Annotated in this window: 55 protein-coding genes and 1 pseudogene (1 of these 56 only partly in view); 27 read left to right on the top strand and 29 right to left on the bottom strand. The window is 65.5% G+C overall.

Going from position 1 to position 55,785, the window contains the following annotated elements; genetic code table 11:
• A protein-coding gene (locus A5906_RS25140; RefSeq protein ID WP_080137943.1) for an inorganic phosphate transporter crosses the window boundary here: on the top strand, positions 1-819 show its 3' portion. The gene continues 189 nt to the left of window position 1, outside the view; the window shows 819 of its 1,008 coding nt (coding positions 190-1,008); its start codon lies beyond the left edge, outside the window; it ends in the stop codon at positions 817-819.
• Here A5906_RS25140 and sugE read toward each other — a convergent pair.
• A complete protein-coding gene (gene sugE, locus A5906_RS25135) occupies positions 812-1,114 on the bottom strand; it encodes a quaternary ammonium compound efflux SMR transporter SugE (protein ID WP_245326917.1) in 303 nt (100 codons plus the stop codon). The genes A5906_RS25140 and sugE overlap by 8 nt on opposite strands.
• 172 nt (positions 1,115-1,286) lie before the next feature.
• Between sugE and A5906_RS25130 the strand changes: the two genes are divergently transcribed.
• From A5906_RS25130 to A5906_RS25095, 8 genes are all read left to right on the top strand, one after another.
• On the top strand, positions 1,287-2,909 hold the full coding sequence (locus A5906_RS25130) for a peptide chain release factor 3 (protein ID WP_080137942.1): 1,623 nt from the start codon (positions 1,287-1,289) through the stop codon (positions 2,907-2,909).
• Between the two features lie 97 nt (positions 2,910-3,006).
• Entirely contained in the window at positions 3,007-3,585 is a 579-nt protein-coding gene (locus A5906_RS25125; RefSeq protein WP_080137941.1) for a hypothetical protein, read from the top strand.
• A 222-nt stretch (positions 3,586-3,807) separates the two neighbouring features.
• Positions 3,808-4,392 (top strand): NnrU family protein, encoded by a 585-nt coding sequence (locus tag A5906_RS25120; RefSeq protein ID WP_080137940.1) that lies wholly within the window; start codon positions 3,808-3,810, stop codon positions 4,390-4,392.
• Between the two features lie 70 nt (positions 4,393-4,462).
• Positions 4,463-6,052: a class I adenylate-forming enzyme family protein gene (locus tag A5906_RS25115; protein WP_080137939.1), complete on the top strand. Its 1,590-nt coding sequence runs from the start codon at positions 4,463-4,465 to the stop codon at positions 6,050-6,052.
• Positions 6,053-6,231: 179 nt separating this feature from the next.
• A complete protein-coding gene (locus A5906_RS25110; RefSeq protein WP_080137938.1) occupies positions 6,232-6,885 on the top strand; it encodes a tetratricopeptide repeat protein in 654 nt (217 codons plus the stop codon).
• Positions 6,886-6,928: 43 nt separating this feature from the next.
• Complete coding sequence (locus A5906_RS25105) at positions 6,929-7,486, top strand: hypothetical protein (RefSeq protein WP_080137937.1); 558 nt, start codon at positions 6,929-6,931, stop codon at positions 7,484-7,486.
• Positions 7,487-7,536: 50 nt separating this feature from the next.
• Positions 7,537-8,919 (top strand): ribosome biogenesis GTPase Der, encoded by a 1,383-nt coding sequence (der, locus tag A5906_RS25100; RefSeq protein ID WP_080137936.1) that lies wholly within the window; start codon positions 7,537-7,539, stop codon positions 8,917-8,919.
• Between the two features lie 8 nt (positions 8,920-8,927).
• On the top strand, positions 8,928-10,154 hold the full coding sequence (locus tag A5906_RS25095; RefSeq protein ID WP_080138262.1) for a TCR/Tet family MFS transporter: 1,227 nt from the start codon (positions 8,928-8,930) through the stop codon (positions 10,152-10,154).
• Between the two features lie 142 nt (positions 10,155-10,296).
• Here A5906_RS25095 and A5906_RS25090 read toward each other — a convergent pair whose 3' ends face one another.
• The 6 genes from A5906_RS25090 to radA form a co-directional block, all read right to left on the bottom strand.
• Positions 10,297-11,523 (bottom strand): ABC transporter substrate-binding protein, encoded by a 1,227-nt coding sequence (locus tag A5906_RS25090; protein WP_080137935.1) that lies wholly within the window; start codon positions 11,521-11,523, stop codon positions 10,297-10,299.
• Positions 11,524-11,690: 167 nt separating this feature from the next.
• Positions 11,691-12,839 carry an NHL repeat-containing protein gene (locus A5906_RS25085; RefSeq protein ID WP_080137934.1) on the bottom strand — a complete coding sequence of 383 codons (1,149 nt, stop codon included), beginning with the start codon at positions 12,837-12,839 and terminating at the stop codon, positions 11,691-11,693.
• Between the two features lie 80 nt (positions 12,840-12,919).
• Entirely contained in the window at positions 12,920-13,660 is a 741-nt protein-coding gene (locus A5906_RS25080) for an SDR family NAD(P)-dependent oxidoreductase (protein ID WP_080137933.1), read from the bottom strand.
• A 140-nt stretch (positions 13,661-13,800) separates the two neighbouring features.
• Positions 13,801-15,324, bottom strand: coding sequence for an amidophosphoribosyltransferase (gene purF / locus A5906_RS25075; RefSeq protein ID WP_080137932.1), 1,524 nt, complete (start codon positions 15,322-15,324; stop codon positions 13,801-13,803).
• Positions 15,325-15,351: 27 nt separating this feature from the next.
• Positions 15,352-15,981, bottom strand: a complete 630-nt coding sequence (locus A5906_RS25070) for a CvpA family protein (protein WP_011086837.1) — start codon at positions 15,979-15,981, stop codon at positions 15,352-15,354.
• Between the two features lie 166 nt (positions 15,982-16,147).
• A complete protein-coding gene (gene radA, locus A5906_RS25065) occupies positions 16,148-17,593 on the bottom strand; it encodes a DNA repair protein RadA (RefSeq protein ID WP_080137931.1) in 1,446 nt (481 codons plus the stop codon).
• A 219-nt stretch (positions 17,594-17,812) separates the two neighbouring features.
• Between radA and A5906_RS25060 the strand changes: the two genes are divergently transcribed.
• Positions 17,813-18,952: an ABC transporter substrate-binding protein gene (locus A5906_RS25060; RefSeq protein ID WP_245326890.1), complete on the top strand. Its 1,140-nt coding sequence runs from the start codon at positions 17,813-17,815 to the stop codon at positions 18,950-18,952.
• A complete protein-coding gene (locus A5906_RS25055) occupies positions 18,952-21,018 on the top strand; it encodes a putative bifunctional diguanylate cyclase/phosphodiesterase (protein ID WP_080137929.1) in 2,067 nt (688 codons plus the stop codon). Before A5906_RS25060 ends, A5906_RS25055 begins: the two co-directional genes overlap by 1 nt.
• 9 nt (positions 21,019-21,027) lie before the next feature.
• Here A5906_RS25055 and A5906_RS25050 read toward each other — a convergent pair whose 3' ends face one another.
• Entirely contained in the window at positions 21,028-21,753 is a 726-nt protein-coding gene (locus tag A5906_RS25050; RefSeq protein WP_080137928.1) for a sulfite exporter TauE/SafE family protein, read from the bottom strand.
• A 280-nt stretch (positions 21,754-22,033) separates the two neighbouring features.
• Between A5906_RS25050 and A5906_RS25045 the strand changes: the two genes are divergently transcribed.
• The gene (locus A5906_RS25045; RefSeq protein WP_080137927.1) at positions 22,034-22,402 is read left to right on the top strand and encodes a GFA family protein; all 369 of its coding nucleotides are present in this window, start codon (positions 22,034-22,036) and stop codon (positions 22,400-22,402) included.
• Between the two features lie 99 nt (positions 22,403-22,501).
• Positions 22,502-23,317 carry an SGNH/GDSL hydrolase family protein gene (locus A5906_RS25040; RefSeq protein ID WP_080137926.1) on the top strand — a complete coding sequence of 272 codons (816 nt, stop codon included), beginning with the start codon at positions 22,502-22,504 and terminating at the stop codon, positions 23,315-23,317.
• Positions 23,318-23,327: 10 nt separating this feature from the next.
• On the opposite strand, the gene A5906_RS25035 is transcribed toward A5906_RS25040, so the two are convergent.
• Positions 23,328-24,104 carry an exodeoxyribonuclease III gene (locus tag A5906_RS25035; protein WP_080137925.1) on the bottom strand — a complete coding sequence of 259 codons (777 nt, stop codon included), beginning with the start codon at positions 24,102-24,104 and terminating at the stop codon, positions 23,328-23,330.
• Positions 24,105-24,144: 40 nt separating this feature from the next.
• Between A5906_RS25035 and A5906_RS25030 the strand changes: the two genes are divergently transcribed.
• Complete coding sequence (locus A5906_RS25030) at positions 24,145-24,366, top strand: cysteine rich repeat-containing protein (RefSeq protein ID WP_080137924.1); 222 nt, start codon at positions 24,145-24,147, stop codon at positions 24,364-24,366.
• A gap of 155 nt (positions 24,367-24,521) precedes the next feature.
• Here the strand turns inward: A5906_RS25030 and alr are convergent, their stop codons facing one another.
• The 3 genes from alr to A5906_RS25010 all read right to left on the bottom strand — a co-directional run bounded on the left by alr (position 24,522) and on the right by A5906_RS25010 (position 29,356).
• Complete coding sequence (alr, locus tag A5906_RS25025; RefSeq protein WP_080138261.1) at positions 24,522-25,790, bottom strand: alanine racemase; 1,269 nt, start codon at positions 25,788-25,790, stop codon at positions 24,522-24,524.
• A gap of 46 nt (positions 25,791-25,836) precedes the next feature.
• Complete coding sequence (locus A5906_RS25020; RefSeq protein ID WP_080137923.1) at positions 25,837-27,348, bottom strand: replicative DNA helicase; 1,512 nt, start codon at positions 27,346-27,348, stop codon at positions 25,837-25,839.
• Positions 27,349-28,105: 757 nt separating this feature from the next.
• Positions 28,106-29,356, bottom strand: a complete 1,251-nt coding sequence (locus tag A5906_RS25010; RefSeq protein WP_080137921.1) for a cyclopropane fatty acid synthase — start codon at positions 29,354-29,356, stop codon at positions 28,106-28,108.
• 282 nt (positions 29,357-29,638) lie between these two features.
• On the opposite strand from A5906_RS25010, the gene A5906_RS25005 reads away from it, so the two are divergent.
• From A5906_RS25005 to A5906_RS24995, 3 genes are all read left to right on the top strand, one after another.
• Positions 29,639-30,562 carry a hypothetical protein gene (locus tag A5906_RS25005; RefSeq protein ID WP_080137920.1) on the top strand — a complete coding sequence of 308 codons (924 nt, stop codon included), beginning with the start codon at positions 29,639-29,641 and terminating at the stop codon, positions 30,560-30,562.
• 108 nt (positions 30,563-30,670) lie between these two features.
• The gene (locus tag A5906_RS25000) at positions 30,671-31,267 is read left to right on the top strand and encodes a TetR/AcrR family transcriptional regulator (RefSeq protein ID WP_080138260.1); all 597 of its coding nucleotides are present in this window, start codon (positions 30,671-30,673) and stop codon (positions 31,265-31,267) included.
• Positions 31,268-31,278: 11 nt separating this feature from the next.
• Positions 31,279-31,746, top strand: coding sequence for a PaaI family thioesterase (locus A5906_RS24995; protein ID WP_080137919.1), 468 nt, complete (start codon positions 31,279-31,281; stop codon positions 31,744-31,746).
• A 115-nt stretch (positions 31,747-31,861) separates the two neighbouring features.
• On the opposite strand, the gene rplI is transcribed toward A5906_RS24995, so the two are convergent.
• The 4 genes from rplI to rpsF all read right to left on the bottom strand — a co-directional run bounded on the left by rplI (position 31,862) and on the right by rpsF (position 34,357).
• Positions 31,862-32,461 carry a 50S ribosomal protein L9 gene (rplI, locus tag A5906_RS24990; RefSeq protein ID WP_080137918.1) on the bottom strand — a complete coding sequence of 200 codons (600 nt, stop codon included), beginning with the start codon at positions 32,459-32,461 and terminating at the stop codon, positions 31,862-31,864.
• Positions 32,462-32,508: 47 nt separating this feature from the next.
• Positions 32,509-33,483, bottom strand: coding sequence for a YybS family protein (locus A5906_RS24985; protein WP_080137917.1), 975 nt, complete (start codon positions 33,481-33,483; stop codon positions 32,509-32,511).
• 131 nt (positions 33,484-33,614) lie between these two features.
• Positions 33,615-33,854: a 30S ribosomal protein S18 gene (gene rpsR / locus A5906_RS24980; RefSeq protein ID WP_007592020.1), complete on the bottom strand. Its 240-nt coding sequence runs from the start codon at positions 33,852-33,854 to the stop codon at positions 33,615-33,617.
• A 5-nt stretch (positions 33,855-33,859) separates the two neighbouring features.
• Entirely contained in the window at positions 33,860-34,357 is a 498-nt protein-coding gene (rpsF, locus tag A5906_RS24975) for a 30S ribosomal protein S6 (RefSeq protein WP_020607995.1), read from the bottom strand.
• A 345-nt stretch (positions 34,358-34,702) separates the two neighbouring features.
• On the opposite strand from rpsF, the gene A5906_RS24970 reads away from it, so the two are divergent.
• From A5906_RS24970 to gmk, 9 genes are all read left to right on the top strand, one after another.
• A complete protein-coding gene (locus A5906_RS24970; protein ID WP_080137916.1) occupies positions 34,703-35,407 on the top strand; it encodes a TetR/AcrR family transcriptional regulator C-terminal domain-containing protein in 705 nt (234 codons plus the stop codon).
• A 3-nt stretch (positions 35,408-35,410) separates the two neighbouring features.
• Positions 35,411-36,436: a fatty acid desaturase family protein gene (locus tag A5906_RS24965; protein WP_080137915.1), complete on the top strand. Its 1,026-nt coding sequence runs from the start codon at positions 35,411-35,413 to the stop codon at positions 36,434-36,436.
• 172 nt (positions 36,437-36,608) lie between these two features.
• Entirely contained in the window at positions 36,609-37,568 is a 960-nt protein-coding gene (gene fabD, locus A5906_RS24960; protein WP_080137914.1) for an ACP S-malonyltransferase, read from the top strand.
• A gap of 67 nt (positions 37,569-37,635) precedes the next feature.
• Positions 37,636-38,373 carry a 3-oxoacyl-[acyl-carrier-protein] reductase gene (gene fabG / locus A5906_RS24955; RefSeq protein ID WP_080138259.1) on the top strand — a complete coding sequence of 246 codons (738 nt, stop codon included), beginning with the start codon at positions 37,636-37,638 and terminating at the stop codon, positions 38,371-38,373.
• Between the two features lie 313 nt (positions 38,374-38,686).
• On the top strand, positions 38,687-38,926 hold the full coding sequence (locus A5906_RS24950; RefSeq protein WP_008130699.1) for an acyl carrier protein: 240 nt from the start codon (positions 38,687-38,689) through the stop codon (positions 38,924-38,926).
• 109 nt (positions 38,927-39,035) lie between these two features.
• The gene (gene fabF, locus A5906_RS24945; protein ID WP_080138258.1) at positions 39,036-40,301 is read left to right on the top strand and encodes a beta-ketoacyl-ACP synthase II; all 1,266 of its coding nucleotides are present in this window, start codon (positions 39,036-39,038) and stop codon (positions 40,299-40,301) included.
• Between the two features lie 125 nt (positions 40,302-40,426).
• Positions 40,427-41,713 (top strand): endolytic transglycosylase MltG, encoded by a 1,287-nt coding sequence (mltG, locus tag A5906_RS24940; RefSeq protein ID WP_080137913.1) that lies wholly within the window; start codon positions 40,427-40,429, stop codon positions 41,711-41,713.
• Positions 41,714-41,827: 114 nt separating this feature from the next.
• Positions 41,828-42,715: a YicC/YloC family endoribonuclease gene (locus A5906_RS24935; RefSeq protein ID WP_080137912.1), complete on the top strand. Its 888-nt coding sequence runs from the start codon at positions 41,828-41,830 to the stop codon at positions 42,713-42,715.
• Between the two features lie 3 nt (positions 42,716-42,718).
• Positions 42,719-43,378 carry a guanylate kinase gene (gene gmk / locus A5906_RS24930; protein ID WP_080137911.1) on the top strand — a complete coding sequence of 220 codons (660 nt, stop codon included), beginning with the start codon at positions 42,719-42,721 and terminating at the stop codon, positions 43,376-43,378.
• Here the strand turns inward: gmk and A5906_RS24925 are convergent.
• The 13 genes and pseudogenes from A5906_RS24925 to lptF all read right to left on the bottom strand — a co-directional run bounded on the left by A5906_RS24925 (position 43,311) and on the right by lptF (position 55,127).
• Positions 43,311-44,480, bottom strand: a complete 1,170-nt coding sequence (locus tag A5906_RS24925; RefSeq protein ID WP_080137910.1) for a hypothetical protein — start codon at positions 44,478-44,480, stop codon at positions 43,311-43,313. The genes gmk and A5906_RS24925 overlap by 68 nt on opposite strands.
• Before the next feature lie 178 nt (positions 44,481-44,658).
• Entirely contained in the window at positions 44,659-44,880 is a 222-nt protein-coding gene (locus A5906_RS24920) for a hypothetical protein (RefSeq protein WP_080137909.1), read from the bottom strand.
• A gap of 51 nt (positions 44,881-44,931) precedes the next feature.
• Positions 44,932-45,108, bottom strand: a complete 177-nt coding sequence (locus A5906_RS43145) for a hypothetical protein (protein ID WP_167523428.1) — start codon at positions 45,106-45,108, stop codon at positions 44,932-44,934.
• Between the two features lie 226 nt (positions 45,109-45,334).
• Complete coding sequence (locus A5906_RS24910) at positions 45,335-45,742, bottom strand: phosphonate metabolism protein PhnM (RefSeq protein ID WP_080137907.1); 408 nt, start codon at positions 45,740-45,742, stop codon at positions 45,335-45,337.
• A 354-nt stretch (positions 45,743-46,096) separates the two neighbouring features.
• Positions 46,097-46,324 carry a hypothetical protein gene (locus A5906_RS24905; protein ID WP_080137906.1) on the bottom strand — a complete coding sequence of 76 codons (228 nt, stop codon included), beginning with the start codon at positions 46,322-46,324 and terminating at the stop codon, positions 46,097-46,099.
• Positions 46,325-46,399: 75 nt separating this feature from the next.
• Positions 46,400-47,458 (bottom strand): alcohol dehydrogenase, encoded by a 1,059-nt coding sequence (locus A5906_RS24900; RefSeq protein WP_080137905.1) that lies wholly within the window; start codon positions 47,456-47,458, stop codon positions 46,400-46,402.
• A 22-nt stretch (positions 47,459-47,480) separates the two neighbouring features.
• Entirely contained in the window at positions 47,481-48,338 is an 858-nt protein-coding gene (rsmA, locus tag A5906_RS24895) for a 16S rRNA (adenine(1518)-N(6)/adenine(1519)-N(6))-dimethyltransferase RsmA (protein ID WP_080137904.1), read from the bottom strand.
• A complete protein-coding gene (pdxA, locus tag A5906_RS24890) occupies positions 48,338-49,363 on the bottom strand; it encodes a 4-hydroxythreonine-4-phosphate dehydrogenase PdxA (RefSeq protein WP_080137903.1) in 1,026 nt (341 codons plus the stop codon). The genes rsmA and pdxA overlap by 1 nt, the downstream gene beginning before the upstream one ends.
• Positions 49,363-50,298 (bottom strand): peptidylprolyl isomerase family protein, encoded by a 936-nt coding sequence (locus A5906_RS24885; RefSeq protein ID WP_080137902.1) that lies wholly within the window; start codon positions 50,296-50,298, stop codon positions 49,363-49,365. Before A5906_RS24885 ends, pdxA begins: the two co-directional genes overlap by 1 nt.
• A 69-nt stretch (positions 50,299-50,367) precedes the next feature.
• Positions 50,368-52,860 carry an LPS-assembly protein LptD gene (locus tag A5906_RS24880; protein ID WP_080137901.1) on the bottom strand — a complete coding sequence of 831 codons (2,493 nt, stop codon included), beginning with the start codon at positions 52,858-52,860 and terminating at the stop codon, positions 50,368-50,370.
• A pseudogene (locus A5906_RS44970) lies at positions 52,860-53,290 on the bottom strand (LptF/LptG family permease); the annotation flags it as partial. The gene A5906_RS24880 and the pseudogene A5906_RS44970, both read right to left, overlap by 1 nt.
• Before the next feature lies 1 nt (position 53,291).
• Positions 53,292-53,961: LptF/LptG family permease (locus A5906_RS44965; RefSeq protein WP_245326889.1), on the bottom strand; the 670-nt coding region annotated here is incomplete at its 3' end.
• Positions 53,958-55,127: an LPS export ABC transporter permease LptF gene (gene lptF, locus A5906_RS24870; protein ID WP_080137900.1), complete on the bottom strand. Its 1,170-nt coding sequence runs from the start codon at positions 55,125-55,127 to the stop codon at positions 53,958-53,960. The genes lptF and A5906_RS44965, both read right to left, overlap by 4 nt.
• Before the next feature lie 339 nt (positions 55,128-55,466).
• Between lptF and A5906_RS44960 the strand changes: the two genes are divergently transcribed.
• Positions 55,467-55,785 (top strand): M17 family peptidase N-terminal domain-containing protein (locus tag A5906_RS44960; RefSeq protein ID WP_283807725.1); only part of this gene is annotated, 319 nt, incomplete at its 3' end.

The following is a 55,785-nucleotide window of genomic DNA, read 5'->3' as shown; positions in this document are numbered from 1 at the left end:
CTGCATGTCGCCCAGACCATCGGCACCGGCATCATCGATCCCTCGATCGTCGATGCCCAGGTGATCTTCGCCGCCCTCGTCGGCGCGATCGTCTGGAACCTCGTGACCTGGGCGCTCGGCATTCCCTCCTCGTCCTCGCATGCGCTGATCGGCGGCCTCGTCGGCGGCGGCATGGCCAAGGCGGGGATTTCGGCGGCGGTCTGGAGCGGCTTGACCAAGACGGTGCTCGCGATCGTGCTGTCGCCGCTGGTCGGCTTCCTGCTCGCGATGCTGTTGGTCGCGATCGTGTCCTGGCTCTCGGTGCGCTCGACGCCCTTTGCGGTGGATCGCGCCTTCCGCATCCTGCAATTCGCCTCCGCCTCCCTTTATTCGCTCGGCCATGGCGGCAACGACGCGCAGAAGACAATGGGCATCATCGCTGTGCTGCTGTATTCGCAGGGCCATCTCGGCAGCGAATTCTCGGTGCCGTTCTGGGTGGTGCTGTCCTGCCAGGCGGCGATGGCGCTGGGTACCCTGATGGGCGGCTGGCGCATCGTCCGCACCATGGGCTTGCGCATCACCAAGCTGACGCCGATGCAGGGCTTCTGCGCCGAGACCGGGGGCGCAGCGACCCTGTTCATGGCGACCTTCCTCGGGGTTCCCGTCTCGACCACCCACACCATCACCGGCGCCATCGTCGGCGTCGGCGCGGCGCGGCGCGTTTCGGCGGTGCGCTGGAACGTCGCAAGCTCGATCGTCTATGCTTGGGTGATCACGATCCCGGCCTCCGCGATCGTGGCCGCGCTGACCTGGTGGGCGGTCAAGATCTTCGTCAGGTGACGAGCTTCAGCCCGACGATGCCGGCGACGATCAGGGCGATGCTGGCGAGGCGGAAGGCCGTGGCCGGCTCCCCGAACAGGACGATGCCGAGCGTTGCGGTGCCGACCGCGCCGATCCCGGTCCAGACCGCATAGGCGGTCCCGACCGGCAGCGATTTGAGCGCGAACCCGAGCAGGATCACGCTGCCCGCCATCGCCGCGAGCGTGATGACGGAGGGAACAAGCCTGGAAAAGCCCTCAGTGTATTTCAGGCCGATCGCCCAGGTGACCTCGAGAAGGCCGGCGACGAACAGGATGCTTCAGGCCATGACGGCCCTCCATTCACGGCAGGGTCGTCCCCGCGGCAGATATGCTGGTGGGATAGGAGGGTCGTCCCTCCCAAAGCGGCGATATGGGGCTGGCCGAGGGGCTCCGCAATCGCCAAATCGGGCTTGATCGAGCCCATTTTCCCTGCCAAACGCTCCCGCCATGTCCGACATCGCCACCACCGCAGCCGAATCGCCGGCCCGTTCCCCGATTGCCACCGAGGTGGCGCGGCGGCGGACCTTCGCGATCATCTCCCACCCCGACGCCGGCAAGACCACGCTGACCGAGAAGCTGCTGCTGTTCGGCGGCGCCATCAATCTCGCCGGTCAGGTCAAGGCCAAAGGCGAGCGGCGCAACACGCGGTCGGACTGGATGAAGATCGAGCGCGAGCGCGGCATCTCGGTCGTGACCTCGGTCATGACCTTCGAGTTCGAAGGCCTCGTGTTCAACCTGCTGGACACGCCGGGCCACGAGGACTTTTCGGAAGACACCTATCGCACGCTGACGGCGGTCGATTCCGCCGTGATGGTGATCGACGCCGCCAAGGGCATCGAGGCGCGCACCCGAAAGCTGTTCGAGGTGTGCCGTCTGCGCGACATCCCGATCATCACCTTCATCAACAAGATGGACCGCGAGAGCCGCGACGTGTTCGAGCTGCTCGACGAGATCGAGAAGACCCTGGCGCTCGACACCACGCCGATGACCTGGCCGGTCGGGCGCGGCCGCGACTTCCTCGGCACCTACGACGTCGTCAATGGCGGCGTGCGCCTGCTCGAAGGCGGCGGTGCCAAGACCGGCGCGGCGCAGCAGATCGAGATCGCCGAGCTCGCCAAGCTCAACGCCAACCTCGACGTCGGAGCCGTAAAAGACGAGCTCGAGCTCGTCACCGAGGCATCAAAACCCTTCGAGCTCGGCGCCTTCCGCGAAGGCCATCTGACGCCGGTCTATTTCGGCAGCGCGCTGCGCAATTTCGGCGTCGGCGATTTGCTGGAAGGTCTCGGCAAGTTCGCGCCCGAGCCGCGCGCGCAGGAGAGCGACCAGCGCAAGGTCGAGGCGACCGATCCGCGCATGAGCGCCTTCGTGTTCAAGATCCAGGCCAACATGGATCCGAACCACCGCGACCGTATCGCCTTTGCGCGCCTCTGCTCCGGCAAGCTGAGCCGCGGCATGAAGGCGAAGCTCGTGCGCACCGGCAAGAGCATGCCGCTGTCGAGCCCGCAATTCTTCTTCGCGCAGGACCGTTCGGTCGCGGACGAAGCCTTCGCCGGTGACGTCGTCGGCATTCCCAATCACGGCACGCTGCGCATCGGCGACACGCTGACCGAGGGCGAGGATTTCACCTTCGTCGGCGTGCCGAGCTTCGCGCCGGAAATCGTCCGCCGCGTCCGTCTCACCGACGCGATGAAGGCGAAGAAGCTGAAGGAAGCGCTGCAGCAGATGTCCGAAGAGGGCGTGGTGCAGGTGTTCCGCCCGCGCGACGGCGCCCCGGCGCTGGTGGGCGTGGTCGGCGCGCTGCAGCTTGACGTGCTGAAGGCGCGCCTGGAGGCCGAATATTCGCTGCCGGTCGAATTCGAGGTCAGCGAGTTCCAGCTGGCGCGCTGGGTCTCCTCGGACGACCGCAAGAAGCTCGACACATTCATCGCGGCCAACACCTCGAGCATCGCGGACGACGTGGACGGCGATCCCGTGTATCTCGCCCGCAACGAGTTCTATCTCGGCTACACCCGAGAGCGCGCCGAGGGCATCGAGTTCGCGAACGTCAAGGACGTCAAGAAGAAGGGGTAGGGCGCCGCCCTTCGCGCGCGAGCATGTGAACGCGCGCGGACTTGACGTGTTCATTGCCGATGCCACGTTTGTCCGAGTGACATCGCGAGCTCGCATCATGTGGCGCGGCATTCTCGTTTTCATCCTGCTGGCGATATCGGCTGGCGCCGCCGACGCGCAGCGACGCCAGATCAATCCGATTCCATTTTCGCACGAGCCGTGCAGCGTGCTCGACGGCCGGCCCTGCACGCCGTCTTATTGCAGCCCGCTCGAGCCCGGCCCCTGCATTCCCGAGATGGACTATCCCTACGGGCAAAATCTCCAGCTCACGATCGAGAGCGTTCCGTCCGAGGCCGACCGCGCCAAATACCAGAAGCCGGATCACGATCTCGACACGATCGGCGACCTCTTCGCCGAGCTGCGCAGCTGCTGGTCGCCGCCAGCCGACAATGCGCGGGCGGGCATGCAGATGTCGGTGCGGTTCAGCTTCAACAAGGCTGGCGGCCTGATTGGCCCGCCGCGCCTCACATACGCGACCGCGAGTGCACCGACAGATATCCGAACCAGCTATCTCGACGCGATCAATTCATCGCTGAAGGCTTGCCTGCCGCTGAAATTCACCAGCGGTCTCGGCGGCGCACTGGCCGGCCGGCCGATCGCGATCCGCTATGTCGATAACCGCGAGCCCGGAAAATAGCGTTATCCCCTCATCCTGAGGAAGCGCGCTCGCGCGCGTCTCGAAGGATGAAAGGCCCGGTCGTTGCGGCAGCCGGGCCTGCATGGTTCGCCTGGCGATGCGCAGCATCGTCCGGCAACGGCGCGCAAGGGCGCGCTCCTCACCATGAGGGGTGAGAGTTGCGACCACCGGCCAATCGATGATACGCCAGAGACGGGGCGCTTGCCAAAAGGGGAGGATGTCGTGGGTCTGCTGGTCATGATCCTGGGGCTGGTGCTGTTTTTCGCGGCCCATGTTTTCACCACGAAACGCGAGGCGCGCACGCAGGCCATCGCCAGGCTGGGCGAGGGGACCTACAAGCTCCTCTATTCGGCGGTCTCGCTTGCGGGGCTGGCGCTGATCATCTGGGGCTTTTCCCATTATCGCAGCTCCGGCTGGATCGACGTCTGGTACCCGCCGAAGGCGCTCAAGCACATCACGCTGGCGCTGATGCTGCCCGCCGTCATCCTGGTGGTCGCCTCCTATTTGCGCGGCCGCATCTATGCGACGCTGAAGCATCCGATGCTGGCCGGCATCAAGCTCTGGGCGGCCGCGCATCTGCTCGCCAATGGCGATCTCGGCTCCATCATCCTGTTCGGCTCGTTCCTGGGCTGGGCCGTTTATGACCGCATCTCGCTCAAACATCGCAAGGATGCCGGCGGCCCGCCGATTCCGGTGGGTGGCGTTACCAACGATCTGATCGCGGTTGCTGTCGGCGTCGTCGCCTATCTGGCGCTGGCCTTTGCGTTCCATCCCGTCGTGATCGGTGTTCCCGTCGTGGGCGTCTAACCGATCGGCGCAAGACGGCTCCACGTCGCCATGCGCGGAAGGTGACAAAGCAACAAGCGGAGGCCCTCCGATGGACTGGTCACAATCAAATATCCCGCCGATGCGGCACGAGGCGCGCTTTGGCGACCGGGTGGTGCCGGCGTTCCGCGACCGGCCGGGGAGTCTCTGGGCGATGATCGCGGAAGCCTGCGCGCGCAATGGCGATGGCGAAGCGCTGATCGCAGGCAATGTCCGCCTGAGCTGGCGGCAGGCGGTGGAGCACGCCGCGCGGATCGCCTCGGGCTTTCGCAAGCTCGGCCTGCAGCGCGGTGATCGCGTCGCGATCCTGCTCGGCAACCGCATCGAATTTCCGCTGCTGCTGTTCGCCGCCGCGCATGAGGGCCTGGTCACGGTGCTGCTCAGCACGCGCCAGCAGAGGCCGGAGATCGCCTATGTGCTTGCCGATTGCGGCGCGAAGATCCTGATCCACGAGGCGGGGCTCGCCGGGCGGCTGCCCGATGCCCGCGACGTTCCCGATGTGATCCACCGCATCGCTGTCGGCGACGATCCGCATCTGTCGCACTTTGCGGTGCTCGCAGACAATCCGCTGGCCCCGGCCCCGGTCGAGACGAGCGAAGAGGACACCGCGATGATCCTCTACACCTCGGGCACGACAGGCAAGCCGAAGGGCGCGATGCTGGCTCATTGCAACATCGTCCATTCCTCGATGGTGTTCGTGTCCTGCCTGCAATTGACGGCAGCGGATCGTTCGATCGCAGCTGTGCCCCTCGGCCACGTCACCGGCGTCGTTGCCAACATCACGACCATGATCCGCTGTGGTGGCACGCTGATCATCATGCCGGAGTTCAAGGCGGCCGATTATCTCAAGCTCGCCGCGCGCGAGCGCGTCACCTACACCGTGATGGTGCCGGCGATGTACAATCTCTGTCTGCTCCAGCCCGACTTCGACAGCTATGATCTGTCGAGCTGGCGCATCGGCGGTTTCGGTGGCGCGCCGATGCCTGTCGCCACCATCGAGAAGCTCAAGGCGACGATTCCCGGCCTGAAGCTGATGAACTGCTACGGCGCGACGGAGACGACATCGCCCTCGACCATCATGCCCGGCGAATTGACGGCGAGCCATCTCGACAGCGTCGGCCTGCCGTGCCCCGGCGCGCGCATCGTCGCGATGGGAGCGGACGGGCGCGAACTTCCACCTGGCGAGATCGGCGAGCTCTGGATTCAGAGCGCCTCCGTCATCAAGGGCTACTGGAACAATCCGAAGGCCACTGCCGAAAGCTTCACGGCCGGGTTCTGGCACTCGGGCGATCTCGGCTCGGTCGATGCGGAAGGCTTCGTCCGCGTGTTCGACCGGCAGAAGGACATGATCAATCGCGGCGGCCTGAAGATCTATTCGGCCGAGGTTGAATCCGTGCTGGCGGGCCATCCAGCGGTGATCGAGAGCGCGATCATCGCAAGGGCCTGCCCGGTGCTGGGCGAGCGCGTCCACGCCGTGGTGGTGACGCGCGCGCCCGTTTCCGACACCGATTTGCGCGCCTGGTGCGCTGAGCGGCTGTCCGACTACAAGGTGCCCGAGACCATGGCGATCACATCGGAGCCGCTGCCGCGCAACGCCAATGGCAAGGTGCTGAAGCGGCAGTTGCGCGAGTTGTTGGGATGAGCTTGGGAACCTGAGCGAGCAGGCGGCTCCCGGGCTCGGCCGGGTGGTTAACGCCTTGATCGGGCTCGCTTTGCCTTGCCACCGCCATATCGTTAGGGTACCTCGCCGCCACACGGGGACGGGATTCCTGACGCGAACGCTTTGGCGCGCGTACCCGGACGGGCATGGGATTAGCATAAGTGTCTGAATTATTTGACGAAGTCGACGAGGAAGTACGTCGCGAACAGTTCAAGAAGCTGTGGGACAAGTATTCGATCTACTTCATCGCCCTGATGGTGCTGATCGTGGCCGCCGTCGGCGGGTGGCGCGCCTACCAGTATCTGGAGGCCAAGAAGGCCGCCGAGGCCGGCGCCGCCTTCGAGCAGGCCGTCACGCTGTCTGAGCAGGGCAAGCATGCCGAGGCCGAGACCGCCTTCACCGAGCTCGCCGCCAAGGCTCCCTCCGGCTATCGCACCCTGGCGCGGCTGCGCGCCGCCGCCGAGGCTGCCAGCCGCGATCCCAAGGCGGCTGCCAAGATGTATGACGACCTCGCCGCCGACCGCGGTGTCGGTGGCGAATGGCAGGATCTGGCCAGGATCCGCGCCGCCGGCCTCCTGGTTGACAGCGCCTCCTACGCCGACATGCAGCAGCGGCTGGAGGCCTCCGCCACCCCCAAATCGACCTTCCGCCATACCGCCCGCGAGATGCTGGCGCTGTCGGCCTGGCGCAACAACGATATGACCGCGACCCGCAAATGGCTCGACGCGATCGCCGAGGACGGCGAGACGCCGCCCGGCCTGCGTTCCCGTGCCGAGGCGCTGGCGGCCCTGCTGCCGCCCGTCGCCAAAAGCTGACCAAGAGCTGACCGACGGGCTCTCTGACCTGACGAGATACGATATGCGCCGTACGCCACGCTTGATCGCAGCCGCCGTCCTGATCGCCTTCACCGGCGTCCTGGGCGGCTGCTCCAGCTTCGATCCAAGCGACATGCTCGACTTCCTCGACACCAAGAAGAAGCTGCCGGGCGATCGCAAGCCGGTCTTCCCCGAGGGCGTTCCGGGCCTCGAGCAGGGTGTCCCCAAGGACATGTACAAGGGCGCGCAGCAGCCGGATCCGAATGCGCCCGCCGTCGCGGCTCTGCCCGCCGAGCCGCCGCCGGAGCCGGCCAAACCGGCCAAGGGTGCCAAGGCGAAGAAGACTGGACAGCAGACCCATCAGCCGGTCGCCGCCGCTGCGCCTGCCGATGCACCCGCCGGCGAGGTCGATGGCGAGGCCCAGCCCGAGGCCGCGCCGCCCACGGCTGCGCCCCCGCCCAAGCAGAAGATCGTGCGCAAGCGCACCACCGCGCCGCCGCCGGATCAGCCCGTTCAGCAGGCGCAGCCGACCCAGACCACGCAGCAGCAATCGCAAGGCGGCTTCCCCGCGCCGCTGCCGAGCGGCAGCTTCTCGCGCTAATAGTTCCACCTGCATTGACAGGCGCAGCCCCGGCAGCGCACGAATGACCGATGTCCTTCACGATCGCCATCATCGGCCGGCCCAATGTCGGCAAATCGACGCTGTTCAACCGCCTGGTCGGACAGAAGCTCGCGCTCGTCGATGACCTGCCGGGCGTCACCCGCGACCGCCGCGAGGGGGAGGCCAGGCTCGGCGACCTCCAGTTCACCATCATCGACACCGCCGGCCTCGACGAGGGCGCCAGGGGCTCGCTGACCGCGCGCATGCAGGAGCAGACCGAGACCGCGATCGCGCAGGCCGACGCGCTGTTCTTCGTCATCGATGCCCGCATCGGCCTCACGCCCACCGATCGCGCCTTCGCCGATTTCGCCCGCAAAGCCAACAAGCCGGTGCTGCTGGTCGCCAACAAGAGCGAGGGCAAGCACGGCGATGCCGGCGCGATGGAATCCTTCGCGCTCGGCCTCGGCGATCCCATCCAGATCTCGGCCGAGCACGGCGAGGGCATGGGCGAGCTCTACGACGCGCTGGCCAAGCTCATGCCGGAGCCGGTCGAGGACGACGAGATCGAGGACGACGAACAGCTCTCCGAGGAGGAGGCCGCGACGCGCCCGATCCGGGTCGCCATCGTCGGCCGGCCCAATGCCGGCAAGTCGACGCTGATCAATCATCTGCTCGGCGAGGAGCGCCTGTTGACGAGCCCGGAGGCCGGCACCACGCGCGATTCCATCGCGGTCGAGATCAACTGGAAGGGTCGCGATTTTCGCGTGTTCGACACCGCCGGCCTGCGCCGGCGTTCGCGCATCGAGGAGAAGCTGGAAAAGCTCTCGGTCGCCGACGCGCTGCGCGCGGTGCGCTTTGCCGAAGTCGTCGTGCTGATGATGGACACGCAGAACCGCTTCGAGGAGCAGGACCTGCGCATTGCGGATCTGATCGAGCGCGAGGGCCGCGCGATCGTGCTCGCCGCCAACAAATGGGACCTGATGGAGACCAAGGGCGGCGGCGCCATCTCGAACTTGCGCCGCGATGCCGATCACTGGCTGCCGCAGGTCAAGGGCGTGCCGATCGTCGCGGTATCCGGCCTGATGGGTGAGGGCATCGACCGCCTGATGCAGGCGATCCAGGACGCCTATGCGGTCTGGAACAGGCGCGTGCCGACCGCGGCGCTCAATCGCTGGTTCGAGCAGGCGATCCAGGCCAATCCGCCGCCCGCGGTGTCCGGCCGCAGGCTGAAGCTGAACTACATCACGCAGACCAAGGCGCGTCCGCCGAGCTTCGTGCTGTTCTGTTCGCGAGCCGATGCGGTGCCGCAATCCTATCTGCGCTATCTGACCAACTCCATGCGCGAGACCTTCGAGCTGCCGGGCACGCCGGTGCGCATCACCCTGCGCGAGAAGGCCAATCCCTTCGCCCACAAGCGCAAGCGGCCGTCGTGAGCGACGCGATGACGCAGGGCGCACCGCCGGTCCGGCGCGGCGCGGTCGCGTTCATCTTCGTCACCATCCTGCTCGACATGCTCGCGATCGGCGTGATCATGCCGATCCTGCCAAAGCTGGTCGAGAGCTTCGTGGGCAACGACACCGCGCATGCGGCGCGCATTTTCGGACTGTTCGGCACCGCCTGGGCGCTGATGCAGTTCGTGTTCTCGCCGATGCTTGGCGCGCTGTCGGATCGGTTCGGACGGCGGCCGGTGGTGCTGCTGTCGAATTTCGGACTTGCCGCCGACTATGTGCTGATGGCGCTCGCGCCGTCGCTGACGTGGCTGTTCATCGGTCGCCTGATCTCCGGCATCACCTCGGCGAGTATCTCGACCGCCTTCGCCTACATCTCGGACATCACGCCGCCGGAACAGCGGGCGGCGGTGTTCGGCAGGATCGGCGCGGCGTTCGGCGCCGGCTTCGTCCTGGGGCCGGCGCTCGGCGGTCTGCTCGGCGACATCGATCCGCGCCTGCCGTTCTGGGTCGCGGCGGCCTTGAGCTTTGCTAATGCGCTCTATGGGCTCTTCGTTCTGCCGGAATCGCTAGCGCCCGAGAAGCGTGCGCCGTTCCGCTGGACGAGTGCCAATCCGGTCGGCGCGTTCCACCTGCTGCGTTCCAACGCGGCGCTGGCCGGGCTGTCGATCGTCAATTTCATCGCGCAAGTCGCGCATGTCGTGCTGCCCTCGACCTTCGTGCTCTATGCGACTTATCGCTACGGTTGGGATTCCAAGACCGTGGGCCTGACGCTGGCCATGGTCGGCGTCTGCACCATCGTGGTGCAGGGGCTCGCGATCGGCCCGCTCGTGCGCCTGCTCGGCGAGCGGAACGCGATGCTGATGGGCTTGTGCTGTGGCGCGATCGGCTTCGTGATCCTGGGCTCTGCGCCGACCGGACCGCTGTCCTGGCTCGGCATTCCCGTGCTGTCTCTGTGGGGCATCTCGGGGGCGGCCATGCAGTCGCTGATGACGCGGCTGGTCGCGCCCGATCAGCAGGGAAAGCTGCAGGGCGCGACCGCGAGCGTGCAGAGCGTATCGCAGCTCGTCGGCCCGTTCCTGTTCACGCTGACGTTTTCGTTCTTCATCGGCGCCAGCGCGCCGCTGCATCTGCCTGGCGCGCCGTTCCTGCTCGCGGCGGTGCTGATGGTCATCTGCGTGGCGATTGCGCTGCGGGCGCTGCGCGCGGCCAAATCGTAGGGTGGGTTAGCCTCGCGGATCGCGCAAAGCGCAAACCGCGAGGCGTAACCCACCTCTTTCATTTTCGCAGGGACAGACGTGGTGGGTTACGCCAGCGGACTGCGCTTCGCACAGCCGCGTGCTAACCCACCCTAGGACTTTCTTATTTCTTCACCAGCGGACAGTCGCTCGCCTCGAGCGGCTTGGCGGCGTCCTCGGGCGCGATGGTGGCGACCAGCTTGTAATAGTCCCACGGTCCCTTCGATTCTTCCGGCTTCTTCACCTCGAACAGATAGGCCGGGATGAGGCGGCGGCCATCGGCGCGCAGCGGGCCCTTGCCGAACAGCGGATCGTCGGTCGGCAGCTCCTTCATCTTGGCGACGACCTTGGCGCCGTCATGCGGATTGCCGCCGAGCGCGTCCATCGCCTTCAGGTAATGCAGGATGCCGGCATAGAGCCCCGCGACCGTCATCGACGGCATCGAGCCCTTGGGCGAGACCTTCTGGAAGCGCTTCGACCATTCGCGGGTCTGGTCGTTGAGATCCCAGTAGAAGGACTCGGTGAAGGTCAGGCCCTGCGCGGTCTTCAGGCCCAGCGAGTGCACGTCGTTGATGAACAGCAGCAGCGCGGCGAGCTTCTGACCGCCGGAGACGATGCCGAACTCGGCGGCCTGCTTGATCGCGTTGGTGGTGTCGCCGCCGGCATTGGCAAGGCCGATGATCTTCGCCTTGGAGGACTGCGCCTGAAGCAGGAAGGATGAGAAGTCAGCGGTGTTGAGCGGGTGCTTGACGCCGCCGAGCACCTTGCCGCCATTGGCGGTGACGACGGCCGAGGTGTCGCGCTCGAGCGCATGGCCGAAGGCGTAGTCGGCGGTCAGGAAGAACCAGCTGTCGCCGCCGGCCTTGGTCAGCGCCTTGCCGGTGCCATTGGCGAGCATATAGGTGTCGTAGGTGTAGGAGATCGTGTTCGGCGTGCAGGCCTTGCCGGTGAGATCCGCGGTGGCCGCGCCCGAATTGAGCAGCACCGAATTCTTTTCCTTGACGAGGTTGTTCACCGCGAGCGCCACGCCCGAGCTCGGCGTGTCCGAGATGACGTCGACCTTGTCATTGTCGATCCACTGCCGGGCGATATTGACGCCGATGTCGGGCTTGTTCTGGTGGTCCCCCGAGAGGACCTCGATGGTCCAGCCCTTGGCCTTCAGGCCGGAATCCTCGACCGCCATTTTCACCGCCGCGACCGAGTTCGGGCCGCCGATGTCGGCGTAGAGGCTCGACATGTCGTTGAGCACGCCGATCTTGACGGTCTTGTCCTGCGCGTAGGCGGATGTTGCAAAACCGAAAGTGGCACATGCCAGAAAAGCCGCGGTGCGGCGCGCGAACGTCGTCGTCATAATAGGTCTCCTCCATTGTCAAATATTCGGACGGCTCTCTTGCGGAGCCTTGTTCCTGTCGATGGCTCTACCGTGTCCCAGGGCCGGCGGCAATGCACCTAAATGCGGATGACGCTGCGTCGTAGCGTCATCCGTCGGTTAACTTTTGGGCAAAATGCGTTGAGACGCTATTTGAGCGCGTCCGATGTCAGCTTGAATTTCTGGATGCGCTTTCCGGTGTCCACTTCGGCGGTATAGACGTTACCCTTGGCATCGATGGCCATGGCATGCACCCAGTGGAACTGACCGGCGTTGCGGCCGCTATGCCCGAAACTGCCGACCACGCTGCCGTCGTCGCGCTTGATGACCCGGATCTCGTTGTTCTCCCCGTCGGCGCTGAGCAAATAGGTCTGCTTCGGATCGGGCCAGATCGCGATATCCCACACCGCGCCGTTGCCAAGCGTGTTCTTCTCGAAGAAAAATTCCTTCACGAAGGTGCCGTCCTTCCTGAACACCTGGATGCGGTTGTTGATGCGGTCGCAGACATAGACGAGGCCGTCATTGGCGAGCTTGACGCAATGGACGGGGTTGCCGAATTGCTGCGCGACGGGGGCCTTGGGGTCGTAGGGGGCCTGCTTGTCGTCGTTGGGCTTGTTGCCGTAAGCGCCCCAGTGCCGCTTGTAGGCAAGCGTCGTCGCGTCGAACACGATGACGCGGCGGTTGCCGTAGCCGTCGGCGACGTAGATCTCGTTCGCCGCCTTGTCGATCGCTGTCTCCGCGGGCTTGCCGAGCTGTGTCGTGTCGTTGCTGCCGAGGCTCGGCGCGATCTTGCCGATCTGGGCGACGAACTTGCCGTCGAGCGTGAACTTCAGGATCGCGTTGTCGTTGTCGGCGTTGCCGCCGACCCAGACGAAGCCGCGCTCGTCGACCTCGATGCCGTGCTCGCGGCCGACCCATTCATAGCCTTCGCCTGCACCGCCCCATGAGCGCAGCAGATTGCCGTCGCTGTCGAATTCGAGCACCGGCGGCGCCGACACGCAGCATTTCGAGCGCGGCGGATTCAGGGTCGCTCCTTTCTCGTCATCAGTGAGCGAGCGCGGGCGATGGATCACCCAGATGTGGCCCTGCCAGTCGACGGTGATGCCGCCGACTTGGCCGAGGATCCAGTTGTTCGGTAGCGGCTTTGGCCAGGAGGGCTCGACGGCGAAGGTGGGGACGTCGCCGGCGGACGCCGTGCTTGGAAATGCGAATGCGATGGCTGCGATCAGGATGGAGAAGGCGTGAAAGACACGTACGAGCGCACGCGAAAACCCTGCGCGATCATGCCATGGCGCCATGGCAACCTCCCTTTTTGTTGGCTTGCGGCTTGCTGCCGCCTGAGCGCGGGCAGTCAATCGCGGGGAGGGCCTCTAGTCAATCACGCCGGCGCGCGGAAGCTCATCAGGCTGCGGCTCTTGTAGTCGTAGAACTTGCCGGTCTCGGTCCAGCCCGGCGCGCATAGCGGCACGATGAACTCGGCGACCTGCTCGGGCGTATCCAGCGTCTCGGGATCTTCCCCCGGCATCAGGGTGGCGCGCATGCGGGTGCGGATCGGTCCCGGGTTGAACAGATTGACGCGCAGAGCCGTATTCGCGGTCTCCTGCGCCCAGGCGCGCGCCAGCGTTTCCAGCGCCGCCTTGGACGCGGCGTAGGGGCTGACATAGGCGGTCGCCTTGTTGGCGGCTCCCGAGGTGATGAACACGGCGCGGCCGGCATCGGACTGCCTCAGCAGCGGCTCCATGCAGCGGATCAGCTGGAAGTTCGCGGAGACATTGACGGCCATCACGTCGGTGAAGGCCTTCAGCTCGATATGTCCGATCGGCGAGGAGGGCCCGAGCACGCCGGCATTGCCGACGAGAATGTCGAGCTTGCCGTAGCGTTCGTGTAGCCCGGCGCCGAGCCGCGCGATGCCGTCGGAATCGGTGAGGTTCAGCGGCACCAGCGTGGCGCTGCCGCCGACTTTGCGGATCTCGTCGTCGAGCTCTTCCAGCCCGCCCTGCGTCCGCGCCACCGCGACGATATGCGCGCCGGCTTTGGCCAGCGCGAGTGCCGTTGCGAAGCCGATGCCGCGCGAGGCGCCGGTGACGAGAGCGATGCGGTTGGCGAGGGATTTTGTCATGGCGGGGTTTTACAGGCGTGGATGGCCGGGACAAGCCCCCGCAACACGGTCATTCCGGGGGCGATGCAAAGCATCGAACCCGGAATCTCGAGATCCCCGGGTTCGATGCTTTGCATCGCCCCGGGATGACGGCTGCGCCGTCAGCTCGCTTCCGCGAGCAGCGACAATTGCCGCGGCTGCGGCTCGGTCTGGGTCTGGTCGGTGAGGTGGGTCGGATAGGCCCCGGTGAAACAGTGGTCCGAGAACTTCGGATTGGCGGGGTCGCGGCCGGGCTCGCCCATGGCGCGGTACATGCCGTCGATCGACAGGAAGGCGAGCGAGTCGGCGCCGATGATCTCGCGCATCTCCTCCAGCGAATGCGTCGCCGCGAGCAGGCCGCCGCGGTCGGGCAGGTCGATGCCGTAATAGTCGGGATAGAGGATCGGGGGCGAGGCGAGGCGGAAATGCACTTCCTTGGCGCCGGCATCGCGCATCATGCGCACGATCTTCTTCGAAGTGGTGCCGCGCACCAGGGAGTCGTCGATCAGGATGATGCGCTTGCCTTCGATCGCGGCGCGGTTGGCCGAGTGCTTCATGCGCACGCCGGATTCGCGGATCGCCTGCGTCGGCTGGATGAAGGTGCGGCCGACATAGTGGTTGCGGATGATGCCGAGCTCGAACGGCACGCCGGAATACTGGCTGTAGCCGACCGCGGCGGGCACGCCGGAATCCGGCACCGGCACCACCACGTCGATCGGCACGTGGCTCTCGCGCGCGAGCTGCGCGCCGAAGGCCTTGCGCACCTCGTAGACCGAGCGGCCGTGGACGATGGAATCCGGCCGCGAGAAGTAGATGTATTCGAAGATGCAGGGGCGCGGCGCCATCGGCGGGAACGGCTTGTGGATGTCCTGGCCGTTCTCGTCGAACACGATGACTTCGCCCGGCTCGATGTCGCGCACGAAGCGCGCGCCAATGATGTCGAGCGCGCAGGTCTCCGAGGTCAGGATCGGGCAGCCGTCGAGCTCGCCGAGCACCAGCGGGCGGATGCCGCGCGGATCGCGCGCGCCGACCAGCTTCTTGTTGGTCAGCGAGACCAGCGCATACGCGCCTTCGATCTCGCGCAGCGCGTCGATATAGCGCTCGATGAAGCGAGCGCGCTTGGAGCGCGCGACCAGATGCAGGATCACCTCGGTGTCGGTGGTCGACTGCATCATCGCGCCGTGCTTCACGAGCTCGCGGCGCAGCGTCAGGCCATTGGTGAGGTTGCCGTTATGGGCGACCGCGAGGCCGCCGGCATTGAGCTCGGCGAACAGCGGCTGCACGTTGCGCAGGATGGTGGCGCCGGTGGTGGAGTAGCGGACATGGCCGACCGCGACATTGCCGGGCAGGCGGTCGATCACCTCGCGGCGGGAGAAGGTATCGCCGACGAGGCCGAGGCGGCGTTCCGAGTGAAAGCGGCTGCCGTCGTAGGAGACGATGCCGGCGGCTTCCTGGCCGCGGTGCTGCAGGGCGTGGAGGCCGAGCGCCGTGATGGCGGCCGCGTCGGGGTGGCCGTAGATGCCGAACACGCCGCATTCCTCGCGCAGCGTATCCCCTTCCAGATCGTCCTGAAGCTCCAGCGCGGACGGGCTCAAACCGGCCTTGGCGTCGAGATCAAGTTGAGCGTCCTGGTCAGGGTGTCGCATCTCGTTCGCGCCTCTCTCTGGCTCAAGTCAACGTGCCGCGGGTTTCTCGATCAGTTTCTTCAAACTGTCACGAGCTGGTTTACTGTATCCGTCGCCACTGCCCGAAGGCTGCTGCTCGGAATCAGCTTGATCATCATCTGGTTTGTTTTTCTTGAATCTCTTCAAGATGGTGTTCTCGGGGTCGTCAGGCAAGAGGGCCATCAGCCAATCCCCGGTTCCCTGGAGCACAACACGGGATTTTGCCCCCGTAACCCAGTCCGGGCGCTGCTTGTCCGGCACCAGCCAGGTGAAGAACAGGAAGGCGACCACGACGATCAAGAGCCCGCGAGCCAGGCCAAACAGGAAGCCGAGGGTGCGGTCCAAGGCGCCGATGCGCGAATCCAGGATCATGTCGGAGATCCGGACCGTGATCACGGACACCACGACGAGGGTGCCGACGAACACGCCGGCCACCACGACCACGCTCGCCACCGTGTCGTTGTTGAAATAGGTCTTCGCGGTCGGCAGCAGCTTCGAGAACGAGTACAGTGTCACGATCGCCGCGGCGCCCCAGGCCGCGATCGACAGGATTTCGCGCATGAAGCCGCGGACCATCGCGAGCAGGCCCGAGATCAGCATCACACCGAGCAGGATCAGGTCGAGGAGTGTTACTGGCATCGGCTGGTCTGGTCCGCTCGTACTTCAAAGGTGCTCAGCGAATCGGTGTTTGGCCGCCGCCCTAAAAGAAGGGCAGACGGCGTTCCCGGCAAGGCCGCAACCACGCAATCCCATGCTGCTTTTGTGACGGCTGTATAGCGGCGGTGGCCTCCGACGTCACCTCCGGCTACCCCTCTGAACGGCGGAATCTTGCCGGTGTGGCATTTTTCTCTGCTGATGCACCGGATTCGCCCCGGCGCGAGCCCCGGGCGGCGATCTCGGCCACCAATGTGGTCAGGCTGTTGACCGCGTTCAGGGACAGTCCTGCGTCACCACCGGCATCGCCGCGGGCCGATTCGGGCAGGACGGCGCGCTGGAAACCGAGCTTTGCGGCTTCCTTCAGCCGGGCCGGGGTCTGCGCCACCGGGCGCACCACGCCGGACAGCGAGATTTCGCCGAAATAGACGGCATCGGTGGGTAACTGCGCATTAACCAGCGAGGACACCAGTGCGGCGGCGGCGGCGAGATCGGCCGCCGGCTCGTGGATGCGCAGGCCGCCGGCGACGTTCAGATAGACGTCGTGGCCGGACAGCTTGACCCCGCAATGGGCCTCCAGCACGGCCAGCACCATCGAGAGCCGGCTTGGATCCCAGCCGACTACGGCGCGGCGTGGGGTACCGAGCGAGGTCGGAGCGACAAGGGCCTGCAATTCGACCAGGACGGGCCGTGTGCCCTCGATCCCCGCAAAGACCGCGGTGCCGGGCGTGCCGAGGTCGCGCTCGGAAAGGAACAGCTCGGAGGGATTGGTGACCTCGCGCAGGCCCAGGCCCGTCATCTCGAACACGCCGATCTCGTCGGTGGGGCCGAAGCGGTTCTTGACGGCGCGAAGGATACGGAACTGCTGCGAGCCTTCGCCCTCGAATGACAGCACCGCGTCGACCATGTGCTCGACGACGCGGGGGCCTGCGATCTGGCCGTCCTTGGTGACATGGCCGACCAGGATGATCGCCGCGCCCGTCTTCTTGGCAAAGCGGATCAGGGCCTGCGCCGAGGCGCGCACCTGCGTCACCGTTCCGGGCGCCGATTCCACCGTGTCGGTCCACATCGTCTGGATCGAGTCGATCACGATCAGCCGCGGCACCGCGCCCTCAGACAGCGTCGAGACGATGTCTTCCACCGAGGTCTCGGCCGCGAGCTGCACCGGCGCGTCCGACAGGCCGAGCCGCTCGGCGCGTAAGCGCACCTGGGCGACCGCTTCTTCGCCGGAGATGTAGACGATGCGATGTCCGGCGCGCGCCAGCATGGAGGTCGCCTGCGTCAGCAATGTCGATTTGCCGATGCCGGGATCGCCGCCGACCAGCAGCACCGAGCCGCGGACGAAACCGCCGCCGGTGACGCGGTCGAGCTCGGTCATGCCGGAGGACAGCCGCGGCGCATCCGGGCTCTTGCCGGCAAGGCTCTCCAGCGCAAACGTTCGCCCCTTGCGCTTGGAGCGGATCGAGACCGGCACGCTGCCGCTGGTGTCTTCTTCGGCGAGCGTATTCCACTCGCCGCAGGACTCGCACTTGCCCTGCCAGCGGTTATAAGCCGCGCCGCAGTTCTGGCAGACGAAGGAAAGCGTGTTCTTGGCCATTTGGATGGTTGAGTCGGAGCTGTCGGGGTCTGCTGATAGCACGGAATGGCGGGCCTTGAGGCCGCTCACCCGGCGCCCAATACCGAATTCATCGCACCGATACACCCTTTGTTAGCTCTAGGTCATCGCGCCGCGCCTGGTTTTGCCAAATGTTAGCGGACGCCGGTCCAGTTTCGGAACCGATACGGGATGGCGCGAATAATGACGATATTTTTGCGGATGTTGCTCGCTGTGGGCATGGCCTGCGGCGCGCTGGCGCCGGCCGGCGGTATCGACGCGGCCGCCGCCAAATCCCTCGACATCGTCTTCGTGAGCCCCGGCAAGACCGGCGAAGTTTACTGGGACATGGTCGCGCAGACCATGCGGGCCGCCGGCCGCAAGCTCGATGCGCATGTCGAGGTGCTGACCAGCGAGCGCAATTACCGCACCATGCAGGAGCTCGGCTTCGGCGTCGTGGCGCGTGCCGATAAGCCCGACTTCCTCATCCTCTCGAACGAGGAATCCGCCGCCGTTCCGATCCTGGAGGCGGCCGAGGCCGCCGGGGTCAGGACGCTGCTGCTCTCGAACACGCTGATCGGCGAGGATGCAACCCGCTTCGGGCCGCCGCGTCAGAAGCTCAGGACCTGGCTCGGCGACATCACGACCGATCTTCAGACCGCGGGCGCGCGGATGGCGAACGCGCTGATCACCACGGCGCGCGCCGAGAAATGGCAGAGCCCGGACGGCAAGATCCACATTCTCGGCATCGGCGGCGACGAGATCACGCCGGCCTCGATCGCCCGCAATGCCGGTCTCAAGCTTGCCGCGGACGCCGCGCCCGACGTGGTGGTGGACCGGATGCTGTTCGCAAACTGGACGCAGTCCGAGGCCGAACACGTCACGGCGAATTACCTGGGCTGGGCCGCGCGCAAGGAAATCCGGCCCGCCGGCATATGGGCCGGGAACGATCCAATGGCGCTCGGCGCGCTCCGCGCGATCGCCGCTGCAGGCCTCATACCCGGCCGGAACATCGAGGTGGTCGGCCTCAACTGGTCGGATGACGCGCTGCGCGAGATCAAGGCGGGCCGCCTGCTGCTGACCGACGGCGGGCACTTCCTGCTCGGCGGCTGGTCGATCGTCCTGCTCCGAGACTATGCCGACGGCTGCGATTTCGCCGACGCTTCCCCCCGGGTCGAGGTCAAGACATCCGCCATCACGCGCGACAACCTCGGCTCGGTCGGCGACCTCATCAAGACGCGCGCCTTCGACCGGATCGACTTCACGCGATTCAGGGCGAAGGCGGGACAGTGCGGCCGGTATGACTTTTCCCTCGATGCGCTCATCTCCTCCCTGGCGCTTCCGGACGGCGTCGGTGATTGATGCGCGAGGGTGAGGCGATGACCGGTCCGGATCGCAACGCGCAAGGCGCGCCGCGGCGCTTGCGCTCGGTCGTTGGTGCGATGATATGGGCCACCGTGCCGGTCCTGCTGCTGGTGCAATTGCTCGCGTCCGCAGGCGTCGAGGCCACGAGCTTCTGGTCGCAGATCCGCCAGCTCGACGCCCGCATTGCCCGCACCGCCGAGAGTCGCGCCGAGCTGATCGCCGAGCCCCTCTGGAAGATGCGTTATGACCAGGTCACGGGCGTGCTCAACGAGATCATGCACGACGAGACCATCGCGGCGGCGGCCGTCTATGACGACACCGGCGCTGCGATTGCCCGCGTGGTGGCGCGCCCCTCGGACCAGGCGGTCGCGGAAGTCTCGCGTCCGATCAAGTACAGCAACGGCAACATCGCCGTGCAGGCCGGTCGCATCGCGATCGCCTATTCCTACACGACCGTGTATGCCGACACCGGCAGCCGGCTGTTGCTGCTGCTCATCGTCGGCCTGCTCGCAACCCTCGCCACCGTGGTGGCGATACGCATCTCGGCCAACGTCTTCATCGGCAGGCCGCTCGCCGCGATCATGTCGGCGATCCAGCGCAGCAAGCAGGATGGCCGGGCCTATCCGGCCGAAATCAGATCGTCGAACGAATTCGGCCAGCTTGCGAGGGCCTTCAACGCCATGCAGCACACGACGTCGGGCGCGCTCGACCGGCTTGGCCACATGGCATCGCACGATCCGCTCACGGGACTGCCCAATCGGCGCTCGCTCTCCGAGCGCCTGGTGACCTTGAGTGGCGATGCCGGCTCGCCGGACTCGCTGATCGCCTTCTGCTTCATCGATCTCGACGATTTCAAGGGCATCAACGACACCTTCGGCCATGATGCCGGCGACAAGTTCCTGGTCCATATTTCCGAACGTCTTCGTGACGCGGTCGAGCCGCAGGACTGGGTCGCGCGTCTCGGCGGCGACGAATTCGTGGTGATCCGCCCCGAGGTCAGCAACGAGGCGACGGCGCAGGCCTTTGCGCGCCAACTGCTGGATGCGATTTCCGAGCCGATCCGGCTGCACGACAAGCAGGTTGTGCCGCGCGCCAGCATCGGCCTTGCCGTCCGTCGCGCCGGCGATCCCGAATTGTCGCATCTGCCGGCACTCGCCGACATCGCGCTCTACCATGCCAAGAGCAAGGCGCCCGGCACCGTCGCGGTGCTGGACGAAGCGCTCCAGCGCGACTATCGCCGCCGCAGGGATCTCGAGCTCGCCATTCCAGCGGGCTTTGCCGAGGGACAGTTCGAGGTCTGGTATCAAGGCCAGGTCGACCTCGAGAGCGCGGCCGTCGTCGGCCTGGAGGCGCTCATCCGCTGGCGCCATCCCGACCATGGCGTGATCGGTCCCGGCGAATTCCTGCCGCTGATCGAGCGCAGCGGCAACAATGCCCGCCTGACGCGCTATGTGCTGACCGACGCCTGCCGGGCGCTGCAGCGCCTGGCCGCCGCTGGCAGGCCGGATATCAGGATCGCGATCAATCTGCCGCCGTCAGAGCTCGCCGACCATTCGCTCGCCGCCGAGCTGCGCGCGACGTGCGCGCGCTTCGACATCGCGGCATCGATGCTCGAGCTCGAGATCACCGAGGGCTCGCTGATCAACAACATCGCCAGCGCCTCCGAGACGTTGCATCGGCTGCGGCGGCTGGGAGCCACGATCGCACTCGACGATTTCGGCACGGGCTACTCTTCGCTCGCGCATCTGCGCCGGTTTCCGCTCGACAAGGTCAAGATCGACAAGGCCTTCATCAGCGAGATTCCCGACAGTGCGGAAGACAAGGCGATCGTCGGCGTCATTGCCTCGCTCGCGGGCACGCTGGGATTGACCCTGGTTGCCGAAGGCATCGAGCGGCCCGAGCAAGCCGCGGCCATGCGCGAAATGGGCGTGAGGTTCGGGCAGGGCTTCCTCTATCAGCGGCCGCAGCCGCTCGCGGCGGTGCTGCAGGGGCTCCAGCGGCGGGTTGCCGAAGATCGCGTCCGCGTCGACAGCCCGTCGATCGCGCCCGAATTCGCCGCCTGAGCGCAGCGATTACGGCTGCGCCGCATTCCAGAGCATCGAGAGCCCGGCCGCAATCATGATCGCGTCCATCAAGAGGCGGAACACCTCCGGCTTGAGATGCAGCACGAAGCGTTTTGCGATGAAGGCGCCGGACATCAGCGAGGCACCCGCGATCAGGCCCTTGACGAACACCTCGCCCGTCAGCGCGCCGAAACGTTCGAAGGTCACTGATTTCGCGAAATAGAGGCCGAGCGAGGAGGCGGCTTCGGTGGCCAGGAAGGCGCCCTTGGACAGGCCATAGAACAGGAACAGCGGCACGCTGAGCGGGCCGGTCGAGACCACGATGCCGGTGAGATAGCCGATGACCGCGCCGCCGATCGCAAGATGCCAGAGATTGGCCTTCAGGTCGTGCCGCGCCAGCCAGTGCCGCACCGGCACCATCACGATCAGGAAGATGCCAATGGTCAGGTCGACGGCATGCGAGGGCAGGGCCAGCAGCGTCCGCGCGCCGAGGGCGGCGGCCGGAATGCCCGTGACCGAATAGGCTGCGCAGGCCCGCCAGTCGACCTCGCGCCACCAGGCCAGGATTCGCGAGAAATTCGCCATCACGGAGGCCACCGCCATGATCGGCACGGCCTCCTTCGGCCCATAGGCATAGACGAGTACCGGCATCAGCATGATCGATGAGCCGGTGCCGACGATGCCGGAAATGGTGCCGGCGATGAGGCCGACGGTGAGGACGAAGAGAAAGGCCACGAGCAGGGCTCCGGGAATCGGATGAGTGTAGCCGGGGCAGGCGGTATCCGCGATGCGGTCGCTGCACGCTCGACCTGTTCCGCGAAGGCTGGCGCTTAGTCATTGAATCAACTAGGGGCGGCTACTGTGCATGGGGTTGTTTTTTCATGTTTTTGTTGGCCCGCCCCGGAAGGCCGCTGACCCGGGCCACGCGAAGTGCGAGGACAAGACTTGCTGCTGACAGCATGTTGGCAGCAGAGGCCGGCTACGACCACCTCCTGACAAATGGGGAGAGCGGGTCATGCCGATCGAGGCAAGCTGTCATTGCGGTGAGACGGTGTTCGAGGTGACGGAGGCGCCCTCGAGCGTCACGCGCTGCACATGTTCGCTCTGCGCCAAGCGCGGCGCGCTGTGGGCATACTACACGCCGGCGCAGTTTCGCCTGCTGTCACCGGCGGACAATGTCGCGACCTATCTCTGGGGCAGCCGCACAGTCAAACATCATTTCTGCGCCAGTTGCGGCTGCGGCACCTATTCGGAATCGCCGGACTGGTCGAGCGGCAAGCCCGACTTCGAGAATCCCAAGGTCGCGGTGAACGCGCGTCTGTTCGACGATTTCGATCTCGACGCCGTGCCGGTGAACATGATCGACGGCAAGAATCTGTGGTGAGCAACGCAGACGCGCGCAGCCCCTGCTGCGCTACCGTCCTCTTGAGGCCATCTTGAAAAGCTGGTTTGTTTCCGCCTCTAGAAAAAGGGGAGGAAACCCATGATGCGTCCTTTTGCGCGAGTGATGCTCGCAATGTGTCTGGCCGTTGCAGCCGGCTTCAATGCACAGGCGCAGACCAAGCCGAAGGTCACTTCGCTCGGACCTGACTTCCCCAAGGCGGCGCTGTTCGTCGGCAACAGCTTCTTCTACTACAACAACGGCATGCCCGGGCATCTCACCTTCATGGAGCGGGCAGCCGATGCCGAGAACAAGGCGGCCTATCGCAACACCATGGTCACGATCGGCGGCTCCGGCCTCGACTGGCACGACATGGACAATCTGCTGCGGCCGGGCGGGATCGGCGCCTATTCCTTCGACGAGCAGAACGTCGTGATCTTCAACAAGCCGGGCAAGCAGTTCGAAGCCGTCGTCATGATGGATTGCAGCCAGTGCCCGATCCATCCGCAATTGAAGGACGCGTTCACGAGCTTCGCGAAAAAGGACAGCGACATCGTCCGCGCCCACGGCATGCGGCCGGTGCTGTTCATGTCCTGGGCTTACGCCGACAAGCCGGAGATGACGGAAGGATTGGCCGAGGCCTACACCATTGCCGGCAACGCCAATGACGCGCTCGTCATTCCCGCCGGCCTCGCTTTCGCGCGCGTGCGCAAGCTTGTGCCCGAGCTCAACCTGTATGCCCCGGACAAGCGGCATCCGAGTCCGGCAGGCACGTATCTGTCCGCCTGCGTGACGTTCGCCGCGCTGACCGGCCGCTCGCCGGTCGGCAATTCCTACAACATGGGGCTCGATGCGGAGACGACGCAGCTGCTGCAAAAGGCGGCGTGGGACACCGTGCAGGATTATTACGGGCGGTGATCGGGCGTAGTCATCGGTCCTTCAACACCACCCACGCCGGCGCATGATCGCTCGCGCCGTCCTCCCCGCGCTCCTTCTTGTCGACACCTGCCTTGGCCAGCCGTGAGACGAGGGCAGGGCTGAGCAGGAGATGATCGAGCCTGAGGCCCGCATCGCGCGGCCAGCGGTTCCGCTTGTAATCCCAGAACGTGTAGATGCGTTTGTCCGGATGCAGCGTGCGGATCGCATCGCACCAGCCTTGTTCGATCAGCGAGGCAAAGGCCGCGCGGCTCTTCGGCTGGATCAGGGCATCCTTGTCCCATGAGCGCGTTGGATAGATGTCGATCTCCGTCGGTGCCACGTTGTAGTCGCCGGCGAGCACCACAGGCAGATCCTGCTTGATGAAGGTTTTGGCGTGGCGCCTGAGCCGCGCGAACCAGTCGAGCTTGTGCTCGAATTTCGGGCCCGGCTGCGGATTGCCGTTGGGCAGGTAGATGCTGGTGACGATGACGCCGCGTACGGCGGCCTCGATGTAGCGGGCTTCGAGATCATCAGGCTTTCCCGGCAGGCGATCGCGGGTGAGCACCGGCTCGGCGTTGCGGGCGAGGATGGCGACGCCGTTCCATGTTTTTTGTCCACGCCACACCGCGCCGTAGCCGGCCTTTTCGATGGCTGACGCCGGAAATTCGCCATCACTTGCCTTCAACTCCTGAAGCGCGACGACATCGGGCTTTGCCGCGCGCAGCCATGCCAACAGATTGGGCAGGCGGCGGTTGACGTTGTTGATGTTGAATGTCGCGATCTTCATGTAGAGCTACCGGCTCCCGCCTTCCGTCACCGGAGATACAATGTCCAAGTTGTTGAGCTTTGCTGCCATTGCATTCGTCGTCGCGTTCTCCGGGGCCACTTCGGCACAGTCGGCCGAAACCCGCGGCGCGTGCAAGGCGGACTATGACAAATTCTGCGCCGGCATCGCGCCGGGCAGCGGCATCGTCGCCTGTCTGAATGCCAAGCGCGATCAGCTCAGCGCGACCTGCAAGGCGGCGCTGGACAGCAGGAAGAAGAAGTAGGCCTCGTGTCCCGGACGCGCGCCGCGAGCCGGGATCCAGAAGGCGACACGGTACGCTGTAGAGAGGGGGCCCGGCTCTGCAGCGCATCGCTGAATCGGGCGATGCTTTGCATCGCCGGGGGAGCGCTGCGCTGCGTCCGGGGCATGGGAGCGTGCTCAGCTCGGCAGCGGCGGCGGAGCAGGCTGCTCCATCGGCGGCGGTGAGGGCGGCTGCTCGGCTGCCGTCGCCGGCTTTGCCAGCGGCTCGACCACGTTGCCGCCCTTGTAGACGCGGGCATAGCGATGGCCGAGGCTGGTCAGCACCTCATAGCCGATGGTGCCGAAATGATGCGCGAGCTCGTCGACGGTGATGCCTTCGCCGAGCAGGGTCACCATGTGGCCGCGCCGCGCTGCGTTCGGGGCCAGGTCGGTGATGTCGATCGCGATCAGGTCCATGGAGACGCGGCCCGCGACCGGGCAACGTTTGCCCGCGACGATCACCTCGGCGCCGCGCGTGCCGTCGTTGGAGCTGGCGGCGCGGAAATAGCCGTCGGCATAGCCGACCGCGATGATCGCGAGCTTGGTCGGCCGCCGTGCGGTCCAGGTGCCGCCATAGCCGACGCTCTCGCCGCGCTCGACATTGCGGATCTGCACGATGCGCGCCTTGAGGTCGACGACCGGCTGCATCGGATTGTCGGCCTCCGGGGTCGGATTGACGCCATAGAGCGCTGCGCCCGGCCGCACCAGGTCGAATTGGAACGGCGCGCCAAGGAAGATGCCGGAGGAATTGGCGAGCGCCGCCGGCACGCCGGAGAATTCGCTGGCGATGGCGCGGAAGGCAGCGAGCTGCTTGGCATTGACGGGGCTGTTGAGCTGCTCGGCCGAGACCAGGTGGCTCATCACCAGCGTGATGCCGTGATCGCCAGCGTTGATGCGGGGAATGATGGCCTGTGCTTCCGACAGCGTCAGGCCGAGCCGGTTCATGCCGGTGTCGATGTGGATCGCGGCGCCGCCGTTCCAGCCGGTGCGGCGACAGAACACGTCCCATTCGGCGAGCTCGTTGAGATCGCCGATCACAGGCCGGCAGTTGATCTGCGCGTAATGCTCGCCGGTGTTCTGGAAATAGCCGCCGAGCACGTAGATCGTGGGCTCCGGCACGGCCGCGCGCACCTTGCGCGCTTCCTCGATGGTGGCGACGAAGAAGGTCCTGCAGCCTGCTTTGCTCAGCGCGCGTGCGACCTGCTCGGCACCGCAGCCATAGGCGTCGGCCTTGATCACCGCGGAACATTCGGCCGGCACCGCCGTCTTCTCGAGCTTGCGCCAGTTGGCGATGATCGCGTCGAGATCGACGGTGAGCACGCCGCCGTAGGCCGCGAGCGCGGCGGCCTGATTGGCCTCCGCGGAGAGAAGACCGGATCGCGGGTTCATTTTCGGGTCGGACGCCATTGTCATGGCGCCGTTTTACGCAAGAGGCCGGTCCGGTTCAAGGAACTCAGTAGTCGTTGCCGCCGCGAGCCGGCAATTGACTGTCCGGCGCGAGGTCGCCGAACCGCGTGACCGAGGCTTCGAACGCCAGATCGACGGTACCCGTCGGGCCGTGGCGCTGCTTGCCGATAATGACCTCGGCTTTTCCGTGCGCAAGACTCATGTCCAGCTGCCACTTCTCGTGTTCAGGCGTGCCCGGACGGGGCTCCTTCATCGCGAGGTAATATTCCTCGCGGTAAACGAACAGCACGACGTCGGCGTCCTGCTCGATCGAGCCGGATTCACGCAGGTCCGAGAGCTGCGGACGCTTGTCGTCGCGCGATTCCACCTGGCGCGAGAGCTGCGACAGCGCGATCACGGGAACGTTGAGCTCCTTGGCGAGCGCCTTCAGGCTGGTGGTGATCTCCGTGATTTCCTGCACGCGGCTGTCGCTGGCGCGCTTGCCCGAGCCCGACAGCAGCTGGATGTAGTCGATCACGAGGAGATCGAGGCCCTTCTGACGCTTCAGCCGGCGCGCGCGTGCCATCAGCTGTGCGATCGACAGGCCGCCGGTGGCGTCGACATAGAACGGCAGCGATTGCAGCTCGATCGAGACCTCCCGGATCTTTTCGAAATCGGCTTCCGAGATGCCGCCGCGGCGGATGTGGGAGGAGGGAACGCCGGTGCGCTCGGCCACGATACGCGTGGCGAGCTGGTCGGCCGACATTTCGCAGGAGAAGAAGCCGATGACGCCGCCATTGGCGGCCTTCGTGGTGCCGTCGGCCTGGAGTTCCGGGACGTAGGCCTTGGCGACGTTGTAGGCGATGTTGGTCGCCAGTGACGTCTTGCCCATACCGGGACGTCCCGCGACGATGATCAGGTCGGAATGCTGCAGGCCGCCCATCTTGGTGTCGAGGTCGCGCATGCCCGTCGAAATGCCCGACAGCTTTCCGTCGCGCTGGAACGCCTTTGCCGCGAGGTCGACGGCGACCGCCAACGCCTGCGAGAATTTCTGGAAGCCGCCGTCATAACGGCCGGACTCGGCGAGTTCGTAGAGCTTGCGCTCAGCGTCCTCGATCTGAGCCCGCGGCTGGAAGTCGACCGGCGCGTCGTAGGCCACGTTGACCATGTCCTCGCCGATGCCGATCAGGTCGCGTCTCAGCGACAGGTCGTAGATGGTGCGGCCGTAGTCCTGGGCGTTGATGATGGTGGTCGCTTCGGCGGCGAGCCGCGCCAGATATTGCCCGATGGTCATGCCCCAGACATCGGTATCGGCGGGCAGGAACGTCTTCAGCGTGACAGGCGTGGCGATCTTGCCCATCCGGATCAGGCTGCCGGCAGTCTCGAAGATGGTTTGGTGCAGCGGCTCGAAGAAATGCTTCGCCTCCAGGAAGTCGGAAACGCGGTAGAAGGCATCGTTGTTGACCAGGATCGCGCCCAGAAGGCTCTGTTCCGCCTCGATATTATGCGGCGCGCTCCGATAGGCGGGAGTGCCGGCTTCGGGCGCGAGTTTGAGAACGTTCGAATCAGTCAGGGCCATGGTCGGACGTGCTTAGCAATTTTCTTGGGCGTATGCGGGGCCGGGATAAAGCGCCGCCTCACGCCAAAGCGGAAGCGAAAGCTGTCCGCTATCAACCGCTCAGTTAAAATGGTGGATGATTAGCAGCCGCAGCATGCGCCGCGCTTGACGGATTTTGGCGGAACTCGCCCGCCCCGGGGCGGCCGGGACCGCGCCATGGAATAATCCTGCGATCATGAACCTTATGGATTGGCCCGCAGACCTATCTGGAGGCGCGCGAAATGACGTGCGCAGGCCGTCTTCGGCTCGGTTTCAGACCAGCAGGAGGTAGACCAGCGCAACCAGCGCCGCCCCAACGCCCGTGGCGATCAGGGCGTAATCGGTGCGGAGGTCGTCCTGCACGTCGAATGAGGTCTGGGGCTCTTTGCTCATGGCGACGGTCTAGGCCAGACCCGACGAGAGTTATGTGAAGCAGATCACATCTGCCAGGATTCTTTCGGGGTAGGGCGGGAACAGGCGGCGGGCACGGGGATTGTCTCAGTCCCGCCGACAGGAGACGAGGCAAACGATGCGGCCAGGACGGCAGCAGCAGATTTGGCGGAGCGAGGCAGGCAGCCGGCTTTGGCTGTCCGGGCTGGTCGCGGCGATGCAGCACGCCGAGCGTCCTGAGGTGCGCTGCCAGCCGATCGCGCCCGAGATTCTGGTGGAGCTGCGGGCACGATTGGCGTTAACGGCGTCTTTCCGCTCTTCCCCGATATCGATCCTGCGCCACTAGAATCTATTCACCTGCAAGCTTCAGCCTCGTCTTGGCGCCGCCTTCGATCGCCCGGAGGCGGGTTTCGTTGCGCCCGATGTAGTCACGGGTCATCGGCACCACGCCCTGACGCCTGGCGAGCTGGATCTGGAAGTTCATCATGTCCTGCTTGCGGAACGTCATCTCGCAGGCCGCCAGATAGAACTCCCACATCAGCGCGAAGCGTTCGTCGTAGAGCTGTACGGCTTCCTCGCGTCGGGCCATGAAGCGCTCGCGCCAGGCTTTCAGCGTCTCGGCGTAATGCAGGCGCAGGATCTCGATGTCGCAGACCAGAAGGCCCGCACGCTCGATCGCCGGCAGCACCTCGGAGAGCGCGGGGATGTAGCCGCCCGGGAAGATGTATTTGGCGATCCAGGGATTGGTCGAATCCGGCCCTTGCGAGCGGCCGATCGAATGCAGCAGCATGACACCGTCCTCGTTCAGGAGTTCGGCGCAGCGCTGGAAGTAGGCATCATAGAATCTCGCTCCGACATGTTCGAACATGCCGACCGAGACGATGCGGTCGAACGGCCCGTCAATGTCGCGATAGTCCTGGAGCAGGAATCTGGCCGATCGGGTCAGTCCCTTTTCGGCCGCGCGCGCGTTGGCGATCTGGAGCTGCTCGGTCGACAGCGTGACGCCGGTGACGTCGGCACCGGCGATCTCGGCGAGATAGAGCCCAAGCCCGCCCCAGCCGGAGCCGATGTCGAGCACACGCTGGCCGCGCTCGACGAGCAGCTTCGCCGCGATGTGACGCTTCTTGGCCAGCTGCGCATCGTCGAGCGTCGCGTCCTGCGTCTCGAAATAGGCGCAGCTATATTGCTTGTCGGCGTCGAGGAAGAGCGAATAGAGCCGGGCGTCGAGATCGTAGTGATGGGCGACATTGGCACGGGAACGCGAGCGGGGATTGAATTGCTTCAGGTGCCGCGTCAGGTAGCGCAGATGCCACCAGGGCTTTGCCCACTGCGGCAACAAGTCGGGTTGATCGAGCAGGATCGCGAGGGCATCAGCTATGGTGCCGCGTTCGACCACGAACTCGCCGTCCATATAGGCCTCGCCAAGCCCGAGTTCGGGATTGACGAGGGTCTTCCGCTCCGCCTCAGGGGTGATGAAGCGCACTGCCACCGGCTCGCCGGAGCCGTCGCCGACAGTGAACTTCGATCCCGCCGCCGTGGTCACCGTCATCGACCCGCGGCGGATGAATTGAGACAAAAATCGACGCAACAAACGGTCCATCGACACCTTCCTCTCGAGCGAACCCGAAGAGATGCGACTAACCCGGCCTTCACATCTGACGCCGAGGGTCCCGCTCAGGTTCCTATGCGTTTGCATCTAAATCTAAGGGAGGCGTTCCGGGCCCGCTAATGCGCTGTGTTCAGAGCGGATATTCGAAAAGCGCTTAATCACATCCTTGAGCGTGGCACTGCTTCCATTCGTGGCTCAATCCGCTAAAAGGTGACCCGCTGCCGCGCCGGAGCGCCGGCCGCGTGCGCGGAAAATCAATTGGAGATGATGGGAATGTCGAGCCGAGCGCTTAGCCTCGCGACGGTACTGCTTCTGATCGGCTTCGGCGCGACCGATGCCGTCCTTGCGCAGGCGACCAACCTCGAAGCCGGCAAGGCCCCATCCCAGCTTTTCGCGCAGACCTGCAATGCCTGCCACAAGAGCCCACGGGGACTGTTGAAGACGGTCGCGCCGGGCTCGCTGCCGGGCTTCCTGCGTCAGCACTATACGACCAGCTCCGACATGGCCGGCGTGCTGGCCTCGTATCTCGTCTCCAACGGTGCCACCGATACCCGCTACCAGGCCAAGGACGGCAAGGACAAGAAGGACGGGGCCAAGGACAAGGAAGCGGCCACCAATCCGGCGCAGTCGCCTGAACATCAGGGCCGCCGTCAGCGCTCCCAGGAGGCCGCCAAGCCGGAGGGCGAGGGCGCAGCTCAGCCTGCCGAGGGCCGCCAGAAGCGCGCCGCGCGGCCGGCCGAGGAGGGCCTAAAGCCCGAGGGCCAGCCGGCGCCGGAAGGACGCAAAGGCAAGCGCCGCGCCAAGCCCGGGACCGAAGAGGCGCCGAAGCTCGATGCCGCCGCGCCGGCCACCGTAGACAAGAAGAGTGAGCCGAAGGCGGAGTCCAAGCCCGAGACTGCGAAGGTGGACTCCGGCGAGGCCAAGTCCGACAGCAGGCCGTCCGAGAAGCCCGCCGAGTCAAAGCCCGATACCGCCAAGGTCGAGCCGCGTGGCAGCGACGCTCCGGAGCTGCGGCCCGATCCGGTGCCGCAGGTGACGCCGGCCCCGCCCAAGGTGGAAGAGACGTCTCCCAAACCGGCTGCGCCTGCTGCCAGCTCCGAACCGGCGGCCAGGCCGCAGGAGCCGGCGCCCGCGACCGCTGCGGCCCCGGCGCCCGCCGAATCCTCCGGCCCGCCGACGCCGCCGATCTCGCGGTAAGCCCCACATTCTTGCAATGAACTTGCGAAGGCCGCGCTCGTCGCGGCCCTCGCGTCGTCTTGACTGCGACTAGAGTAACGCTCTAGAGTGACGCTCTCGGAGATGCCGATGACGACGAGCATGCGCGATGACCTGTTGGCGGCCGGCCTTGCCGTGTTCGACCGCGTCGGCTTCGAAGCCGCGACCGTGGCCGCGATCCGCAGCAAAGCGCGCGCCTCCAACGGCAGCTTCTTTCATGCGTTCGGTTCGAAGAAGGAGCTGGCGGGTGCGCTGTTCCTCGAGGTGCTGAGGCTCTATCACGCCGCGGTGCTGGCGGCACTCGACCCCATTCCCGATGCCGGGCAGGGCATCGACCGCCTGATCCGGGCTCATCTCGATTGGGTCGTCACCAGCCGGCGCGAGGCGCGGTATCTCTTCGAGATCTCGCGCAGCGAATGGGGCGAGGATCTCCGCGATGCCCAGCGCGCGCAGAATGTGCGGCTCGCCGAAGGCATCGAGCGTTGGCGCGCCCCGCTGGTTGCAAATGGAGAGCTTCTGCCGATGACGGCGGCGATGTTCGTCAGCCAGCTGATCGGCCCGGCACAGATCTTTTGCCGCGCCTTTCTGTCGGGACGCGATCGCGCCGATCCGCGCGGCGAAGCCGACACGCTGATTGCCTGCGCCAACCGCGCGCTGCGCCCGCCCGATCGCATCAACACGCAATAAGGAGACGCCACATGCGAGTCGAAGCAGATCCCGACTTCGAGCCGATCGCCGCGCGCATCCATGCCAATGTCGGCCGGCAGGGCTTTATGAACCTGGTCGGCGCCGAGCTGTCGGATCTGTCGCGCGGCGCCTGCACGATCGCGGTGGATCGGCGGCCGGAGCTGCTGCAGCAGCACGGCTTCTTCCACGGCGGCGTCACCGCCTTCCTGGTCGACAATGCCACGACGATCGCGGCGGCAACCTCGCGTGGCCAGCCGGCGCTGACGGCGGAGTACAAGCTCAACCTGTTGTCGCCCGCGGTCGGCGAGAAGCTGATCTGCCGTGCCAGAGTGATCAAGCCGGGCCGCCAGGTTTCAGTGGTCGCTGCCGACGTGTTCTGCGTCAGCGACGGCGTCGAGAAGCATACGGCAACCGCGCTCGCCTCGATCGCGATGCTGAGCGAGGACGTCGGTGCGAAAACGAAAAGCCCGGCCGCCTGAGGCGACCGGGCATTTGATCATCTTCGTCATTCCGGGACGATGCAAAGCATCGAACCCGGAATCTCGAGATTCCGGGTCTGGTCCTTCGGACCGTCCCGGAATGACAACGTTGGAGTTACTTCTCTTCCGCAGCCGGAGCCGGCTCGACCTCGTCGTGTTGGGCTTCCGGATCGAAGAACTCGCCGGCGGCGGCGATCGCCTCGGCGGCCGCGTCGCGGTCCTCGTTGCGAGTCGAGATGTCCTCGCCGCGGTTGATGCGCTCGGCCTCGTCCTGGCTGCGCGCAACCGTGACGGTGATCTCGACCTCGACCTCGGGGTGAACGGCGACGGTGATCGTGTGCTTGCCGATGGTCTTGATCGGCGCGTCGAGCTGGATCTGCGGGCGAGCCAGCGAAACGCCGTCGGCTTCAAACGCGATGACGATGTCACGCACGTTGACCGAGCCGAACAGCTGGCCGGCTTCCGAGGCCTGACGGATTACGACGATGTTCTTGCCCTCGATCTTCTCGGCGACCTTGGCCGCCTCGGCCTTGGAGGCGAGGTTGCGGGCCTCGAGGTCGGCCTTCATGCCGTCATACTTGGCGCGGTTGTCGGCGGTGGCGCGCAGCGCCTTGCCGCGCTTGAGCAGGAAATTGCGGGCATAGCCGTCGCGAACCTTTACGACTTCGCCCATCTGGCCGAGCTTGTTGACGCGTTCCAGCAAAATGACTTCCATATTCGTTCTCCTTTGAAGTGCTGTGGGTTTCAGTTTTCGGGTTGAACTCAAGAGGTCGGCAGCGGCGGCGGCTGCCGGTTGCGCAAAAAGCGCTCGCGGAAGCCGAACACGGCGTCCGCAAGACCGAGGATCACCATCGCGATGACGGGCCATCCGAACACGACCACGACGGCATAGGTCGAGCCGAGCCAGAACGTGCGGCTCTTCAGCGCCAGCGTCAGCGTATGCAGCACGGCAAAGCCGGCGAGCGCGTAGCCCATCATCAGCGCCGCCGTAGTGATCTGCGCGACGATCGCGAGCAGCCCGCCGGTGAAGCAGAAGGCGAGCGCGATGCACAGCGCCACCAGCGTCATCGGCGGCAGCTCCGCCGTCATCAGATCCGGCCAGGGACGGCGCAGCCGGCCCGATGTCGCCGTCACCTTGGCGCTGAGCCAGAGGTTGAGCGTCAGCGTCATCATCGCGACGATGGTCGCCGCGGCCGGTGCGATGCGCACCAGCGCGTCGACGAACTGGCTGGCTTCGCCGGAGGTCTGCGGATCGGTAGCGCGAAGGATGCGCATCAGGCCGCGCTGCAACGTTCCGGTGATGGTCTCGGCGTCGGTGCCGAGCGTGAGCAGGGCTGCGATCGTGGTCAGCGTGGCGAAGCCCGCGATCCACAGCAGCAATCGTCCAACCGGATACCATTCGAGCTCGGCCGCCGGTTCGGTGGCGGAAGCGCCTGGCGCGACGGAGCCGTCGTGCCGGCTGAGCAGCACGAGGTGGCCGAGCCACCAGGCCGGCAGCGCGACGGTGACGGCGAAAGCGATGCAGTAGGGTAGGCCGAACAGGGCGCCGAGGCCGATCGCAGCGCTGATGCCGCCAAGGCTCGCGCAGAGCGGTCCCCAGCCGATCGAGGCGACCATCAAGGGTAGCGGTGCGAGATAAAACAGGACGAGCGAGATCAGCGCGCCCGAGACGATCGAGGCGAACATCAGGGCCGACGCAGCGCCGGCGATCAGGGCTATCAGTCCAAAGGCCATCATCAGCTGTCCCGCTCCCTTCGAGCGGTTAGAGGCGTCTCGCCCCAACCATCGGCGACCGGACGACCCGGAAGCCTTATGAGTTCAAAAAAGTTACGACCGGCGGTTCAACGACCGCCGGCCGATTGGTCGTATCAGCGAATGACGTAGGGCAGGAGGCCCAGGAACCGCGCGCGCTTGATGGCGCGGGCGAGCTCACGCTGCTTCTTCGCGGACACCGCGGTGATGCGGCTCGGCACGATCTTGCCGCGCTCGGAGACGTAACGCATCAGCAGCTTGGAGTCCTTGTAGTCGATCTTCGGAGCATTGGCGCCCGTGAACGGGCAGCTCTTGCGACGACGGAAAAACGGACGGCGTGCACCAGCTTCAGCCATTGATCTTACTCCCCATCCGTCGTGGTTTCAGCTTCTTCGCGCGGACGACGCGGGCCGCGATCACCGCGGAAGCCGCCGTCGCGATCGCCGCCACGGAAACCGCCCTCGCGGTCGCCACGGAAGCCACCTTCACGCTCGCCGCGGAAGCCGCCGCCACGATCGTCACGCTCGCGATCGCGGTCGGCCTTGCGCATCATCGCGGACGGGCCCTCCTCGAGCTCCTCGACGCGGACGCTGAGATAGCGGATCACGTCTTCGCTGATGCGCTCCTGGCGCTCGATCTCGGCGATCGCCGCGGACGGCGCGTCGATGTTGAGCAGCACGAAGTGCGCCTTGCGGTTCTTATTCATGCGGTAGGTGAGGGAGCGAACGCCCCAGTTCTCGGTCTTGGTGACCTTGCCCCCGAGACCTTCGACGATCCCGGTCATCTGCGCAGTCAGCTCTTCGACCTGCTGCGGGCTCGCGTCCTGACGCGCGAGAAAAACATGCTCATAGAGAGCCATGGTGGTCCTTTCCTCATGTTGGCGCATCGCCCGGCGTCAAGCCCTTAAGAGGCCTTCGGAAAGGACTCTGGGATTAAGCTCAGAAGGCGGAAACACGGGACGACGGGCCGACTGGCCCTGCCACACCAAAATCACGAATGAGTTTGCTGAGACCGTCCGTTCAGCTCCCGGCCGGGGTCTGCGGATGCGCGCCTTATACGGATTTTGGGCCGCTTTGCAAGGTTTGGAGGCCAAGTTTCGGCCCCGATCGTCGCCGGTGCCCGGCCCGGGACTGGTTCTCCCATACCACTTCGACCTTGATCTTTTTGTTTGTATGACATACAAATAGTCGGAACAAGAGAACCCATGGCGGAAAAGTCGGTCCATGAGCCGTTCGAGGCGGCTGGCGATCCCAAGCACGCGGCGCGTGCCACGCGCTCGGCCGGCCGCAAGATGCGCTCGCTGCTGCTGGATGCGGCGAGCCCGCTGTTTCGGGAGCGGGGACTGTCGGGCACGGCGATCACCGACATCGCGGCCGCCGCGAACGCCTTCCCGAGCCAGATCACCTATTATTTCCGCACCAAGGAGGCGCTGTTCGTCGAATGCGCCTGCCGCGACCTCCTGTACCTGGCACGTGCGACCGAGCAGGCCGCGCTGAAGGCGCGCACGCCGCGCGAATACACCCATGCGCTGGCCGAGACGGTAACGGCGAGTGATTCGGTCGCCTTCTTCGCGGAGGCGCTCACCCTGACACGCCGGCGCCAGGATTTGGCGCCGCTGGTCGAGCGCACCATCGAGCGCCTGCACGCCGAGGGCACGCGGGCCTATGCCGGCCAGGTAGCGCGCCACGGCTGGCGCTCCCTGCGCGCGCCCGACGAGAGCTCGCGCCGCTTCTGGGCCATCGCCATCGGCGTTGTCCTGGAAGGCTATGCCATGGGCCGCTCGCCGGATGAGCTCTGCGCCGAGATGCTGCGTGTGCTCGGCGAGCAGGCGAAGTCCACCGGCGAGGCCGCGCGCCTGCGCCTCGTCGACGACCGCGACACATCGCCCCCTTCGAACGAGGAGAGCTAGGCCATGACCGCGCTACGCATGCGTGCCCGTGATTTCCTGACCGAGGACCAACTGGCCGATGTGCGTCAGCGCGTGACGTGGAAAGGCGTCGGGCTGATCGCGCATGCCTGGGCACTCATCATTGGCGCGGTCGCATTGGTGGCGTGGTGGCCCAATCCAATCACCTATGTTCTCGCCGTGGCCATCATCGGCTCGCGCCAGCTTGGCCTTGCGATCCTGATGCATGACGGCGCGCATGGCTGCCTGTCCGCCGACGAGAAGATCAATCTGACGCTGAGCCAATGGTTCTGTGCCTATCCCATCTTCGCGGAGACGCGCGCCTATCGCCGCTATCATCTGCAGCATCACGCGCGCACCCAGCAGGAAGACGATCCTGATCTGGTGCTGTCCGCGCCGTTTCCGATCACGAAGCTGAGCTATCGCCGCAAGTTCATTCGCGACATCACCGGGCAGACCGGTTACCAGCAGCGCAAGGCGCAACTGCTCAATGCGCTCGGGCCGATGGACTGGTCGTGGCGGCGGCGGCTGGCGCATTTCTGGGACAAGCTCGGCCCGCAATGCATCGTCAACGCCGCGATGTTCGCTGCGCTGGCCGCGGCCGGCGTATGGTGGGCCTATCCGCTGCTATGGCTGGTGCCGCTGCTCACCTGGATGATGGTCATCACCCGCATCCGCAACATCGCCGAGCATGCTGTCGTCCCTGACAGCAGCGATCCCCTCCGCAATACCCGTACGACCCACGCCAGCTTTCTCGAGCGGCTGTTCATCGCGCCGTATTACGTGAACTACCACCTCGAGCATCATCTGCTGTTCTACGTGCCCTGCTACAATCTGCCGAAGGTGCATCGCCTGCTGAGCGCGAGCCGGCATGCCGGCCGCATGGAAGTGCAGCCGAGTTACGCGGCGGTGCTGCGGCTTGCCACGGCCAAGCCGAACCGTGACGACCGGCCGGGCCAACTGGCGAGCAGTGCGCGCCGCGCGCGAGCCGGTGCCGAGGTCGGTGCCGATCAGAAGGCGGGCGGATTTTGACGGGGCGTCTCCGGTCGAAGGCCGCCTCGGGTTCCCCGTCCTGGCTTGACATTACGGCCTTGGACAGTGTCTACGGCCCCCTTTGGAGCGTGATCGGGAACCAAGGCTTGGGCCGGACGTAGTCGGCTGCCGGTTCTCGATACAACGGCTCGAGCGATCCAGGGGAGCGCCGATGACGGCAGCATTCACATTTCCGGGGCAGGGGTCCCAGGCGGTCGGCATGGGCAAGGCCCTGGCTGACGCTTTTCCGGTGGCGCGGACCGTGTTCGACGAGGTCGATGCCGCGCTTGGAGAGAAGCTGACGGCCACCATCTGGGATGGTCCGGCCGAGACCCTCCAGCTCACCGAAAACGCCCAGCCGGCGCTCATGGCGGTTTCCGTCGCCACCCTGCGCGTGCTGGAGGCAGAAGCCGGTTTTTCCGTGGGGCGGGACGCGGCCTTCGTCGCCGGCCACTCGCTCGGTGAATATTCGGCGCTGGCCGCGGCCGGCAGCCTGACCATCTCGGACACCGCGCGGTTGCTTCGCACCCGCGGTCTCGCAATGCAAAAGGCCGTGCCGGTCGGCGCCGGCGCGATGGCCGCGCTGCTCGGCCTCGATTACGAGGCCGCCATGGAGGTCGCTGGCGAGGCGGCGCAGGGGCAGGTCTGCCAGGCCGCCAATGACAATGGCGGCGGGCAGGTGGTGGTCTCCGGCGACAAGGCGGCGGTCGATCGCGCCGTCGAGATTGCCAAGACCAAGGGCGCCAAGCGCGCCATGCTGCTGCCGGTGTCCGCGCCGTTCCATTGCAAATTAATGCAGCCTGCCGCCGACGCAATGGCCGATGCGCTGGCGAAGGTCACGATCAAGGCGCCGGCCGCTCCCCTGGTGTCGAACGTGCTGGCGAGCGCCATCACCGATCCCGACGAGATCCGCCGCCGCCTGATCGAGCAGGTCACCGGCACGGTGCGCTGGCGCGAGTCGGTTGCCTATATGGCTGGGCAGGGCGTGACCCGCTTCTTCGAAATCGGTGCCGGCAAGGTGCTGACGGGACTCGTCAAGCGTATCGCTGACGGTGCCGTCGGTGTCGCCGTGGGCGGGCCGAACGACATTGCCGCCGCCAAGGATGCATTGGCCGCTGCGAAGCAGGCCTAAGTTTGCGCACGATCTGTCCGGAAAACCGCTGCACACGTTTCCGGATCGTGCTTTGGAGGAGTTTTCGATGTTCGATCTGACTGGCCGAAAGGCGCTCGTCACCGGCGCGACCGGTGGCATCGGCGGCGCAATCGCGCAGGCGCTGCATGCGCAGGGTGCCACCATCGCTATCTCGGGAACGCGCAAAGAGGTGCTGGACGAGCTTGCCGGCAAGCTCGGCGAGCGCGTTCACGTGCTGCCCTGCAATCTGTCCAAGGCCGACGAGGTCGAGGCGCTGGTGCCCGCCGCGGAAGCGGCGATGGGCCAGGTCGACATTCTCGTCGCCAACGCCGGCATCACACGCGACAATCTCTTCGTCCAGCTCCGCGACGAGGACTGGGAGGAGGTCATCAACGTCAATCTGACCGCGACCTTCCGCCTGGCGCGCGCCGCCACCAAATTGATGATGCGCAAGCGCTTCGGCCGCATCATCGCGATCACCTCGGTGGTCGGCGTCACCGGCAATCCCGGGCAGGGCAATTATACTGCATCCAAGGCGGGCCTGATCGGCATGATCAAGACGCTGGGTGCCGAATACGCCAAGCGCGGCGTGACCGCGAATTGCATCGCGCCCGGCTTCATCAAGACGCCGATGACCGATGCGCTGAACGACAAGCAGCGCGAGACGATCCTGACCAAGGTTCCGGCCGCCCGCCTGGGCACGCCCGAGGACATTGCGGCGGCTGCCGTCTACCTGAGTTCGAACGAAGCGGCCTATGTCACCGGCCAGACCATCCACGTCAATGGCGGCATGGCCATGATCTGACGCCTCATTGCGCACCGCCCACATGGCCGGTGCGGATGCGGCAAACGGCCGTTTCCGGAGCGAAATGAGGCTTGTAGTCAAGGCAATTGAAGTATGATAACCGGACCTTCAACGGATGGGCAAAGAACGCCATTGCAGGTTTTTGAAACCCTGTATATTGGCGATGCGGTGCCTTGGCCGTCGTTCGCCGGGCCCTGCATCGGTTGAGATGGGGCCAAATCTAAAGTTCGTAAGCAAAGGCAAGTAACACGACCACGACGGCTCGTATCGTCCCGGGGGGTCGGGTCTACAGGGAACAACACGAGGTTAAGCAATGAGTGACATTGGCGAGCGGGTTAAGAAGATCGTGGTCGAACACCTTGGTGTTGAGCCCGAGAAGGTTGTCGACGCTGCGAGCTTCATCGACGACCTCGGCGCCGACAGTCTGGACACCGTCGAGCTGGTGATGGCGTTCGAAGAAGAATTCGGTTGCGAGATTCCGGACGACGCTGCGGAAACGATTCTCACCGTCGGCGACGCCACGAAGTTTCTCGAGAAGAACGCGAAGAGCTAAGGCTCTTCATTTTCGCGGGGACAACAATTGAAACCGGATGGGCCGCTTCGCAGCGGCCAGCCGGTTTCTTGTTATTGGCCGTGAATCTTTCGATGCGGAGTTTTCGGATATGAGGCGGGTTGTCGTCACTGGTCTCGGGATGGTGTCGCCACTCGGCTGCGGCGTCGAGCCGACCTGGAAACGCATCCTCAGCGGCGAAAGCGGTGCGCGCAGGATCGAGAGCTTCGATGTCTCCGATCTTCAGACCAAATACGCCTGCACCGTCGTGCGCGGCGACGGCAGCAACGACACCTTCAATCCCGACAAGTGGATGGAGCCGAAGGACCAGCGCAAGGTCGACGACTTCATCATCTTCGCCATGGCCGCCGCAGGCCAGGCGCTCGACGATGCCAACTGGCATCCCGAATCCGAAGAGGACAAGTGCGCGACCGGCACCATGATCGGGTCGGGCATTGGCGGCCTCAACGGCATCGCCGACACCGCGATCCTGCTGAAGGAGCGCGGACCGCGCCGGGTCTCGCCGTTCTTCATTCCGGGTCGCCTGATCAATCTCGCCTCCGGCTACGTCTCGATCGCGCACGGGCTGAAGGGACCGAACCATTCGGTGGTCACGGCCTGCTCGACCGGCGCGCATGCGGTCGGCGATGCCGCCCGCCTGATCGCCCTCGGCGATGCCGACGTCATGGTCGCCGGCGGCGCCGAATCGCCCATCAGCCGCATCGGCATTGCCGGCTTCAATGCCGCGCGCGCACTCTCGACCGGCTTCAACGAGACTCCCGAGAAAGCCTCGCGTCCCTACGACAAGGACCGCGACGGTTTTGTCATGGGCGAGGGCGCCGGAGTCCTGGTGCTCGAGGAGCTCGATCACGCCAAGCGCCGCGGTGCCAAGATCTACGCCGAGGTGATCGGCTACGGCCTGTCGGGCGATGCCTATCACATCACGTCGCCGTCGCCCGACGGCGATGGCGGTTTCCGCAGCATGTCGGCGGCGCTGAAGCGTGCCGGCCTGACGCCGTCCGATCTCGACTACATCAATGCGCACGGCACCTCGACGCCGCTCGGCGACGAGATCGAGCTCGGCGCGGTCGAGCGTCTGCTCGGCAATGCCGCCTCCAGGGTTGCGATGTCGTCGACCAAGTCGTCGACCGGCCATCTCCTCGGCGCGGCCGGCGCGATCGAGGCGATTTTCGCGGTTCTCGCGATTCGCGATAATGTCGTGCCGCCGACCATCAACCTCGACAATCCGTCGGTCGAGACGGCGATCGATCTGGTGCCGCATACGGCGAAGAAGCGTGAGGTCAATGTCGCCTTGTCGAACTCTTTTGGTTTTGGCGGCACCAATGCGTCGGTGATCGTCCGGCGTTTGGCCAGCTAGTTTGTGTTTGAAACGAATCCACCGTTTTGCCGTATTCGGCGATAGTCATAGAAGTGGGCGCGTGCATTTGGCAGGGCAAGCGATTGTCAGGCCGCGATTGAACCGGCAGGATTCAGGTTGCTTCGATGAGTGAAAGGCCGCCCATTTCGCCCCGGAGTCCGCGGGCAGCGCTCGAGCCCGAGCAGGTTCCGCCGCCGCCGAAGCGATCGGAGCGCGCGCGCAACCCCTTCGTGGTCGTCGGCAACGCCATCATCACCCTGCTGCTGATCGCCATGCTCGGCGCAGGCGGGGTGTATTATTACGGCCGGCAGGTGTTGGAAGCACCCGGGCCGCTGAGGGAAGACAAGATCGTCAACATCCCGCAGCGTGCCGGCAAGCGCGACATCGCCGAGACGTTGAACAAGGAAGGCGTCACCGACGTCAATCCATGGGTGTTCATCGCCAGCGTTGCGGCGCTGAAGGCGAGCTCGGACCTCAAGCCGGGTGAATACGCGTTCCAGAAGAACGCGTCGCTGCGCGACGTCATCGCCACCATCGTCGAGGGCAAGGTGGTGCAGCATGCGGTCACGATACCGGAAGGCCTGACCTCAGAGCAGATCGTGGCGCGGCTGTCCGACAACGACATCTTCACCGGCAGCGTGCGCGAGCTGCCGCGCGAAGGCACGCTGCTGCCCGAGACCTACAAATTCCCGCGTGGCACTCCGCGCGACCAGGTGATCCAGCGCATGCAGCAGGCGCACAAGCGCGTGCTGGCGGAGATCTGGGAACGGCGCAGCCAGGACGTTCCGGTCAAGACTCCTGAGCAGCTGGTGACGCTGGCCTCGATCGTCGAGAAGGAGACCGGCAAGCCCGACGAGCGCAGCCGCGTCGCGGCGGTGTTCGCCAATCGCCTGAAGCAGAGGATCAAGCTGCAGTCTGATCCCACGATCATCTACGGTCTCGTCGGCGGCAAGGGCACGCTGGGCCGTCCGATCAAGCGCAGCGAGATCACGCAGCCCTCGCCCTACAACACCTATGTGATCGAGGGCCTGCCGCCGGGCCCGATCTCCAATCCCGGCCGCGCCTCGCTCGAAGCCGCCGCCAACCCGGCCCGCACCCGCGACCTCTATTTCGTCGCCGACGGCACCGGCGGGCATGCCTTCACCGAGACCTACGACGCGCACCAGAAGAACGTCGCCAAGCTGCGCGCGATGGAGAAGCAGATCCAGAACGACACGGTCGAGCCGGCCGAGGATGCGCAGCCCCCGGCCGCCGCCGCGCCCGGCGCTGGCGACGCGCCGACCGCGACCACGCCGGCGCGCCCCAACCAGCAGAAAAAGCCGCCGGCGGTGCGCCCGGCCAATCCAGCCAATCCCGCGCCTCCGGCCCGGCAGGGCGCGGTGCAGTCCTCGCCGCCTGTGGTCCAGCGCTAGGCAGTGCAGACCTGCCTACGGGACTTTGCGGATTCCACTTTCCGGCAAAATAGTCTTAAGATTCGCGTGGCTTGATGCCTCGCGAATCCTTTTGTTCCTGGAGAATCTGACCTGATGGCGCTGTCGTCCATGACCGGCTTTGCCCGAAGCCACGGCGCGAGCGGGCCGTACACCTTTGAATGGGAATTGAAGTCGGTCAACGCCAAGGGCTTTGACCTCAGGGTGCGGCTGCCGCAAGGGTTCGACGAACTCGAGGCCCATGCCAAGAAGCGCGCCGGCGAGTTGCTCTCGCGCGGCACGGTCTACGCCAATCTCAACGTCAAGCGCACCAATGCGGCCGCCACGGTCCGCGTCAACGAGGACGTGCTCAACGCGGTGCTGAAGGCCGCCGCGCTGATCTCCGGCAAGGTCGACGCCGTGGCGCCCAGCATCGACGGCCTGCTCGCCATCAAGGGCGTCGTCGAGGTCGCCGAACCCGAGGGCGACGAGGAGGAGGACAAGGCGGCCCGTGCCGCTGCCGCGGAAGCCTTCGACAAGGCGCTCGACGAGCTCGTCGCGATGCGCAAGCGCGAGGGGACTTCGCTCGGACAGATCCTGACCCAGCGGGTCGACGAGATCGAGCAGCTGGCGAAGAAGGCGGAAGGCTCGCCCGGCCGCAAGCCTGAGGCGATCAAGGCGAGGCTCGCCGAGCAGATCGCAACCCTGCTCGAGACGTCCGACCGTTTCGATTCCGATCGCCTGATGCAGGAGGCGATCCTGATCGCGACCAAGGCCGACATCCGCGAGGAGCTCGACCGTATCGCCTCGCACATCGCGCAGGCGCGCGAGCTGATCGGCAAGGGCGGCCCGATCGGGCGCAAGCTCGACTTCCTCGCGCAGGAATTTCACCGCGAGGTCAACACCTGCTGCTCGAAGTCGAACGACATCGAGCTGACCAACACGGGACTCGCCATGAAGAACGTGGTCGAGCAGTTCCGCGAGCAGGTCCAGAATCTGGAGTGATCGATGACGACGGGCGGTCACGGAACTGACGGTGTCGAGCGGCGTGGATTGATGTTCGTGCTGTCCTCGCCGTCGGGCGCGGGCAAGACAACGCTGTCGCGGATGCTGCTCGAGCGAGAGCCCGGCCTGAAAATGTCGGTGTCGGCGACCACGCGTCAGATGCGGCCGGGAGAGGTCGAGGGGCGCGACTATTTCTTCGTCAGCAAGCCCAAATTCGAGACGATGGTGGAACAGGGCGAACTGCTCGAATGGGCCACCGTATTTGACAATCTCTACGGGACGCCGCGTGCTCCAGTGGAGGCGGCACTGTCGGCCGGGCAGGACGTGCTTTTCGACATCGACTGGCAGGGCACGCAGCAACTGCACCAGAAGGCGAGCGTCGACGTGGTTCGCGTCTTCATCCTGCCGCCGTCGGCGGCAGATCTCGAGAAGCGACTGCACTCGCGCGCGCAGGATTCCGACGAGGTGATCCGCAAGCGCATGAGCCGCGCCAGCCACGAGATGAGCCACTGGGCCGAGTACGACTACATCGTCATCAACCACAACGTCGATGAGGCCTTTGCCGAGGTGCAATCGATCCTGAAGGCCGAACGCCTCAAGCGCGAGCGGCGGACTGGCCTCGTCGGCTTTGTGCGAGGGCTGCAAGCTCAGCTTCAGGGCTAGCCGGCGACAGCCGCGGCCCTTCATTCAGCAGCCGTTCCAGCATCGTCGTGATGATATCGATGTCGACAGCATCCCGATTGCGGTCGTCATGTTGTTCAGCGGCCTCGTTCGCGGCCAGTCGGGGCGCACGGGTCGCGATCTCGAACTCCCTGTCGAACACCGGGATTTCGTCCGCACCATGCTGCGCGGCTTCGGCGGCGGCCGGCGGTTCGTGCGCTTCGATCACGTCGATCTCGTGGTCGATCGCGGCAAGGTGCGCGGCCTGCGGACGCACGGCATCGAAGTCGATCGGGCGCGGCTGCCGCGCGCGCGGTGTGGCGGGCATCGCATTGAGCCACGGCGCACGGTCCTGCTGTTGCGGCTCACGATCGTCCCAATTCACGCGGCGGTGGTTGCTTGCGCGGACGCGTGCACCGGCGAAGCGGTAGATGACGCTGGCGAGGATGCCGGCAAGCGCCAGCGCGCCGCCGACGACGAGCAGCAGCATCTGGAGCGAGCCGGTCGGCTTGTCGGCGCTGCTGTCTGCTGCCGCAAGTGCCATGGGCAGCGAGGATTTTGACGGCTTTGCGCTCGCCTGCGCGGCCGGTGCCGGCTCCGGCGCGGGTGGGTTGGACGTAGCGGCGACATCGGGCCAGGGTGCGGCGCTTGCGGGCTGCTGCGCATCGCTCGTCGCGGTCTGGTCCGCGGATTGTTGCGGCTGTGTCGCGGCTTGCGCAACCGGGGCCGGCGTCTTGATGGCGGCAGCGCTCCGAGGTGTCAGATATTCGGCGCGTGCATCGGTAGCTGCGTGCTGCTGTGGTGCCGGCGACGGCAAATCTGTCGCCGGCGTATCGCTCGTGGCCTGCGCAGTCTGCACGGGCTTCGCACTCTCCTTGCTGCCTTCGGCGCGCAGGTACCAGCATTGCCGCTTGGTTCCGCGCTCGACCCGGTAGTGCCAGTGCTGCCCCTGCGGCGCGGAACCCTTCGGCGAGGCGAGGCAGTCACCCGCGCTACCGGCGGTGCTCGATGCGCCCGGCGCGTTCTGCGAGACGGCGGCGAGGGGCGCGCCGGCAATGATGCTGCCAACAAGCGCAGATACGAATTTCGCGGTTCGGTTGCCCATCCTGGTCTCCCGGTTACGCACAACGCAACTCTTAACCATCCCTTTCTCGTCAAAGAGTTGGGTGGCAATGAGCCGCAAATCCGGAGAGGATGTGGCTTGAATTGGGCCTGCGGCGCACTCGTTCCACCGCGCCGCCAGCCTTTTCGCGTTATTGCTCAGCTGAGGTCCAGGTTCCCATTTACCTCCACGCACGTGCCAGCATCAGCGCCAGATACCCCAGTACTGCACTGATGAGCCCCACCATGGCATAGGACCGCGCAAACACGCCGGTCTGAATGAAGACCTGGCATGCGATCGCGAAGCAGGCGGCGGTGAGCAGCAGGCAGCCGCAGCCGACGACGATCGCGAAATATCGGATCGCGATGGCGACCGGTTTTGCGTATGATGCGGGATCGGTCATGCGGCGTCAGGGCGTGCGGCGGCTAGTTCTCCGCCGGTGCGCACGAGACCGTCAGTCTCGTGCACAGCAATCGACAAGCGCTCGCCAGATGCGCTGGACTTCGACCGTCCTCTCGAACTCCAGAACGTGGTTCTCGTTTGCTTGAGATGCTGTTGTCTGCTGGCGCGGTTCGCGCGGTGCGATCCAGCGCTCGGAGATGGGATCGTACCACTTGCCGAGGTTGGCCAAGCTCGTGTCTCCTTTCTTCCACCCCCCATGCGTCTTCCACCCCCATGCGTGATTTCTCATCCCACGCGCCCGCTTCCGCTTGTTCTGCGTGTTTTTCGGAACAGGCGGCGCCTGTCTTGTTATCGGCTCCTGATCGGTCACCGCCTTGATGAAAGGCCAACGCACAGGAGGCGCGCGACGTTCCAACGTCCCGCCTGAAGTCTAATCTGCGAAGAGAATCCGAGTACTAGCGCTTCTGCGCGTTCCGATCATCGGGTGAGGATCCGCCGGCCGTGCGCTCCTCGTGCGTACGGAGGTCTTCCATCTCCTGCGTTGGTTCGCCGCCTCCCGCTGGGGGCGGCGGTCCGGACTTGCAGTACTTGCTGACCAGGCGCTTGATGTCGTCGACTGCTTGGAGCAATGGCGGCGTCAGCGAGAACAGCGTGCCCATCGCAATGGCGATGATGGTATGGCGAAGCGAGACCTTCTCGTCCTCGTCGAAAGGATAGGCGTTGGGCTCGATGGCCGCCGGGGCGAGGCCGACCGATGATCGCGGACGGTCCGCCTTCTGCGGCTTGCGCGGCGGCATCATGACGACGACGAAGAGGACGTTGATCAGCAGCCAGATGCCCAGAATAATGACAAAAGTTCGCATTCAAAAAACCAGAAAACAATGTAGCGCCGACCCAAAACGCCATTGAACGGCCATTCACGGGCCGATGCAATAGTGGTTTTCCCGGCGGCAAGCTTTGGCCGCAAGACACACGAAATCACTGTGGAATCCGGCAGGCCGGGCTCGCGATCGCCTGGTCTGTCTTGCGGACCGGCGGTCCGGCTGCCGCCGGATCCCGTTCCTCCGGCACATGAAGGCGTGAAGGCCGAAGGCGGGACCTTACATTCGCAAGCGCGACGGCTGATGCCCAAATGGGGCGGCCGGGTCGGCGGCCGACGGCCCGTACTGGTTCGGGCGTCGCCGAGCCGGCGGGGCGGGGGACTTGGCTGCCGCTCGTTATCCGACGCGGGCTCGGTCCGGCAGCCGGCTCCCTGCGTGCGCGCGCCAGGCGTCGATCGCCCGGTTCGCGAGCATCAACTGCCGACGCTCGCCATTCCTGAGTTGCGCTTCGATCGCATCAAGAATGACGTTGGCCGTCTCGTCCGGGGGGCCGAGCTCGTCGCTTGCCTCCAGGAAGCTCCAGGCGATGAAGAATGCGCTCTCGACGGTGCAGCGAATGGACATGTGCTGCCAACGCAGCGCGGGCGTCGGCGTTCCTGCGGCGAGACCTTCGATCTCGCCGGAGGAAGTGCCTGGTTCCTAGTTCTTCAGCACGATGCGGCCGACAACCTTGCCGGCGCGCAGCTCGTCGATCCATTTCTGCACGTCGCCCATTGGCTCCTCGCGCATCGGCGTCGGCTTGATCTTGCCGGCACGGGCGAGCGCCATCAACTCGTGGCCTTCCGGGAGCGTGCCCACCATGAAGCCTTCGACGGTCAGGCGCTTGTAGACCCATTGCACCATCGGCAGTGTGAACTGGCCGCCCATCAGGCCGGAGACCACCACCTTGCCGCCGCGCGCAGCGACCGCCACCGCAAAGCCCATCGACTTCTCGTTACCGGCGAAATCGACCACCTCGTCGAAGCCGCCCTCGGTCTCTTTCAGGATGCGCTTGATCACGTCGGGCTCGGACGGATCGTAGGCGACAGCCGCGCCGTTCTTCAGTGCGGTCTCGCGCGCGGCCGGCGAGAGGTCGGCGACTGTGATCGGCTGCTTGAACATCGCCTGCGCGAACGACAGGCCCATCATGCCGACGCCGCCGAGGCCGATCAGCAGCAGATTGCGCTGGCGCGGACGGTCGACCAGTCGCTTGAGCGCGCCGTAGGCGGTGACGCCCGAGCACATCAGGGTCGCGGCCTGGTTGACGGGGAGGGGATCGTAGTCGAGCAGGTATTTTGCGTCGGGCACCAGCACATGGGTGGCAAAACCGCCGTCGATGGAGACGCCGAGGAAGCGCTGCTTGGCGCAGAGGTTCTCGTCGCCATTGGCGCAGTCGCGGCACTGGCCGCAACCGATCCAGGGAAAGACCGCCTTCTTCGCGCCGACGAGGCCCGCGGGAACGTCAGGGCCGACCTCGTCCACGACGCCCGCGATCTCGTGGCCGAGCGTGAAGGGCAGCGTCATGCCGCGCGTGGTGTCGAGCTTCTTGCCGCCGCCGAGATCGGCGTAGCCGTCCTGGATATGCAGGTCGGAATGGCAGAGGCCGCAGCGCTCGATGCGCACCAGCACCTCGCGTCCCTGCGGCTTCGGCGTGTCGACGATGGTCTCGCAAAGCGGCGCATCGAACTTGACAAGGGACTGCCGACGCATCAACGCCATATTCCTTCCTCCGAAATTCTTGTTATCCAGCTTCGCTGCGTATATCCGCCAATTCACGGGCCATGGCAACAAAGCCTGCAATCGGGATGGTCTCGGCGCGCCGTGTCGGGTCGACGCCGGCAGCCGCGGCAAGTCGCGCGGGATCGACGCCCAGCGATTTCAGGCTTTGCCGCAGCATCTTGCGGCGCTGGCCGAAGGCGGCGGCGGCGACCTGCTCGAGCAGCCTGCGATCGCAGGGTAGCGGTTCGGCACGCGGCTTAAGGCGCACGACCGAGGAGGTGACCTTCGGCGGCGGCACGAAGGCGGACGGCGAAATGTCGAACAGGATCCTGGTTTCGCAGCGCCAGTTGGCGAGCACGCCGAGCCGGCCATAGGCCTCCTCGTCCTCGCGCGCGACGATGCGCTCGCCGACCTCGCGCTGGAACATCAGCACCATCATGTCGTACCAGGGCGGCCAGGGTTCGATCGTGAGCCAGTTGATGAGAAGCTGGGTCGCGATGTTGTAGGGCAGATTGGCGACGATCTTTGCGCGTTCGTCCGCGAGGAGCGGGCGCGGGTCGAACGTCATGGCATCGCCGTGCACGATCTCGAGCCGGCCGGGATAGCGCGCGGAAATATCCTGGAGCGCCGGGATCGCGCGCTCGTCATGCTCGATGGCGATGACGCGTTTGGCGCCGAGCGCGAGCAAGGCGCGCGTCAGCCCGCCCGGGCCCGGGCCGATCTCGACGATGGTGGAATCGTCGAGCGGCGCGGCCGCGCGTGCGATGCGCGCGGTGAGATTGAGATCGAGCAGGAAATTCTGGCCGAGCGATTTGCGAGCCGACAGCGCGTGCTGGCGAATGACCTCGCGCAGCGGCGGGAGGTCGTCGATCGCACTCATCAGGTTTTCGCAGCCGCCATGCGGCTCGCAAGCTGCAGCGCCGCGATCAGGCTGGCCGGATTGGCCCTGGCGGTGCCAGCGATGTCGAAGGCGGTGCCGTGATCGGGCGAGGTGCGGATGAAGGGCAGGCCGAGCGTGACGTTGACTGCGTCGTCGAACGCAACCGTCTTGATCGGGATCAGGGCCTGGTCGTGATACATGCAGACCGCACAGTCATAGAGGTTGCGTGCGGCTTCGTGGAACATGGTGTCGGCGGGCAGGGGTCCCTTCGCCTCGATGCCGCCGTTGCGCAGAACCTTGAGCGCCGGCGCAATCACCGTCTGCTCCTCATGGCCGAGCGAGCCGTCTTCGCCGGCATGCGGGTTGAGGCCGGAGATCGCGATGCGCGGCCGCGCGATGCCGAAGCGGGATGTCAGCTCAGCCGCGACGATGCGCACGGTCGAGACGATCAATTCGCTGGTGAGCTGGCTCAGCGCCTCGCGCAAGGAGACATGGATGGTCACCGGCACCACGGCAAGCCGCGGCGACCACAGCATCATCACCGGCTGCGGCACGGGACCGCCCTCGGCCGCCAGCTCGGCGAGGAATTCGGTGTGGCCGGGATGGCGGAAGCCGGCGCGGTAGAGCACGCTCTTGGCGATCGGATTGGTGACGACGGCGCTGGCGTGCCCCTTGCGTACATCATCGACCGCCTGGCGGATCGAGGCGAGCGCTGCCGTTGCACTGGTGGCGTCGGGCTTGCCGGGCTCGGCCGTCGCGCGCTCTCTGGTCGCGACCACGGGCAGGGCCTCGGCGAAGGTGGCCACGGCCTCGCTGGCACTCACCGGGGCGATCCGGATATCGGCGCCGAGCGCCTTACCTATGACCTTGGCGCGCCGCGCGACGAAGGCGTCGTCGCCAAGGAGATAAAAGGCGGGCAGGTTCAGCTCGCGGCGCCGGAGCCAGGCCGCAATCGTGATGTCGGGACCGATGCCGGCGGGCTCTCCCAGGGTCAGGGCGAGGGGTTTTGCTGCGTGGTCGGCCATCAGCGGTTGCGATATTCGATCATCGCCGCCTTGCGGAGCTCGTCGAGATAGGCCTTCTGGGTCTTCTCGTACTTCTCCTGGTACATCTTCTCGCGGACCTCGCGCTTCTTCGGCGTGTCGATCATGGTCGGCTTACGCGAGCACAGCACGACCATCTCGATGCCCGCTTTGGTCACCTCCGGCGCGGTCAGATGGCCGATTGGCGTGTCGTCGAGCACCTTGCGCAGCGCCTCGGGCAGCTCCGCGGTCGTCTTGGTGACGCTCTCGCGGATGGTGGCGTTCGGGGTCGAGCGGAACAGCGAATTGGCTTCCTCGCAGCTCCCGACGCGCGAGCGATATTGCTCGGCTTCCTTCATTCGCGTCTCCTGGAAGGACGGGGACGAGCCGCGCGGCACGATCAGCACGATCGGCTGCATCTTGTATTCGGTGCCCTCGATCTGGAGCTTGTCGCCGGTCTGGGCCTGCACGGCCTGCGCGACGTCGCGCTCGCCGACCATCAGCTTCTCCTTGTAGCGGCCGCGCACGAGGCTGGTCCAGACCATCTCGGCTTTCATGCGGCCCTTCAGGGTTTCCGGGCGGACACCCTTGGACTCCAGGGACTTGGTCAGCTGGTCCGGCGTGATGCGCATGCGCTGCGCCATGCCTTCGAAGGACTGGTTGATGTCGGAGACGCCCGGATCGACGCCGTACTTCTTGCCTTCCTTGATCTTCACCTTGTCGTCGATCAGCTCGTTGATGACCTCCTGCCGGCTCGGGACCTTCTGCGTGGTCAGCTGATCGAGCTTGGAGCGCTGCTCGATGTCGAAATCGGTGATCGGATCGCCGTTGACCATGACGACGATGTTCTGCGCGCGCGACGGCGCGGGCAAGCCGGTCAGGATCAGCCCGGCACTGATGGCGAGGAGGACGCGGAAGGCAGGCAATGGAATGGTCATGGTTGTCGCTCGCATGTCAGCCGCGGTGAACCTGCGATCAGGGACCGCGCGGCCGTCACTTCAAACCGTTCACTGGAAGCCGCCGGCGGAACTGCTGCTCGTCGACGAGGTCGCCAGCGTGCGCAGTCCGAACTGGAACATGAACGCGTGGCTCAGCACGGGCGGGGTCGAGCCCGCGGAGTAGCTGTACGAGGTTACATAGTTCGCCGCCAGCACGAAGCAATCGTCGACATAACCGGCGCCGAGCACATACTGGTTGATCTTGTTGGCCTCGAGGTCCCAGCGCGCCGATCCCGTCACCACCCAGTTGGTCGCAACCTTCAGCGAGCCCGAGGTCAGGATGCCCTCCCGGCGCGTCAGATAGCCGAGCTCCGGCTGCGGCGCGTAGTTGCCGTAGAGCATGCTGATCGACCAGCGATCGAAATTGGCGCGGCCTTCGGCCTCGAAGCGCTGCAAGTTCCAGGTTTGCTCGTCCATGCGGGAGCGGACGCTGAAGGTGTAGGTGCGGTTGGGCGAGTAGCTGGCGCTTGCCACGTAATCCGAGCGCGGCTTGTCGAGGCCGGAATCCAGGCCCGTGTTGATGGAGTCCTGGACCGCGAAGGAATTCAAGCCGAACAGCTGGTAGGACTGACCGAACAGCACCTTGACGGCGCCGCCTCTGTCGAACTGCGTGGTGGACTGCACGCCGACATTGGCGCGGCCGCCGCCTTCGACGCGGTCGTAGCCGGAGAACTTGTCGACGTTGAACAGGTTCGAGGCGTCGAACACCATGCTCTGCGCATCCTCGTTCGGGAGCTTGCCGGCATAGGTCTCGTTCGGGCGGATGATGATCTGCGCGATCGGCTCGACAGTGGTCGAGCCCCACGGCTGAACGTTGATGAAGGGATAGCGGTATTCGAGGCCGACGGTCGGCATCAGGCGGAATGCCTGGGTGTCGCCGACCGGCAGATAGTTCGACACGCCCGGCTGATTGGAGACCGACGAGTTGATCGCGTCAGCGCGCACGCTGGCGAACGGCGTCCAGATCTGGCCGAGCGGGTCGGTGAAGGACTTGCGCCATTGCGCTTCGGCGGTGAGGCGGGTGTAGGTGCCGGGGAAGCCGCGCAGCAGGCACTGCGACGGCGTGCGCGCGAGCGGATCGGCCGAGGCGATGGTGCACAGGCTGCTGGTGTTGGCGAGCGTCGTGATCGGATCGAACACCGCGTTCTCACGCGACAGGTTCACGAAATTGGTCTTGTAGCTGAACTCGCCGCCGAAGACCGGATAGTTGAGCACGTTCGAGTAGTCGATCACGGGATAGACGACCGGGACCTTGTCCTGGTTGCCCGAGTAGCTCAGCCAGTACATCGTGCGTGCGTCGAAGAAGCTGCGGTTGCCGACGCCGGTCAGATAGAGCTGCGATAGCGCGTCGGTCGGCAGGTTCAGGAACGAGCCGAGCGGATCGCGGTATTGCGCGAGACGATAGTCCGAGAAGAAGTAGTAGTCGGACAGCAGGACGCCTTCCCAGCCCCAGACCCATTTGTCGTTCAGCGCGAACTGGCCCTTGGTGTCGACGCCGCCGCGGAACTGGCGGTCGCCGGGCAGCCCGGCAAATGCCCCGGGGTCGAGCTGGTAGATGCCGTAGGCGCGGATCTGGTAGGCGCCGTCGATCAGGCGCTGGCGGAATTCGCCCTGCAGCAGCGCGCCTTGCCGCGACATGAAGCGCGGCGTGATGGTCGCGTCCATGTCGGGCGCGATCGCCCAATAATAGGGAGCTTCGGCGCCGACGCCGGTGGCCGAGGTGCCGGGGAAGTAGCCCGGCATCAGGAAGCCGCTCTTGCGCTTCACGGTCGGATCGGGCGTCGAGAAATACGGCATGTAGGCGAGCGGCACGCCGAAGAACTCGAGCTGCGCCGTCTCGAAGTACAGCATCTTCTCCTGCTGGTCGTGGATGATGCGGGCACCCTTGACCTGCCACAGCGGCGGCTTCTTCGGATCGTCCTTACACGGCGCGCAGGCTGTGTAGACGCCGTTCTCGAACACAGTGTAGTTGCCGCTGGATCGGTCGGCGCGGCTCGCGGCCATGCGCGTCTGATCGGCGGTGTCCACGCGCAGCGAATCGACGAAACCGTCGCGGTAGTCGTCGGAGAGATCCATGATCTCGGCGTAAGTGATCTTGCCGTCGGCATCCGTCATGCGGATGTTGCCTTCGGCGTGGAGCCGCTTGGTCTTCTGGTCGTAGATGACCCTGTCGGCCTCGACACTGGTGCCGTTGTAGAACAGCTGGACGTTACCGACCGCGGAGACGCGCGAATTGTTGTAGTCGTAATCGACCTCGGTCGCCTGAACCAGCATCTGGTTGTCGTTGGCGACCTTCGGCGGCTTGGGGCGCGGCGGCAGCGGATTGTAGGTGAAGGTCTGGGCAGAGGCGGGAGCCACGAGGGCAGCGTCCATCAGCCCGCCGAGCGAGGCAGCCGTAATGACGGCCAGCAGGAGCCTGCCAACGGACAAGCCGCCCCCGTTCGCGCGCACCACGGTACGCCGCGTCAAACGAGACACGAGCCCTCGACGGACGGCAGTCACTAACCGTCCTCCTGATACAACAAGGCCAAAAAGCCGGTCAGGCCGCCCACCACCACGGGCAACCACGCCGCAGCGATCGGATGCATCAACTCAGCCTTGCTCAAGTCTTCAGTCACTTTCGACAGAACGTAGAGCAGAAAGCCTGCGCCCACGCCACTCAAAACCATCTTCTGCACGCCGCCCATCCGGAAGAAGCGCAACGACACCGAGGCCGCGAGCATCACCATGGCGGCCAGCAAAAACGGCTGTGCCAGAAGCTTGTGATACTGGAGTCGATAGCCGGCTGTCGCGAAGCCCGAGCTTTCGGAAGAGCTGATGTAGCTCGGTAGTTGCCAAAAGGACACAGTCTCGGGTGTGGAAAAGCTGTTACGGACCTGCGCCTCGGTCAGCGTCGTCGGGATCTCCAGGCTGGCCTGATCGACCGGCGGGGNGGGAATCGAGCGAGAAACGACGCACGCCCTTGAACAGCCAATGGCCGGCCTCGAGCGTCGCCTCGCGCGCCTCGACCCGCTCCTGGAAGTGCTGCTTTGTGTCAAACCGGAACAGTGTGAGTCCGGTGAGCCTGACGCCCTGCTGCTCGCTGCGCGCCGCGTTGATGATGGTCTGGCCATCGCTCGTCACCTGATTGAGCCAGAAGCCGGAGGCATCCTGGATGCCGCCGCCGGGCGCCGAGCCGAACAGCTCGGCCTCCATGCGCTTGGAGAGCTCGCGCAAGTTCGCCGACATCGGATTGTAGGCGACGGTGGCGATGACCCCGATCAGGAGCGCGCTGCCGAGCGCCGGCGAGATGAACTGCCAGGCCGAGATGCCCGCGGCGCGCGCGACCACGAGCTCGAGCCGGCGGGAGAGGGCGAGATAGCAGGTCATGGCGCCGATCAGCATGCAGAACGGCGTCAGCTTCTCCAAAAGCTGCGGCACCCGGAACAGCGAGGTCTCGGCCACCATGATCGCGGAGGCGGATGCGAGGCCAGAGGTCTTGCGCACCATCTCGATGTAGTCGACAAGCACCAGCAGCAGGAAGATGCTCGCGAACACGCCGAGCGCCGCGACGACGAAGCGTCCGGCGAAATAACGCCCGAGGGTGTTGGTGAGCATGCTCATGCGGTGACCGGCCGTCCGAACAGCCGCGCGATGCGCGCATTCGATCTGTTGATGGCCTCCACGAGGCCGGGCGGCGGTTCAACCACGATGCCGCCGACGATCATCCACAGCCCGATGCCGATGGCGCCCGCGACCATCGCATATTGAACGAGCACCGCGCCCGGCGACTTCACCGCCATCACCGAGCAGGCGAAGCCGGCCATGCGCAGGCCGAACACTGCGAGGATCGAGGAGCCGATCGAGAAGTTGCGGCTCTGGCGGGTGGTGCGAGGCGCCCCCAGGAAAGCGAAGGTCAGCACGGCGAAGGCGAAGGGATAGACCGGCGCCAGCAGGCTGTCATGCAGGGCCGAGCGGAACTGCCCGGGAATCTGCTTGTAGACGGGATCGTCCTCGGCCGGCGCGAACAGCTCCCAGAGATAGCGCTCGCGGATACCGAGGGTGACGTCACGGCCCTGATTGCCGAACTTTGACATGTCGAAGCCGTAGCGCCCGAAGGCCACCAGCGCCGGATCGCGCTTGCCGGTCTCGAAACGCTGCAGATTGCCGTCCTTCAGCACCAGGAACGAGCCGTTCTCGTTCTTCACGACCTCGCCCTGCTCGGCGACGATCGAGACGCGCTCGTTCGCATCGCGGCGGTCGTCGATGAAGATGCCGGCCAGGATGCCGCCGGGCTGCCGCTCGCGGATCCGGATCGTCAGGTTCTTGTCGAGCTGGGCGAAGCGGCCGGGCTGGAGGATGTTGGTGAGCACGTCGGCGGTGATCTCGGCGTCCCACTGCTTGATGCGCCGCATGCCGTCGGGGGCGAGATAGGCCGCAATGAAGGCGACCAGCAACGCGACCACGCAGGTGGCGTAGAAGAACGGATAGAACAGCCGGAACGGCGAGAAGCCGGCGGCATTCATCACGATGATCTCGGAATCGGTCGCCAGCTTGTTCAGCGTGTGCGAGATCGCGATCATCAGCGCGATCGGCGAGATGATCAGGACCAGGGCCGGGATGACGAGGCTGGTGATGCCGAGGAAGGTCAGGATGGTCTGACCCTGGCTCGTCATCAGGTCGATGCCGCGCAACGCCTGCGTAATCCAGATCACGCCGGTGAGGCTGACCAGAACGAGCGCAAACGACGCCAGCGTCGTGCGGAAAATATACCTATCAATCGACCCCATGCGCTACCGCACGAATCCCACCAAAGCCCCACTGCAGGCCGGAACTCCGGCTGTCCAACCATCCCGATCAAGGGATCCCCAAGGTTGGCCAGCCACCGCTTCCGCCGGCTCACTCTCTCACTACCATCCCTTTGATCCGTCAACAAAATGGCTGCCCCATGGCGCCTTCAATATATGGTTAATATTTCGGGCTTGTGGCCTCTCGGCCACGGGCAGTGCTTGGCATCTGCCGGGCCGGTGGCCCATAGTAGATAAGGTTCAGTGAATCGCCGTTCAGCTCCGGCCACGTGGCCGGGACCGTTGGATGGAGGAAAGCGAAATGTTTTCGAGGAGTTACCCATGTCCGATGCCATCAAGGTCGGCTTCGTCCCACTGTCTGCTGCCGCCCGTGGCATCCTGGTCGTGTTCTGCGACGACGGCCTGAAGCTCGGTCCTGCGACGGCCAAGGCGCTCGGGAGCGCTGCCGACCTCGTGAAGCGGGCGGCCTCCGCCGCCGGCTTTAAAGGTAAAAGTGGGGCCGTCCTGGACATCCTGGCGCCGGAGGGCGTGAAGGCCACCCGTCTGGTGGTGATCGGGGCCGGCAAGCCGGCGAGTCTGAAGGCGAGCGACTTCCTGAAGTTCGGCGGCGTGGCCGCGGGCAAGCTCACGGCCGGTACCG

This window comes from Bradyrhizobium sacchari (assembly GCF_002068095.1).
GTDB classification, from domain to species: Bacteria; Pseudomonadota; Alphaproteobacteria; order Rhizobiales; family Xanthobacteraceae; genus Bradyrhizobium; species Bradyrhizobium sacchari.
Note: the sequence above shows the minus strand (reverse complement) of the source record. Positions and strands in the feature narration are given on the sequence as shown.

What these genes read in the sequence shown, in the direction of transcription:
- alr (WP_080138261.1), bottom strand. Translation starts at nt 25,790, where the DNA reads ATGGCGTCCGACCCGAAAATGAACCCGCGATCCGGTCTTCTCTCCGCG.
- A5906_RS24900 (WP_080137905.1), bottom strand. Translation starts at nt 47,458, where the DNA reads ATGGCGTTGATGCGTCGGCAGTCCCTTGTCAAGTTCGATGCGCCGCTT.
- A5906_RS25095 (WP_080138262.1), top strand. Translation starts at nt 8,928, where the DNA reads ATGACGCAGGGCGCACCGCCGGTCCGGCGCGGCGCGGTCGCGTTCATC.
- A5906_RS25040 (WP_080137926.1), top strand. Translation starts at nt 22,502, where the DNA reads ATGATGCGTCCTTTTGCGCGAGTGATGCTCGCAATGTGTCTGGCCGTT.
- A5906_RS24905 (WP_080137906.1), bottom strand. Translation starts at nt 46,324, where the DNA reads ATGTCCATTCGCTGCACCGTCGAGAGCGCATTCTTCATCGCCTGGAGC.
- pdxA (WP_080137903.1), bottom strand. Translation starts at nt 49,363, where the DNA reads ATGGCCGACCACGCAGCAAAACCCCTCGCCCTGACCCTGGGAGAGCCC.
- A5906_RS24970 (WP_080137916.1), top strand. Translation starts at nt 34,703, where the DNA reads ATGGCGGAAAAGTCGGTCCATGAGCCGTTCGAGGCGGCTGGCGATCCC.
- A5906_RS25115 (WP_080137939.1), top strand. Translation starts at nt 4,463, where the DNA reads ATGGACTGGTCACAATCAAATATCCCGCCGATGCGGCACGAGGCGCGC.
- A5906_RS25125 (WP_080137941.1), top strand. Translation starts at nt 3,007, where the DNA reads ATGTGGCGCGGCATTCTCGTTTTCATCCTGCTGGCGATATCGGCTGGC.
- A5906_RS25085 (WP_080137934.1), bottom strand. Translation starts at nt 12,839, where the DNA reads ATGGCGCCATGGCATGATCGCGCAGGGTTTTCGCGTGCGCTCGTACGT.
- A5906_RS25005 (WP_080137920.1), top strand. Translation starts at nt 29,639, where the DNA reads ATGTCGAGCCGAGCGCTTAGCCTCGCGACGGTACTGCTTCTGATCGGC.
- A5906_RS25000 (WP_080138260.1), top strand. Translation starts at nt 30,671, where the DNA reads ATGACGACGAGCATGCGCGATGACCTGTTGGCGGCCGGCCTTGCCGTG.
- fabG (WP_080138259.1), top strand. Translation starts at nt 37,636, where the DNA reads ATGTTCGATCTGACTGGCCGAAAGGCGCTCGTCACCGGCGCGACCGGT.
- A5906_RS24985 (WP_080137917.1), bottom strand. Translation starts at nt 33,483, where the DNA reads ATGATGGCCTTTGGACTGATAGCCCTGATCGCCGGCGCTGCGTCGGCC.
- fabF (WP_080138258.1), top strand. Translation starts at nt 39,036, where the DNA reads ATGAGGCGGGTTGTCGTCACTGGTCTCGGGATGGTGTCGCCACTCGGC.
- rpsR (WP_007592020.1), bottom strand. Translation starts at nt 33,854, where the DNA reads ATGGCTGAAGCTGGTGCACGCCGTCCGTTTTTCCGTCGTCGCAAGAGC.
- A5906_RS24885 (WP_080137902.1), bottom strand. Translation starts at nt 50,298, where the DNA reads ATGACCATTCCATTGCCTGCCTTCCGCGTCCTCCTCGCCATCAGTGCC.
- A5906_RS25090 (WP_080137935.1), bottom strand. Translation starts at nt 11,523, where the DNA reads ATGACGACGACGTTCGCGCGCCGCACCGCGGCTTTTCTGGCATGTGCC.
- A5906_RS24935 (WP_080137912.1), top strand. Translation starts at nt 41,828, where the DNA reads ATGGCGCTGTCGTCCATGACCGGCTTTGCCCGAAGCCACGGCGCGAGC.
- A5906_RS24920 (WP_080137909.1), bottom strand. Translation starts at nt 44,880, where the DNA reads ATGACCGATCCCGCATCATACGCAAAACCGGTCGCCATCGCGATCCGA.
- rpsF (WP_020607995.1), bottom strand. Translation starts at nt 34,357, where the DNA reads ATGGCTCTCTATGAGCATGTTTTTCTCGCGCGTCAGGACGCGAGCCCG.
- A5906_RS25070 (WP_011086837.1), bottom strand. Translation starts at nt 15,981, where the DNA reads ATGCCAGTAACACTCCTCGACCTGATCCTGCTCGGTGTGATGCTGATC.
- A5906_RS25055 (WP_080137929.1), top strand. Translation starts at nt 18,952, where the DNA reads ATGCGCGAGGGTGAGGCGATGACCGGTCCGGATCGCAACGCGCAAGGC.
- A5906_RS25060 (WP_245326890.1), top strand. Translation starts at nt 17,813, where the DNA reads ATGTTGCTCGCTGTGGGCATGGCCTGCGGCGCGCTGGCGCCGGCCGGC.
- gmk (WP_080137911.1), top strand. Translation starts at nt 42,719, where the DNA reads ATGACGACGGGCGGTCACGGAACTGACGGTGTCGAGCGGCGTGGATTG.
- lptF (WP_080137900.1), bottom strand. Translation starts at nt 55,127, where the DNA reads ATGGGGTCGATTGATAGGTATATTTTCCGCACGACGCTGGCGTCGTTT.
- A5906_RS24925 (WP_080137910.1), bottom strand. Translation starts at nt 44,480, where the DNA reads ATGGGCAACCGAACCGCGAAATTCGTATCTGCGCTTGTTGGCAGCATC.
- A5906_RS25035 (WP_080137925.1), bottom strand. Translation starts at nt 24,104, where the DNA reads ATGAAGATCGCGACATTCAACATCAACAACGTCAACCGCCGCCTGCCC.
- radA (WP_080137931.1), bottom strand. Translation starts at nt 17,593, where the DNA reads ATGGCCAAGAACACGCTTTCCTTCGTCTGCCAGAACTGCGGCGCGGCT.
- A5906_RS25130 (WP_080137942.1), top strand. Translation starts at nt 1,287, where the DNA reads ATGTCCGACATCGCCACCACCGCAGCCGAATCGCCGGCCCGTTCCCCG.
- A5906_RS25080 (WP_080137933.1), bottom strand. Translation starts at nt 13,660, where the DNA reads ATGACAAAATCCCTCGCCAACCGCATCGCTCTCGTCACCGGCGCCTCG.
- A5906_RS25010 (WP_080137921.1), bottom strand. Translation starts at nt 29,356, where the DNA reads ATGGACCGTTTGTTGCGTCGATTTTTGTCTCAATTCATCCGCCGCGGG.
- A5906_RS24950 (WP_008130699.1), top strand. Translation starts at nt 38,687, where the DNA reads ATGAGTGACATTGGCGAGCGGGTTAAGAAGATCGTGGTCGAACACCTT.
- rplI (WP_080137918.1), bottom strand. Translation starts at nt 32,461, where the DNA reads ATGGAAGTCATTTTGCTGGAACGCGTCAACAAGCTCGGCCAGATGGGC.
- A5906_RS24910 (WP_080137907.1), bottom strand. Translation starts at nt 45,742, where the DNA reads ATGCGAACTTTTGTCATTATTCTGGGCATCTGGCTGCTGATCAACGTC.
- rsmA (WP_080137904.1), bottom strand. Translation starts at nt 48,338, where the DNA reads ATGAGTGCGATCGACGACCTCCCGCCGCTGCGCGAGGTCATTCGCCAG.
- A5906_RS24995 (WP_080137919.1), top strand. Translation starts at nt 31,279, where the DNA reads ATGCGAGTCGAAGCAGATCCCGACTTCGAGCCGATCGCCGCGCGCATC.
- purF (WP_080137932.1), bottom strand. Translation starts at nt 15,324, where the DNA reads ATGCGACACCCTGACCAGGACGCTCAACTTGATCTCGACGCCAAGGCC.
- der (WP_080137936.1), top strand. Translation starts at nt 7,537, where the DNA reads ATGTCCTTCACGATCGCCATCATCGGCCGGCCCAATGTCGGCAAATCG.
- A5906_RS25020 (WP_080137923.1), bottom strand. Translation starts at nt 27,348, where the DNA reads ATGGCCCTGACTGATTCGAACGTTCTCAAACTCGCGCCCGAAGCCGGC.
- A5906_RS25105 (WP_080137937.1), top strand. Translation starts at nt 6,929, where the DNA reads ATGCGCCGTACGCCACGCTTGATCGCAGCCGCCGTCCTGATCGCCTTC.
- A5906_RS25045 (WP_080137927.1), top strand. Translation starts at nt 22,034, where the DNA reads ATGCCGATCGAGGCAAGCTGTCATTGCGGTGAGACGGTGTTCGAGGTG.
- A5906_RS25030 (WP_080137924.1), top strand. Translation starts at nt 24,145, where the DNA reads ATGTCCAAGTTGTTGAGCTTTGCTGCCATTGCATTCGTCGTCGCGTTC.
- fabD (WP_080137914.1), top strand. Translation starts at nt 36,609, where the DNA reads ATGACGGCAGCATTCACATTTCCGGGGCAGGGGTCCCAGGCGGTCGGC.
- mltG (WP_080137913.1), top strand. Translation starts at nt 40,427, where the DNA reads ATGAGTGAAAGGCCGCCCATTTCGCCCCGGAGTCCGCGGGCAGCGCTC.
- A5906_RS24965 (WP_080137915.1), top strand. Translation starts at nt 35,411, where the DNA reads ATGACCGCGCTACGCATGCGTGCCCGTGATTTCCTGACCGAGGACCAA.